The sequence below is a fragment of the Galactobacter caseinivorans genome, from assembly GCF_003640665.1.
Taxonomy (GTDB): domain Bacteria; phylum Actinomycetota; class Actinomycetes; order Actinomycetales; family Micrococcaceae; genus Galactobacter; species Galactobacter caseinivorans.
Map to the genome: position 1 here is coordinate 172,403 of NZ_QQXL01000006.1, position 57,671 is coordinate 230,073.

Sequence of the window (57,671 nt, forward strand, 5' to 3'; positions counted from 1 at the left end):
CCGGCCCGCGTGCGCGAGGATCCGCTGCTGCCGGACGCGGCCAAGACCGGCGCGTTGGGCGGCGTACTGCCCACGGTGGCGCAGCGCATCCAGGCGCAGGCGGAGGTGTTCCGGGCCGGGCTGAGCTCTGCCCCGCAGGTGCTGATCAGCGTGCCGCGCGGTTCCCTGCGCGGCGGCGGTGAACTGCAGCCGTCCCGGTGGCTGGACGGCGTGGGCCCCGGCCGCGAGGTCACCTCCTGGCGCGCCGGTTTCCTGGGTGGCGCGCCGTGGGATCTCGTGGACCCCGTGACCGGGCAGGAGTGGCGCGTGCGCCGCACCCTTTCCGACCCCACCACCCGGCCGGATGCGCCAGCAGACGACGCCCTCCGGCTGGGCGGCGAGCTGCGGGACGGGCGGCGCGCGGGCCTTTTTGATCGCTTCCACGGCAAGGTGCCCGGCGATCTGGTGCCGGACTTTGAACGTCCGCTCTCCGCGTCCGCGCTGGAGAGTTGGGTGGCCAGCCCGTTCATTTTCTTTGCCGAGCGCCTGCTGGGCGTGCGGCTGCTGGAACACCCCGAGCTGGAGCTGGAAGCGGACGCCGCGATCAAGGGCACCATGGCCCACCAAGCGCTGGAGGAATACATCAAGGAGTTGGCCGCCCACCCGCAGGCCGGCCTGGATGTGCTGCTGCGATACGCCGAGGATGCGTTTGCCGAGCACGGCCAACCACAGTGGATTCCGCGACTCTGGGAGCGGGAAAAGACCGCCCTGCGAGACAAGCTCACCGACTGGTGGGAACGCGAGCACGCGGCCCTGGCTGGGTGGGATCGGCACACCGCAGAGGCGGGGTTTGGCGGCAGCGAGGACACGGCGCCCCCGGTGGAGGTGGCCCTGCCGGACGGCAGCACCGTGGCCCTCTCCGGCAAGGTGGACCGCGTGGATTGGGGTCCCGGCGTGGCTCGGGTGATCGACTACAAGTCGGGGTCGCCGGCCAAATACGCCGGGATCTCGCAAGAGGACCCCACCGCGGGCGGAACCCGCTTCCAGTTGCCCCTCTATGGGCTTTTTGCGCTGGAGGAGGGCAAGCGCCAGGGGCTGGATCTGGATTCCGTGACCGCCGGATACGACTTCTTGGGGCCGGAGGGCAGCGACCCGCAACTGGTCAACATCAACCCAGAGGTGCGGGCCCACTTTGCGCAGGAACTGGGCGCGATCATGGGCGCCATCCGCGCGGGGGTGTTCCCGCCCAAGGTGGACCCACCCGCCGGGTTCGGTCCATCCTGGCCGCGACTCACGGACCTGCTCGGCTCCGCGGGGCAGGCAAGCGAACGGTGGCAAGAGCTGCTGGATGATCCGGACATGGCCAGCTATCGGGGCATTTGGCAGGGCAAGGAGGGCAGCAAATGAACACGCTTTTGGACGCGGAAGACCGCGGGCGCATCGACACCGAGCTGGGGGCCCAGCTCTTTGTTGAGGCAGGGGCGGGCAGCGGCAAAACCACCCACCTGGTGCGCCGCATCATCGCCCTACTGCGCGCCGGCTCCCCCATCGGCTCCATCGCCGCGATCACCTTCACCGAGAAGGCCGCGGCGGAGCTGCGCGAACGCACCCGGGCGGCACTGCTGAGCGCGCCCACCCCGGAGCGGGACGCGGCCGAGGGCCTGGATCCGGCCCTGCGCACGGCCGCCCTGGAGGGGCTCGACGCCGCCCCCATCGGCACCATTCACTCCTTCGCCGCGCGCCTCCTCGGCGAGAATCCCTTGGAGGCGCAGCTGCCGCCGGCCCTGCAATTGCAGGACGAGATGGCCTCACGCGCCGCCTTCCTCACCAGGTGGGAGAGCGTGCGCACGGAGCTCTTCACCAACGGCCCATCGGAGGCCATCGACACGCTGCTGGCCCTGGGCGTGCGCAGCTCCGCGTTGGAGGAGCTCACGCGAGAGCTGGATCAGGACTGGGACCGGGTGCAGCTCTGGCTTCAGACTCGGGGCACTGACCTGCCCGACGGCGCGGGGTCAGGTTCCCTGCCAAACGTCCGGTCCGTGCTGGACCCGTTGGATGAGCTGGCGCCGTTGCTCGTGGTCGCCGCGGACGAGGACAAGTTAGCGGCCGTGATCCGGCCGATGCTCAGCGCCGCAGATTCCCTCCGTGCCGCGATGGATTCCGGCGACCGCCCGCGCGCGCTGGCGGCCCTGAACCAGATCGGCGCCAAGACGGGAACGTTCGGGCGGACCGGCAGCAAGCCCGGCTGGCCGCACGTGGACGTGAAGATCGTCCGGGAACTCACGGTGCAGGCGCGGGACGCCGCGCTGGGAGCCGTCCAGAGCGTCGTGCATCCGGCCATCCTGGAGGTCGCAGCATTCCTGGGCCGCGCGGTGGTGGCCCAGGCCCGCGAGCGTCAACGCCACGGCACGCTGGAGTTTCACGACCTGCTCATCCATGCGCGGGATCTGCTGGTGGGCGGGGTTGGCGACTCGACTGGCGACGCGACCGGCGGCACAGACACGGCCACGCTGCACGTCCGGCTGCGCCAGCGCTACCGGCACCTGCTGCTGGACGAGTTCCAGGACACGGACCCGCTGCAGGCGGAGATCGCGGTGCGGCTGGCCTCGCCCACGCTGGCAGGCCCCGGCGAGTGGAGCGCGCTGCGTCCCGAGCCGGGGCGGTTGTTTATGGTCGGGGACCCCAAACAGTCCATTTATCGCTTCCGCCGCGCGGACATCGCCACGTACCTGACGCAGCAGCGGCTGGCCGGGCCGGCCGCGCAGGTGGAGCTGACCACCAACTTCCGCTCCACCCAGCCGGTGCTGAGCTGGATCAACGGCGTGTTTGGCAGCCTGATCTCCGAGGACGCCTCCCGCCAGCCCGCCTACGTGGGTCTGGACGTGGACCCCGGGCGTCCGGAGTGGGGTCACGGGCCCGCGGTGAGCGTCTTTGGCGACGAGGGGGATGACGCCTTCCACGAGGAAGCCCGGGACGTTGCCGCGCTCATCTTGGAGGCCACCGGGCGCATGCCAGCCCAGCACGGCGGCGGCTTTGAGCCCGCCTGGACCGTGCAGAGTGGTGCGTCCAAGGACCCGGACCGCAGCTACCTAGAGCGCCCGGCCACGCTGGCTGACATCGCGATCCTGCTCCCCACCCGCACCAGCCTCCCGGAACTGCGCCGGGAGCTGGACCGCGCCGGCATCGCGTATTCCCTGGAGTCCTCCTCACTGGTCTACTCGGCGCAGGAGGTCCACGATCTGTTGCTGGCGCTGCGTGCTCTGGCCAATACGTCCGACGCCGCGGCGTTGGTTTTCGCGCTACGCACCCCGCTCTTTGGTTGCGGCGACGACGATCTGCTGCGGTGGAGGAGGGCCCGCGGTTCCTGGAACGTGCACGCCAAGGTGCCGGACGCGCACGAGTCCCTGGAGCAGAGTCCTGTTGCGCTGGCGCTGGCATCGCTGCAGAGCCTGCACAGACGGGTGGCATTCAGTACCCCGGCGCAACTGCTGAGCGGGCTCATCGAGGACCGGCGGATGATGGAGGTTGCCGCGCGCGAGCCACATCCGGAAGACGCGTGGCGGCGCCTGCGCTTTGTGGTGGACCAGGCTGCGGCGTGGTTTGAGGCCACGGGCGGGAGTCTGCGCCAGTACATCGAATGGGCACAAACCCAGGCTGATGAGAACGCACGCGTGGTGGAGGCGGTAGTCCCGGAAACGGGAGCGGACGCCGTGCGCATCACCACCATTCACGCCTCCAAGGGTCGCCAGTTCCCCCTCGTGATCCTCTCCGGTTCCAGTCGGGGCTCGCGAGCGTCCTCCTCGCGATCACTCTGGTCCAGGGAAGACGAACCAGAGTTCAAGCTGGGTTCGGGGCTGAGCACGCGCGGCTTTGACCCCGCCGCCAGTAACGAGACCGCCTTTGACGAGGCAGAAAAGATGCGCCTTCTCTACGTGGCGTGCACGCGCGCAGAGAGCCGGCTGGCCGTGTCGCTGCACCGGAAGAAACACGGCGGCACCACCAACAGCAAACGGTTGGAGGAAGCGGAGGCCACGCGCGCGCTGGCCACTGAGTACGTGCGCCCGGCGCAGGTGCCAACGGGCAAGACGGCCGAGCAGCACCTGCTGGGACCGGTTCCTTCCTGGGACGAGTGGGAGGCGCAGTCGGGCGCCCGTGCCAAGGACTCGCAACAGGTCAGCGTGGTTGCGGTGACGACGCTGGCCAAGGCGGGGGCCGGGGTCGGGGTCGGGGTCGGGGTCGGCGCGGGCGATTCCGCGACGCCGGACCCCGGCTTTGTGGACGAACCCGCGGGCGAACTGCCCTCCTTCCTTGGGGGCGGCAGTTTCCAAGGCAGCTTGGGAGTGCACGGCACCCGAGTCGGGCTGGCGGTGCACCGCAGCTTGGAGTTGCTGGACCTGGGCGCCCACCATCCGGATGAGGCGCGGATCCACGCGGTGGTGGATGACGCCGCGCGTTCCTTTGGTGCTCCAGGGGCCTCCGCGCGCGTCGCCGAGATGGTCCGCTCCGCGCTGGAGAGTGAGCCCGTGCGCCGCGCCGCCCAGCGCGAACGCTGGCTTGAACTGCCCATGGCCCAGGTGGAGCAGGGCGTGGTGCATCAGGGCATTGCCGACCTGATCTATCGGGAGGACGACGGCTCACTCACCGTGGCCGACTTCAAAACTGATGCGGGGATCACGGCAAGCACGCTCGAATCCTATTGGTCTCAGCTCAGCGCCTATGCCGAGCTTTTGCGCGCCGCGACCGGCACGCCAGTCAACGCGCTGGAGCTGATCTTCTGCGCCTCAGCGCCGGCCACCATTCGGCGGCGAGTGCTCACAGAGCGGGCCGGACGATAGCCCAGTGTGGCTACCGTCCGGCCCGACGCCTGAGAGTTGCGCCTAGCGATTGAGCTCGATGCTCTGCATGGACTCAGCTGAGGCCGGCCCCCCATCGCCGTAAAACCAGGCCACATGTTGGCCATTCACCGCCACGCCCCCGGCCCCCTTGGGTGCTGTCACCGTGCGCACCACGCCTTGGTCCAAGTCGGCAATGAACACTCGACGAGAGCTCACCGTGCCTTCGGGGGGCACATCGCCTCCTGCGGTCCAGGCGACGCGCCCCTCCGAAGCCGACGCAGTCCGAACGTTCATCCCCTTGGGGTTCTTCACCTCCCAAGCCTGGCGAGTACGCAGGTTCACCACCATGGTGTTCTTTCCCCCGTCCTGAGGAAGTGCCAAGCTGTGGCCTGAGGCCGTGAAAGGCTTCAACGTGTCAAAGGTGAATCCCTTCTTTGCCGCGGTCTCAGGGAGATTCAAGAACGGCTCGGCCTTGCCGCCGGAGAGCTTCACAATGCCCGTGTAGCGAGCCCCAGAATCGTGCTCCTTGGAAGGCGCCACCGAGGCCGCGAGCACGCCTTGATCGGTGAGCTGCACTCCAGCGGCATTCCGCGCCTCCAGGCGACTGGCCCCACCCTTGAGGGGCGCGGAGCGCACTTCCAAGCTGGTCAGCCCCTTGCCCACCGAGACCTCCTGCTCCCAATAGACCCGGCCACCGCCGATGACCGCCTTGTTCAAATCACCGGCCCCGTTCGGAAGCTTGACCAGCTTGGTCGCCTTCTTGTTCTTCCCCGGCTCATTGATGCGGAAGACCTGCCCACTCTCCGCGACGAAGTAGATGGTGTTGCCGTCCCGCATCGCCTGGCCGTCACGAGGCAGGCCCTTGGCCAGCTTCTTGGGACCGGCTGTGGTGTACTGCGACCATTCTCCGACATCAATGCTATTGGCCCTGCCGAAGCCCAAGCCGTCCTGAGTGACGCCTTCCAGATAGGATGCGACACCCTGCTTGTGGTCCACCTTTGTGACGTAGTCACTCTTGGGGAGCTCACTGCTCTTGATCTCCTGAGGGCTCACGGCCGCACCGTCGGCCCAGGACCAGTTCAGGCCCGCCTTCTTGGCCCCCGACGCCGTCGAGTCCGTCACCGCAGACCGCGCGGCATCCAAAGCCTGCTCCATCGCGACTACCAACTCACGCGAGGGCCCCTGAGCCGGAACTGCAGCCTGGGCCGGCAAACCCGTGCCCACCGCAAGCCCGCTCATCAGAAGCACAGCGGCAGTGCCTGCACCCAGTCGGCGCAGACCGAAGGCCGCACCACCGGACCGAGCCCGGGAAGCGGCACCACAATCCTGCGTAGAAGAGGTATGGATCGGCTGGTTGCTGAACATGTTTCCTCCTGGCAATAATGCTCGGAATCGTGCTGACAACCACGCCACTGCATCCAACTCACTCACGCTGCTGCGTGATTGCCCGGGCGATTGACTCGCCCTCACCCTCCGAGTCTCACCCGACCACGTGCGCGACCGCAAGGGTTTCCTACAAGTGTTATTTGAACGCGACAGGTCAACGAGGCACCCCCGCCCTATCTTCATCACACCGTTACATCAAGCCGGTTTACCCCGCGCAAACACACCTTGCACAGAGCTAAACCGCCGACATCCCGTACAGAAAGGAGGGCCGGGCCCTAGCCGCGAACGACCAGGGCCCAGCCCTCACTCCACATGCTGCACTCAGCGGTTCAGCGTGATGCCCCGGAAGTAGGAGGGGGCATACGCCTCCCCCGTGCCATACGCCCACGCCACGCTCCGTCCGTTAATTCGCGCGTCCCGCGCCCCAAAGGGAGTCGCCATATTGCGCACCGTTGCCCGGTCCAGATCGGCGATATACACCTGGTTGGAGGTCTCGTCGTCATTGCTGGCGTTCCACGCAATCCGCCCGCCGGAAACCGCGGCCATCTCGCCGCTCATCCCCTTGGAATGCTTGACAGTCCACGCTTCGCTCGTGCGCAGGTTGATCACATTGGCGGCCTTACCCTCTTGCATAGGAAGCACCAAGCTGTGGCCCGAGGCGGTGAACGGCTTCTCGGCACCAGGGGTCTTGTACCCCTTCTTGGCGGCGGAGCCCGAAAGACTCAGGAACGGCTTGGCCTTCCCGCCGGAGAGCTTCACGATGCCGTAGTAGCGCACCTGGTCAGCGGTTGGCTTCACGGACGCCGCGAACACCCCCTGATCTGTGACCTGTACGTCAGAGACGTTCCGCGCTTCTAGTCGGCTGGCCCCACCCTTAAGCGAGGCGGAGCGCACCTCATAGGTGCTCAGATCCTCGCCGGACGAGTCCTTGCCAACCGAGATCTGCTTCTCCCAGTACACACGGCCGTTACCGATGACCGCCCCGCGGGCATCCTTCGAGATTTTGACCAGCTTCGTGGCCTGCTTGTTCTTCCCCGGCTCGTTGATACGGAGAACCTGTCCGTCGTTCCCCACGAAGTAGAGGGTGTCGCCTTCCTGGACCACGTCACCCCACCCGGGCAGGCCCTTGGCCAGCTTGGTGAAGCCGCTCTTGGTGTAATGCGACCAGGTGGTGGCCTCACCATTAACTGTGCCAAAGCCACTGCCATCTGACATCACGCCCATCAGCCAAGAACTAGACCCCTGAGCGCGGTCCATCTTGGTGACGTAATCACTCTTGGAGAGTTTGCCGCTCTTGATCTCCTTGGGCTTCACGGCCTGACCGTTGGCCCAGTGCCACTCGAGGCCAGACGTCTTCGCGGCGGTCACAGCGGGGGCCAGGGCGGCCGACGACGGAGCGGGCGCAGCAGCCTGGGCCGGAAGGCCTGTCCCCACTGCGAGTCCGCTCGCGAGAACGAGGGCGGCGGTGCCGGCACCCAGTCGGCGCAGGCCGGAAGCCGCGCCACCGGACCGAGTCCGGGAAGAGGTGCCACAATCCTGCGTGGAAGAGGTGTGGATCGGCTGATTGCTGAACATGTTTCCTCCTGGCAATGATGCTCGGAATCGTGCTGGCAACTACGCCGGTGCGTGATTGCCCGGGCGTTTCACTCGCCCTCACCCTTCGAGCCTGACCTGCAGGCGTCAGCGAGAACAAGGGGTTTTTACAGCTGTTATTTGAATGTGACAAGCGGCGAGAATCCCGACTGGCCGACGTTCATCACACTGTTACATCAAGCCGGTTTACCCCGTGCAAACCCCTCTTGCACAGAGCTAAACCGCCGGGCACCCCGTGCAGAAAGGAGGGCCGGGCCCTAGCCGCGAACGGCTAGGGCCCGGCCCTCCTTCGGAATGCTGTGTTTAGCGGCGCAGCCAAATGCTCTGCGCGTAGGTGGTGGATCCCAGCTTATTTGTGCTGTAGGTCCAGGCCACACCGCGCCCGTTCACCGCTACGTTATCCACACCCTTGGGTGCAGTGAATGTGCGCACCGCGCCCCGGTCCAGATCGGCGATATACACCTGGGGGGAGGTGTGCTCCTTTTTGCTGGCAGTCCACACCACACGCCCCCCGGAGGCCGACGCGCTGGAGCCTTCAGTCCCCTTGGAGTAGTTCACCGTCCACGCCTGGCGCGTGCGCAGGTTCACCACCGTGGTGCCCTTGCCCGCTTGGGAGGGAAGCGCCAAGCTGTGCCCCGAGGCCGTGAAGGGCACGAACGTCTCAGTGGTGTAGCCCTTCTTTGCGGCGGAGCCCGAAAGGCTCAAGAACGGCTTGGCCTTGCCACCGGAGAGCTTGACGATGCCCGTGTAGCGAAGCTCGCCGGAAGGAAACTTGTAGGGCTTCACGGACGCTGCAAGCACTCCCTGATCTGTGATCTGCACGTTGGAGACGTTGCGCGCCTCCAGGCGGCTTTCCCCGCCCTTCAGCGAGGCGGAGTGGACCTCATAGTTGGTCAGTCCCTTGCCAACCGAGATCTGCTTCTCCCAGTACACACGGCCGTTACCGATGACCGCCGTGCGGGCATTCTTCGGGATTTTGACCAGCTTCGTGGCCTGCTTGTTCTTCCCCGGCTCGTTAATGCGGAAGACCTGTCCGTTGTCCGCCACGAAGTAGAGGGTCTTGCCATCCTGCACCGCCTCACCCAACCGCGGCAGGCCCTTGGCCAGCTTCTTGGTGCCGGCCTTGGTGTAGAGCGACCAGTCGAAGTCGTCATTGTTCGCTGCGCCGAAGCCGAGTCCGTCCTGCGTCACACCGCTCAACCCGGACATCACCCCCTGGCTGTGCTGCACCTTCAGGACGTAATCCTTCTTGGAAAGGCCGGAGGTCTTGATCGTCTTGGGCTTCACGGACTTGCCGTTGGCCCAGTGCCAATCGAGGCTAGACGTCTTCGCAGCGGTCACAGCGGGGGCCAGGGCAGCGGACGACGCCGGGGCGGGCGCCGCGGCCTGGGCCGGAAGACCTGTCCCCACCGCAAGACCAGTCATGAGAACGACGGTGGCGGTGCCGGCACCCAGTCGGCGCAGGCGTGACGCCGCACCACCAGCATGAGTCTGCGCGGCAGTGCCACGGATCGGCGAAGACGAGGGCTGGGACAGCTGAGAAATGGACATATTTCCTCCTGGCAATGAAGCGTGGTTCGTGTTGACAACTTCGCGGCGGCATCACAGTCATTCACACTGCTGCGAGGTTGTCGGGGGGCGACTGAAGCGCCCTCACACAGCAAGTCTTTCGCGCAGTTAACAGACCCCACAAGGGTTATCTCCAAGCGTTATTCGAACGCGATTTGTCCGCCAGGCAACCGTCGCTTTTCCGAGATCACGCCGTTATGTATGGCCCTTTTCTCAGCCTGCGCCCAGCCGACCGACCGCCAACCGTGATTTTTGGTTTACCGTCTGGACATGAACGCTTCCGCCTGGCCCACCTCCCCACCCACCACGGCACTGCAGCTTGATCTGTGGATCCTGAGCACGGTCCGCCCCGCCCTCCCCTGGGGCGCTAACGCCGTCGACCTGGTGATCCAGGGCAGCGCCATCAGTGAGGTGCTGCCCGCTGGGACCGGCGCGGCCGCCCACCCCGGGGCTCGGGTGGAGGACGGCAAAAACCTGCTGGCCCTGCCCGGCCTCATCAACGCCCACGCACACGCGGATAAGTCCTGGTGGGGGCAAGAGTGGGTGTCTTGGGGCGGCGAACCCACCACGCAAGGGCGTATCTCCCACGAGCGTCTGAACCGCGAACGGCTCAGCATTCCCTCCACGCACGGGGCGGAGCTGATTCTGCGCCAGTTCCTGCGACACGGCACCACGGCCACCCGCTCCCATGTGGATGTGGACCTGGGAGTGGGACTGCGCGGCGTGGAGCACGTGCTCACGGCCGCCCAGAACCTGGGTGGCGCCATCGACGTGGAGATCGTGGCGTTCCCGCAGGACGGCGTGATCAGGCGCCCCGGCGTGCTGGCCCTGCTCAACGAGGCAGTCTCCATGGGCGTCAAGAACATCGGCGGGCTGGACCCTGCCACCATTGATCGAGATCCGGTGGCGCAGCTGGATGGACTGTTTCAGATCGCGGAACGCACCGGGGCGGGCATCGACATTCACCTGCATGATCCGCGCGAGCTGGGCGCGTTCCAGCTGGAGCTCATCATTGAACGGACTCTGGCCACCGGAGCGCAGGGGCGCGTGAACATTGCCCACGGATTTGCGCTGGGGGACCTACAGGGAGCCGCCCAGAATGACCTGCTGGAACGTGCCGCGGAGGCCGGGCTGACCTGGACCACCGTGGCACCGGTGCGCACGCAGCCACTGCCGTGGAAGCGGATGCGCGAACTGGGCGTGGGCCTTGGATTGGGCACGGACGGCATTCGCGATCTGTGGAACCCCTTTGGCGACGGCGATTTGCTCAAGATGGCCCTGGGCTTTGCCCGCCTGCACGGCGCCCACCGGGATGAGGACCTGGCGCGGATCGTCGCGCTGGCCACGACCGAGGCGGCCCCGTTTGTGCACCGCACGCAGCATGATCTGAATGCCGGTTCCCGCGCGGACATCGTCCTCCTGGACTCCCAGAACGCCGCGGACGCCCTGGTGCTGACCCCGCGCCGCGAGTTGGTCGTGGCCGGCGGGCGGATCGTGGCACGCGAGGGTGAGCTCACGCTCTGAGCCGGGCGGGCAAGCTAGCGCTCTGAGCCAGGCGGGCAAGCTTGCGCTCTGAGCCGGGCGGGTGAGGCCGCCCGTCGGGTCAGGCGCCCGGACGCGCAGCCGCAAGCCCCAGCTCGGTGAGGGTGTCCGCGTCCACCTCTCGGCGCAGAGCTTTGAGTAGGCCCGAGTGCGTGGCATAGCCCGCCGCCTTGGCCGCCTGCAGGGTGCTGGCCCCACCCCGCAGCCTGGCCAGCGCGAGGTTGAGGCGGGCACGAACGCGCCACTGATGAAAGGACAACCCGGTTTCCGCTTGGAAGATGCGCTGGAGCTGGCGTGCGCTGAAGCCATGCCGGGAGGCAAGTTCCGCCACCGTTTCTGGGGAGAACCGTGCCTGGCGCGCCACGGCCGCGGCCCTGGGGTGCGTGGGCATCACGAGGGCAAAGTGATCCGCGCTCAGGTCTGCAAGGGCGGCGTCCAGCGCATTCCGGAAGCGCTGCACCTCCTCCGCAGTGCCCGGCGCCGCGCCAAGGATCGCGATCATGATCTCGGCAATGGCCGGCACCACGCCCAGCGCCTGAACCCGCGACCCCGGTTGGGAGGCTGGGGATAACAACGGGCCAAGGACCAGGCTTCCCTGGTCGTACTGAGCAGAGTGCGGCACTCCGCTGGCCAGCCACAGCGACTCGCGCGAGTGCAGGATCACGGGCACCCCGTCCACGCGCAGGTGGGCGGTACCCACCACCACGTGAATCAGATGCGGCTCGGCATGGGTATGTTCTGGGTGCCCGGTCATCCTGAGGGCGTTCTCTGGCACCACGTGCCGCAGCTGAGCTGCTTGAAGGCTCATGCCGGTCCCCCTTCAGTGGTGCTGTTGTTCCTTGGTGCGGCGTTCGCAGGCGCGGCCACACCCTGTCAGTGACCGATCCGTACGCAGATGATGTCACATTTGGAACACCATGCCACAGTGAAGGAACTAGCTTAGGTTTGCCTTCACTAACGCGGACACTCCGCCCGTCTCCCCCGAGGACCCATGCAGACTCGTCATCCCTTGAAATCCCTGCTCGTTGTGCTCGGCGCAGCGGCCCTGGCCCTCTCCGGCTGCGCGGCCCCGTCCGGCTCCGGCGACACCTCGTCCGCCGCCTCTTCGGAGGGAGCCGCACAGACGCACGTCGTCAAGACCGATCTGGGGGAGGTCAAGGTGCCCACCGCCCCCAAGCGCGTGGTGGTGCTGAACTACGCCCTGGCCGGCTACCTGTACGACCTGGACGCCCCCGTCACCGCCGTCACCACGGAGTCCACGGACTCGCCCAAGGAGCCGGCCGAGTTCTGGAAGGACGAGGCGAATGAGCAGGGCACCCAGTACCTGAACTGGAGCGCGGACGGCTTTGACCTGGAGGCCATCCTGGCCCAGAAGCCGGATCTGATCATCGCCGGCGGCCTGGGATTCCCCCAGGCCCAGGCGCAGAAGGCCTACAAGCAGCTCAGCGACATGGCCCCCACCGTGGTGGTTTCCGGGAAGTTCACCACGTGGGAGCAGCAGTACAAGTTCCTCGCGACGGACGTCTTTGCCAAGCCGCAGGTGTTCCAGGACGCCAAGACCGCCTATGACAACCGCGTCAAGGAGGTCAAGTCAAGGATCACCGCCCCCAAGGGCAAGACCTCCTTTGTGACCTTCACCGGCGAGCTGGCTCCCTTTGTCCTCATCGAGGATCAGGGCCTGCCGCAGATGTTTACCCAGCTGGGCTTTGACGTGGACCCGCTCTTCGCCACCGGCAAGTACAAGCCCTACACCGCGGGCGGGGACATGTTTGAGCTCTCCACCGAGCAGGTGGGTCAGGTCATGAAGCAGGAGAACCTCTTCGTCATGGGCTTCAACGGGCCTACCGTTGACCTGGCGACCCTGAAGAAGCAGCCGCTCTGGGCCGCACTTCCCGCTTTCAAGACCGATGCGGTGCACGAGCTGCCGTATTGGTCCCTGCGCGGGGACTACGACGAGACCATGGCCATCCTGGATACGGTGGAGAAGGACTTCGCCAAGTGATCCGGGGGCGGAGCCAGCGACAGGGAATGTGGGTTAACGCGTGAGTCTGCGCGACATGAAGGTGCATCCGATTGTGTTGCGCCGACTCGAGGTGGCCCACGTGACCCACCTGAACCCGCGCGCGTTGCGCGTCACGCTGACGGGCCAGGAGCTTGGCCCGTTCAGCCGCGACGGCATCCACCTGCCTGGCTTCGCCTCCCCCGGTTTTGACGACCACGTCAAGCTGGTCTTTAACGCGCAAGGCCCCGTGGAGGAGGCCCTGCCCCTCCAGCTGGACGGCGGCATCGAATGGACGCGCGCGCCGGGTCGCCAGACCAGGGATTACACGCCGCGCGCCCTGCGCCAGGAGCCGGATGGTTCGTGGCGCCTTGACCTGGACTTTGTGCTCCATGCTGACGCAGAGTCCGGGTCCGGCCCGGCCGAACGCTGGGCCCGCACCGCACGACCGGGGGATCCGCTGTGGATCGTGGGCCCCAAATCCTCCACGAATCTGCCCCAGGAGACCGAAGCGGTCATCCTGCTGGCAGATGAGACGGGCCTGCCTGCGGTGGCCCGCTTCTTTGACGATCCCCCCAGCGCCGCCCCGGTCCACGCCATCCTGACGGTCGCCACCGAGGAGGCGCGGCAGGAGTTAGCCGTGCGTGAGCAGGACACGGTGACGTGGATTCTTGCCGCGCCGGGCCACCCCACCGCGCTGGTGGACGCGGTGCGCGGCATGCAGGATTCCGTCTGGGAACGCCGCGTCTACGTCTGGGGAGGCGCGGAGAGCCGCGCGCTGCTGCCCGTGCGCCGCTACCTCAGCAAGGTCCGCGCCGTGCCTCGCAGCAGCGTGGACCTCACGGGATACTGGCACGCTGAACAGCACGACGGCGTTCCGGCCGTCCCGGCCCCTGCCCGCGTCTCCGGGTCGGCATCTGCTTCAACGTCGGTTTCAGCTTCGGAGCAGGGTCAGGGTCAGGGTTCAGTTTCTGGTCAGCAGGGCGGCGCAACCGCCGTCAGCACCCAGGCGACGACGCCCGCGCCGGGCCCCGAACTGCAGTCGCCGGTGCGATGGTTGGCTGTGCGCGCGGCGCTACGCCTTGGCCTGCTCGAAGCGCTGGAGGACCACGAGGCCTCCTCCGCGCAGGACCTGGCCACCCGCTTGAAGGTGAGGGCGGATGCGCTGGAGGGGCTGCTGCCCGTCCTGTTCTCCTGCGGCCTGATCACGCAGGGCCCCGCGGGATACGCGCTGGCGGATTTCGGCACGGAGCTCCTGGCGGATGAGCACGCAGCGGATGAGTTTGTTGGCCTGGAGGCGGACGCGATGCTGAGCCTGGCCTGCCTCCCGGATGCACTCACCTCAGACACACCGGCGTGGACCACGGCCCATGGGAGCAGCGTGGCCCAGCAAGCGCGGCAGGATCCAGAGATCGCTGAGGAGCTCACGGAGGCCACCCTTGGCCTGCAGTTCCTGGCTCCCTCGCTGGCTGCCCTCCCCGTCTTCACCCGCTCCCACGTGGACGTGGCGGGGCCCGGCGCAGAGGCGGTCAACGCCGCGGTGACCGCAGAGCTGGGCCAGCACCCGGGGCGCCGTGAGCTGGGACAGCCCTGGCCGCCCTCCCCCTCACAACTCGCACCCACAGCCTCACCCTTACCCCCTGATCGGAACGCCGGCGCTGGCAGCACCGACCCAGGGCGTGCCTTGGTGCTTGTTCACGCCCTTGGCCACCTCTCCGACGCAGAGGCCACCCTGGCCTTGCGCGCCGCCGCGGGATACCACGAGGTGGTGGTCATCGAATCGACTCGGCCGGACGCCCTCAGCCCCACCGCAGCAGAAAGTGCGCTACTGACCGTGGCCCTCACGGGAACAGCGCCACGTCCCGCTCCCGCCGTCCAGCACCTTGCCGCTACCGCGGGACTGCAAGCCAACGGCGTCGCGCAGGTGGGGTGGGGCAGGGAAGCGCTGACCTTTGTCCCGGCCCCGCTGGGCGGGCGGGCGTGAGCCCCGGCAAGGGCTCCACCCTTCAGCTCACCGGCCGCCTGACCGGGCTGCTGGGGATCGGCACTTTGCTGCTCCTCAGCGTGCTGCTGAGCGTCAGTGTGGGCAGCGCCATGCTGGACCTACCCACGGTGCTGAGCGCGCTGTTTTCCCCGGATGGATCCATCGCCAGCGTGACCGTGGCAGAGGTCAGGGTCCCCCGCACCGTGCTCGCGCTCATCATCGGCGCGGCGCTGGGCATTGCCGGGGGCCTGATGCAGGCCATGACCAACAACCCGCTCGCCGATCCTGGGCTGCTCGGGATCAACGCCGGCGCCTCCTTCGCGGTGGCCGTGGGGATTGGCGTCTTTGGCATCAGCTCCATCGGCACCTCCGTCTGGTGGTCCATGGGCGGCACCGTGGTGGCCGCCGTGCTGCTGTACCTCGTGGCGACCCGCGGGCCCATCGGCGCCACGCCGGTTCGCCTCACGCTGGTGGGCGCCGCGCTCAGCGCCGTCTTCACCGGTGCCTCCATGGCGCTGACCTACCTGAACCCCATGACCTTTGAACGCATGCGCTTTTGGCTCGTGGGATCCGTGACAGACCGCCCCGTGGGAACCATCGAGCACGTGGGATGGTTTGTGCTGGCCGGCCTCCTGTTGGCCGTGTGGTGCGTGAGGGGGCTGAACGCGCTGGCCTTGGGGGACGACGTCGCTCGGTCGCTCGGCGTGAACGTGGTGCTGACGCGGGTGCTTGTCCTTGGCGCGATCGTGCTGTTGTGCGGCGCGGCCACCGCGGCGGCCGGACCCATTGTTTTTGTTGGGCTCATGATTCCCCACCTGGCTAGGCGCCTCTTTGGCCCGGACCAACGCTGGATCATGGCCGCCTCCATGCTGCTGGCGCCGTTGCTGGTTCTCGTGGCTGACCTGGTGGGGCGCTTCATCGTGTGGCCTGCCGAACTGCGCGTCGGCATCGTCACGGCCCTGGTGGGGGCGCCGGTGCTGATCGCCATGGTGCGGGGCACCAAGAAGGAGTCATGGTGAGGGCGGAGGCCGCGACCGCCGTGCTGCGGCTGGGAAAGTTCAGCGTGGTGGTGCGCCGCCGTGCTCTCATCTGTTGCGCGCTGCTGGCCGTGGGCGTGCTGGCGGCTCTGGCGTTCTCCCTGGTGCTTGGACCCGGCGGAACGCAGTGGGGCTCCCTGCTGTACGGCGCCAGCGAGCGGGCCTCCACCACGGAGGCCCTGGTCTTTGAATGGCGACTGTCGCGGGCGCTTGCCGCGGCCCTGTTCGGCGCCTGCCTTGGCCTCAGCGGAGCCATCTTCCAGACCATCACGCACAATCCGCTGGGCAGCCCGGACGTGCTTGGACTCAATGCCGGGGCCTATGCCGGGGTGGTCGGCGTCCTCGCGATCGGGGCCAGCGGGTACGCCGCCGTGGCGGCCGGCGCAGTGACAGGATCGGTAGTGGCGGCCTTGAGCATCTACGTGCTGGCCTTCAACCGTGGCATCACCGGCTTCCGGATGGTGATTGTTGGCATCGCGGTGAGCGCACTGCTGACGGCCCTGACCAGCTGGTTCAGCGTCAAGGCGGAGCTGGATGATGCCATGCAGGCCGCGATTTGGGGCGCGGGAACGCTCTACGGGATGACCTGGGCCACGCTGGTGCCCCCAGCCCTGGTGGCGCTGGTCCTGCTCACCACGTGTGTACCCCTGGGCCGCTGGCTACCACAGCTGGACATCGGTGACAGCATCGCCGCCGGCACCGGCATGCGCGTGGAGCCCATCAAGCTGGTCCTGGTCCTGATCGGGGCGGCCTTCACAGCGGTGGTGACGGCGGTGGCCGGCCCCATTTCCTTTGTGGCCCTGGCCGCCCCACAGATTGCCCGGAGGATCACGGGCGGGCATCGCGGGACCGGCGTGGCAGGCCCGGCTCTGGTCGGGGCGCTGTTGCTCTCCGTCGCGGATCTCTTGGCGCAGTACCTGATTCCGGACGTGAAGTTGCCGGTCGGCGCCGTCACCGTGGTGCTGGGCGGCGGCTACCTGGTGTGGTTGTTGGCAAGAGAAGGGAAAAGATCATGAGCTTGACCAAGCAACCGGCCACCGGGGAGGCCATGCTCAGCGCCCACCGCATCACGGTGGGCTACGGATCTGCCCCCGTTCTGACGGACCTGGACGTGAGCATCCCCTCCGGGAGCTTCACCGCGGTGATTGGGCCCAACGCGTGCGGCAAATCCACCCTGCTCAAGGCCCTGTCACGCCTGCTGCCGCTGGGCGGGGGCAGCGTGCACCTGGCCGGCCGGGACGCCAAGGGTTTTAAGGCCAAGGAGTGGGCCAAGCGGGTGGCCATGCTGCCCCAATCCCCCGTGACCCCGGAGGCCATCACTGTGCGGGACCTGGTGTTGCGCGGGCGCTACGCCCACCAGGGGCTTCTGCGCAGCTACTCGCGTGAGGACGAACGCGCGGTGGAATCCGCGATGGCCAGCGCCGGCGTGGAGCTGCTGGCCGGTCGCCGGGTGGATGAGCTCTCTGGTGGGCAACGCCAACGCGTGTGGATTGCCCTGGTCCTGGCGCAGGAGTCAGAGGTGTTGCTCCTGGATGAGCCCACCACCTTCCTTGATCTGTCCCACCAGGTGGAGGTGCTTGAGCTCGCCGCAGAGCTGGCCCATCAAGGACGAACGGTGGTGGCCGTGCTGCACGAGATTGGCCTGGCGGCCCGCTACGCCGACCACCTCATCGCTATGAAGGCGGGCGCGGTGGTGGCGCAGGGCACGCCCAAAGAGGTGGTCACGGCGCAGCTCCTCCGGGACGTCTTTGACTTGGAGGCCGCCATCATCTCGGATCCGGACAACGGCGCACCCGTGGTGCTTCCCCGCACCGTGGTTCACCGAGCCTCCAAATGAACTGAGCCGCCAAGTGAACTGAGCCGCCAGCGCGTGGGTGTCTGGGCGCCGGCGCCTCTGATCAGCGCAGGAGCGCGCCGACGGCAGTGTTGCGGGCATCGCGGCCCATGGAACCCACGGCGCGGCCGTTGGCGAAGACCGCGTCCACGACCTGGCCGGTGGCGACGGAGCGCAGCGCGCCCTTCTTGACGTCCAGGGCGTAGAGCGACTTGCTTGCACCGCGGCCCTGGTACACATCGTTGGGCGTCCAGGCCACCACGCCGTTGCCTGCGGCGGCCGCGCCGGAGGCAAAGCGGTACGCCTTGTGCGTGCGCAGATCCAGCACCAGTGCGGGCCCGCCCACCTTGTTGATCACCAAGGTATTGCCCTGGCCGGAAGTCACGATGAGCCCGCGGCTCACGCCGGCCTTGGTGGTGGAGTCGTTGTACTTGAGCACGCGGGTGGCCTTGCCGCAGGAGAGCTTCACGATGCCCCGGAAGGTCGCCGCGTCCTGATCCGCAGCTCCCCCGCCGCGCTGGGTGGCGTAAACGCCCTTGGAGGTGAAGACGGGGTTGACCACGTCCTTGCCCTCGGTCCGCGTTGCCCCGCCTGCCACCGGCATGGACATCACGTTCTGGTGCACGGAGGTGACGCTGGCGCGCTGGGTCCAGAAGAGTCGCCCGCCCTGCACACCGGCGTAGCTGCGCTTCAGCGCGGCCTTGCCGGGGATCTTGCCCAGTTTGGTGGGCTTCTTACCCACTCCCTTGCCGCGGTAGAGGACGTCTGCGCCCTTGACCGACGCCACGGCGTAGACCGTACCTTCGGAGACAAACACGAAGGAGGCGCCCTTGAGCCCGGCCATGTACGTCTTGGCTCCGGTCTTGGTCGCCACCTTCACCGCGCCGCGGTCCAGCCCCACGAGCTGACCGGAGGCGGTGGTGGCGGTCTCCACAAAAGTGCGCGACGTCGAGTGCTTCACCTTGAGCCACCCCGCACCTCCCAGCGCCTTGGCCTGGGAGGCCCCCAGGGTCTTGGCCTTCACCGCTCCGCCGCCGGCCCAGGACCAGCCGGTGGAGACAGTCTTGGTCGCGGTCTTGGCGGAGGCGGCGGGAGCGGCCTTCACTCCAACAGACCTGGCCTGGGCGCCGGGCAAGCTGACCCCCGTCAGAATCAGGCCGGTGGCGGCTGCGATGGCGGCGCCACGGATCATGAAGGACGGGGATTTGGGCGAGCGGGCGCTGAACATGTTTTCTCCTGGATTTCAAACGCATATCTTGCTGACAACAACGCGCGCGCGGCACATTTATGCGCTGCATGTGGCTGTTCGTCGTGGCGGCTAGGGCGCCCCCACATCCATGAGTCTTCTCCCCTAGAACACGGGCCACAAGGACCGCGCGCAACCGTGATCCTAACGCCGCACACCCGAGACCCATCCGTCGCCTTGCCGTGACCACAGCGTGATGATGACCCGCATTTTATGGCGCGGAGCACACCGAGCGGACGGCCGCGGGACGGGCATCGGTAGGCTGGTCCGCATGAGCACACGCACCCTCTTCGACGGCCTGGACGCCATCCTCTTTGACCTGGACGGAACCCTCATCGATTCCACGCCGGTCACCACCAACGCCTGGGCGCGCTGGGGCCGCGAGCTGGGGATTGGGCGCACCGATTACCACGACCACGGGGTGCCGGCCCGGCAGGTCATCCAGGGCGTGATCGACACCCAGGATCTGGCCCCGGAGCGCTTCCAGGAGGCGCTAGACCTGATCAACCACCTGGAGGAGACGGACACCGACGGCGTGGTGCGCCTGCCCGGCGTTGCGCAGGTCCTGGCCTCCCTCCCGCAGGAGCGCTGGACCATCGTGACCAGCTGCACCAACGCGCTCGCGGCCGTGCGCCTGGGCGCCGTGGGCTGGGATGCCCCCAACAACATCGTCACCGCGGACATGGTCAGCCAGGGCAAGCCGGCCCCGGAGGGCTACCTGCTGGGCGCCCAGCGCCTTGGCGCGGACCCGGCGCGCTGCCTGGTGGTGGAGGATGCACCGGCCGGCTTGGCCGCGGCGCGTGCCGCCGGCATGCGCTCACTTGGCCTGACGGGCACCTTCACCGCTGACCTGCTCGACGCCGATGTGGTCCTGGACGGCCTCCAGGGTGTGCGGGCGGCGCGGGGCGCAGACGGCACGCTCACGTTACTGCTCGAGGACTGACGCCCGCGCGCGGTCCGGCGCGACCGGCGTCGGGCGCTCAGTTTTCTGCACACATCTCTGCACACAAAGGGGGCCGGACGGTCGCCATGTATGGCTACCGTCCGGCCCCCTCGCAGATTGCCCTTGCGGGCAAACGTCAGCGAGCAGCAATCACCGAAGCGGCGATCACCACTTGTCGGCGCGGATGAGCTTGGCGTTGACGAACTCGTTCGCGGCCATGATGCCCAGCTCGCGGCCGGTGCCGGAGCGCTTGATGCCGCCGAAGGGCAGCTCAGGCGAATCGGCATCTACCAGGTTGATGTAGACCATGCCGGCCTCAATCTGGTCGGCAACGCGCTCCGCCTGCTCCTTGTCCTTGGTCCACAGGTAGGAGCCAAGGCCAAAGGGAATGGCATTGCCCACGGCCAGCGCCTCCGCCTCATCTGCCACCTTGTAGACCTGCGCCACGGGGCCAAAGAGCTCCTCCGTGTAGGCATCATTCTCCGGGGTCACGTCGGTGAGGATCGTGGCATCAAAGAAGTTGCCGTTGCGCCCGCCACCCACGGCGACCTTGGCACCCTGGGACACTGCGCGCCCCACCTGCTCCTCCAGGCGGTCAGTGGCCGCGGTGGAGGAGAGCGGGCCAAGGAAGGTCTCGCCGAGCGTGGGATCCTGCGCCTTGATGTCGGCAAAGGCCTGGGTCAGCTTGTCCAGGAAGTCCTGGTACAGGTCCTCTTGCACAATGAAGCGCTTGGCGGCGTTGCAGGCCTGGCCATTGTTGCCCAGGCGGGCGGACACGGCGGCCTCCACGACAGCGTCAAGATCGTCAGTGGAGAAGAGGTAGAACGGATCGGAGCCGCCCAGCTCCAGGACAACCTTCTTCAGGTTGCGACCGGCCACCTCTGCCACAGCCGCACCGGCACGCTCGGAGCCGGTCAGGGAGACGCCGGAAACGCGCGTGTCCGCGATGACCTCAGCCGACTGCTCGTTAGTCAGGCGCACATCCTGGTACACGCCCACCGGGAAGCCGGCGTCCAGGTGAATCTGCTCAATCGCGGCCGCGGACTCGGGGCACTGCGGGGCGTGCTTGAGCAGGATCGTGTTGCCGTTGATCAGGTTGGGACCGGCAAAGCGGGAGACCTGGTAGTACGGGAAGTTCCAGGGCATGATGCCAAGCAGCACGCCAAGGGAGGAGTGGCGCATGAACGCGGTGCCCTCTCCCAGGAGGTCCTCGATGGGACGATCAGCGGTGATCTTGTCCGCGTTATCCGCGTAGAACTCGTAGATGTCGGCGGAGAAATCCACCTCACCAAGGGCCTGCTCCAGCGGCTTGCCCATCTCGCGGACAATGATGTTGGCCAGCTCTTCGCGACGCTCGCGGTGCAGCTGCGCCACACGCTTCACCAGCGCGGCACGCTCTGCCACGGTGCTGGAACGGGACCAACCATCGTGTGCCGCCTTGGCGGCTGCCACGGCGTTCTCCACCTGTGCGGCGTCGAACGTGGGGTAGGTGGCCACGGTCTCGCCCGTGGCGGGGTTGACGACTGCGTAATCGCTCATGATTCCCTTCCGTCGGTGGCCCCCAGGAGCACCCTGGAATCCGCCGTTGAACTTGGCTTGTTTGCTAAGAACTGTTGTGCAAGGAACTGCTCGCCGCGCAGGAGCGCGGACACTTGGTGGGCTGCCCGGGATCCGGACCGCACTGCCCCCTCGAGGTGACCGTGGCCGGGACCGGCCAGATCAGCACCCGCGAGGGAAAAATGTGACGGGGCCAACACATCGACCCCACCGTACCCAGCAGACCACACGGCCTCCAGGTATCCAAGCGGTTCGGCCGCCCGCGAACCCACATAGCTCGCCAGGGAGGCCAGTGCGGCCCGGCGGCGCTGCGCCGCCGGCAGCGCCAACAGCCGCCGCGCGGCGTCTCCAGAGGCAAAGCCCACCAGCGCGCCGCGCCCGTCCGTCTCGGTAAAGGACACGTCCTGCAGCTCCGCCAGCGCCTGATCCGGGCTCATCCCCTGGCCGGAGAGCCCCTCCTGGCGCCAGAACGCGGTGGGGTAGCTGGCGCGGATCGCGAGCGCCTGTTCCTCCCCCTGCCCGACGCCGCGTGGCTGGGCCAGCAGCGCGGCTCGCGCCGCCCCGGGGGTTGCCAGCACCGCAGCGCGTGCGTGCATCACGAGGTCACCGGCCAGGACCACAACGCCATTGTTGTGGTCCTGGATTCCGATGACCTCGTGGTCTGTGATGATCGTTGCTCCCAGGGCGGCCAGCTCCGCCACCAGCGCCCGCACCAGCGCGGGAACCCCTCCCTGAATGCGTCGCTGCGCCCGATAGCTGCGATCCAACAGGTTAGAGAAGGAGCCAGCGCCGGCGCCTAGGCGCAGGGCCTTGGCCAGCGGGAGCCGCTCCCCGGATCCACCCGCACGCGGGCCAGCGATCAGCAGCGTCAGCGCGTGCCGCGCGGCGGCGTCGTCGCTCTGGGTCTCCAGCCAGGCGCCCAGCGTGATGGTACTCAGTTCGACGGAGCCCTGTTCGACGGAGCCCTGTTCGATGGGGCCCTGTTCGGTGGGGCCCTGCGTGGCGGTGGCCAGCAGGGCGTCCAGGCGCGCGATCAGCGTGAGCAGCTGCGCCTCCGTGGATGGGTCCACGGGGAACAGATCCCCGGTGAAGCGCACCGGGTGGCCGGTGTGATCCACATAGACGTCATCCCCCGCGGGCTCCGGGCGCACCGTGTGCAGCCCCAGCTGACGCGTCAGGGCGCGCACCTGGGTGTGATCGGCGGCAAGCCAATCACCACCCAGGTGCAACGCGCGCCCCTCCGGGGTGAGCGGGCAGGCCAGCCCACCCACGACCGGGCGCGCCTCAAGGACTGCCACACGGTGGCCGCCACGCGCCACTTCGCGCGCGGCAACCAGCCCGGCCAGGCCGGCGCCGATCACCACCGCGTCATGGCTCGTGGCTGGCATGGGAGTCCTTGTGGGCGCCGGCCTCAGAGGGCGCGGACGGCCTTTGCGACGATGTCCAGGCCCTCGTTGAGCAGCTCGTCGCTGATGGAGAGCGGCGGCAGGAAACGGATCACGTTGCCGTAGGTGCCGCACGTCAGCGTGATGACGCCCTGCTCAATGGCAGAGGCGGCGGCTGCCTTGGCGATGGCCGCATCCGGCTCGCCGGTCTCCGGGTCAACGAACTCCACGGCGGCCATGGCGCCCAGGCCACGGACCTCGCCCACGCGGGGGTCCTCGTCGGCGAGGGCCTCCATGCGCTCGGCGATGATCTGCCCAATCTCCTGGGCGCGCGCTGCGAGGTTCTCTTCCTCGTATGACTCAATCGTGGCCAGCGCCGCGGCGCAGGCCACCGGGTTGCCACCGTAGGTGCCGCCCAGGCCGCCGCCGTGCGGGGCATCCATGATTTCCGTGCGGCCGGTGACCGCGGACAGCGGCATACCGCCGGCAACGCCCTTGGCGGTGGTGATCATGTCCGGCTCAATGCCGAGCTGCTCGGAGGCGAACATGGTGCCGGTGCGGGCAAAGCCGGTCTGCACCTCATCTGCAATGAAGACGATGCCGTTCTCGCGGCACCAATCCACGATGGTCTCCAGGAAGCCCTCCGCGGGGACAATGAAGCCGCCTTCGCCCTGGACGGGCTCGATGATGACGGCCGCGATCTGGTCGCCACCAATCTGCTTGTCCATCTGCGAGATGGCGCGCTTGGCGGCCTCCTGGCCGGACAGGCCGTCACGGAACGGGTAGGACCCGGCCACGCGGTAGATGTCAGAGGCAAACGGGCCAAAACCGGTCTTGTACGGCGCGGCCTTGGCGGTCAGCGCCATGGTCAGGTTGGTGCGGCCGTGGTAGGCGTGATCAAAGGCGACCACGGCGGTGCGCTTGGTGTAGGTGCGGGCGATCTTGATGGCGTTCTCTACGGCCTCTGCACCGGAGTTGAACAGCGCAGTGCGCTTGTCAAAACTGCCCGGGGTGAGCTCGTTGAGCTTCTCCGCGACCTCCACGTAGCCCTCATACGGGGACACCATGAAGCAGGTGTGCGTGAACGCTGCGGCCTGGGCAGCGACGGCCGCGGCGACGCGGGGGTTGGCGTTGCCGACCGTGGTCACGGCGATGCCGGAGCCAAGGTCGATGAGGGAGTTGCCGTCAGCGTCCACGACCACGCCGCCGCCGGCTGCCACCACGGCGACCGGGACGGAGTAGGTGACGCCAGCGGCCACGGCGCCGGTCTTGCGATCCAGGATCGCCTTGGACTTGGGGCCGGGCAGAGCCGTCTTCAGTTCGCGCTTCTGGGGCAGGGAGGGGCCGCCGGTCATGGCGTCAGTGGTGGTCATAGTCTCCAGAGTAGGGTGATCCACCCCACCTCCGCACTGTCCGGGCAGTACAAGTTGGGAGGGTTGTTTGTACGGACCGTACAGTGGCCTCATGGTGGATTCACCCATACCCTTGCCGACCGTGCGTACCCTCCTGGCTCAGGCCGAGCTGGGGCTGAGGCTCGTGGGCGCCCCTCCCGTGGAGGCGCTGGATCGCGGGGCCCCTTGGGTTCACAGCTCAGACCTGCTCAACCCCGCCCCCTTCCTGGTGCAGGGAGTGGTGTTGCTGACCACCGGCACCCAGTTTGAGCGCCCGGGAATGGCACCCGGCCCCGTGGCGGAGGCCTACGTGTCCCGCCTAGTTGACGCGGGCGTCGTCGCCCTGGGTTTTGGCACCGAGGTGATCCGCGACGGCGTGCCGGACGCGCTGATTACCGCCTGCCAGGCGCACGGGATGCCGCTCTTTGAGGTGCCCTTCCAGACCCCGTTCATCGCGGTGGCCCGCGCCAACGCCGAGGCAGTCACCCACCTCGCCTTCGCGCGGCGCTCCTGGGCCCTTGGGGCGCAGCGGGCCATCTCACGGGCGGCGCTGCAGGCCGGCGGCATTGGCCCCACGGTGCAAGAGTTTTCGCGGCAGCTGCAGGCCTGGGTGGGGTTGTTCGACGCCGCCGGGTCACTCACACACCAGTCCCTGCCGCGCGGCACCCGGCCTGCGGACGTGGAGGCGGTGGAGGACCGTGCGCGGCAGTTGCTGGCCAGGCGCTCCCGCGCCACCAGCGTGATGCGCCTGGACGGGCAGGCCTTTACCCTCCAGACCGTGGGCCGCGGAGACGCCCTGCGCGGCGTGCTCGCCGTGGCCGGGGACGGCCTTGACCACGAGGCACAGGCGGTCATGAACTCGGTGGTGGCGATGGTGGGCCTGGCCTCGGAACAGGACGCCGCCCTCATTTCCTCCCGACTGGCCCTGCACGGCGGCGTGCTTGCGCTGCTGGCCGCCGGACATCTGGGGTTGGCGCGTTCGGTGGCCGGGGCGGGCTTGCCCCACGACGCTGCGGCCCTGCCCGACGACGCCGCGGCCGGGTCCGCGCCAGGCGGTGCGCTTCCGGACCCGCCCATCGTCGTGGCAGCAGGAGCCGAGCTGGAGGCGAGCCCCGAGGCGGTGGCCGCCTGGATTGCCTCCCTCCCGGAGCGCACCTCCCGCGGCTTATTCCTGGCCCGGCAGGACCGGGGCCAGGGCGTGGACGTGGGCCAGAGCCAGGGGCTGGACGTGGGCCAGAGCCGGGGGCTGGGCCAGCGCGAGGGCCCGAGCCAGGGCGTGGGCCAGAGCCAGCGCGTGGGCCAGGGCCAGAGCCAGCGCGTGGGCCAGAACCAGGGCGTGGTACTGATAGCCCAGGCCGATCAGGCCGAGGCAGGGCTCGCGGAACTGCGCCGCCGCTTTGCCGGGCGCTGGGGGGTCTCCTCCCCCGTGGGCTACGACGCCTTCCCTGAGGCCTCCGCCCAGGCAGCGGCCGCCCTGGACCGCGGCGCAGGGGAACTCACGCACTTCGCCGAACTCCTCGGCCTTGACCTGATGGGCTCCGTGACGGACCCGCACGCGCGCACCGCCGCCCGCGCCATGCTGCAGCCGCTGCGAGAACACGACGCACGCCACGGCACCTCGCTGCTCCCCACCCTGGCCGCGTGGCTACGCCTGGACGGGAATCACGAGGCCACCGCCCGTGAGCTTGGCGTGCACCGCCACACCATTCGGGCCAGGCTGCGCACGGCAGAGCACGTGGGCGGCTACCGCCTGGACGGCTTTGCCGCCCGCGCCGAGCTCTGGGCTGCGCTGCGCCTGGCCCAGCCGCCGAGTTAGCGGCAGAGTTAGCGGCCGAGCCGCGGCGCAAACCACTGGCCGAGCCGCGGCGCAAACCACTGGCCGAGCCGCCGCGCTGGCCGCTGCTTAGCCGCGCCAGGCGTGCAGCATCTGCGCCGCCGGCTCCTTGAGCCGCGCCTGCCACTTGGGGCCAAAGGTGACGCGGCGCACGCCAAGCTCGCGTAGCTGAGCCAGACCGCCGGCCGGGTGGCCATCGATCGGGTCTGCCGTGACGTTGAGTGGCACCGACACGGCGTCGACCGCCTTCTTGACCGAAGCGGCGTCGGGCAGGCCCACCGGGTAGACGCTCAAGGCGCCCGCCTCTGCCATGGCCTGGATGCGCTCCAGCGCCTCTGCCAGCGGATCCTCAAACAGTTCCGTGCCGTGGACCAGCGCATCCGTGCGGCCGTTCAGGACAAAGGGAACGCCGGCGCCCTTGGCGGCCTCCACCGCAGTGGCGATGTAGTCAAAGAGCTCCTGGCGCCCGCGGACCCGCCCCTCCTCCTGATGCAGGGTGTCCTCGATGTTCACGCCCACCGCCCCCGTTTCCAGGACCAGCCGGATCAACTCCTGCGGGGGCAGTCCATACCCGGACTCCACATCCACGGAGACGGGGACATCCACCGCGGCGGCAATCCGGCTGACCTGCTCCAGATACTCGTCAAAGGGCTGGGCCTCGCCGTCTGGCAGGCCAAAGGCCTCTGCCACGGGGTGGGAGCCCACCGTGAGGGCCGGGAACCCGGCCTCCACCGCGATGCGGGCGCTGAACGCGTCCCAGACCGTGGGCAGGACGATGATCTCGCCACTCGAGTGCAGGTCAACCAGTCGCTGACCTCGTTGCTGAACGGTCTCAGAATTCATGATGTGCTCCAAACGTCGCGAGGGGGTGCGGTGCGAGGGATGACCTTCAGACTCTCACGCCTGCGCGCCGCGAACCAGGGTTTATCCCTACGGCGGCGGCCCCGGAACCCGACCGCACGTCGGGTTCCGGGGCCGCCCCAGGGGGGTGTGCCAACAGCTGTGCTACGGGATCTTCACTGCCTTGATGGCATTGGTGACCTGCGTGCAATCTGCCGTGGTGATGCCCGCAAGGGCGTTGCTGGCGTTGGTGGAGCAGGCCTGCGTGAGCGCCTTACCCATGGTGGAGTAGGTGGCGTTGGAGGTCAGCAGGGTCTGCGTGGTCCAGAAGATCTGCGAGGACTTGGCCACGCCGATCCCCTTCACGGTGACGGCGTTGTGGCTGCCGCCATCCACCAGCAGCGAAGCCAGCTTGTTGCCCACGCCGGAGTTGGAGTGGACTCCTCCGTAGTCATTGCTATCCGTGGGGTTCTTGGTGGTCGGGACCCAGTAGGTGCCCTTGTAGGTGTCCGGCTGCTGGTGGGTCTTGGGGGCCTTCATGTCGCGGATGACGCCAAGCGAGGAACCCTCGCCCATCTTCCAGCGGTTGGTGGCCGTGTCATCCGAGCTGCCGTTGCCCACATCCATGAGCTCGCCAAAGATGTCTGACATGGACTCGTTGATAGCCCCGGCCTCGTTCTCGTACACCAGGCCGTTGGTCTTGGAGGTCACGCCGTGGGTCAGCTCGTGGCCCGTAACGTCGTCCGTGGTGACACCCTCGCCGTAAACCATCGCGGACAGACCGTCATCCCAGAAGGCGTTGAGGTAGGGGCAATCCTCGCCGCTGATGCACTGGCGCACGCTGGCACGCATGGCCTTGCCCGCGCCGTCGTTGTAATTGGCGCCCACCATGGCGGTCAGGTCTCCGGCCTTGGTGTTCTTCTGGTAGAACGCATCCGTGTCAGCGAAGAAGTTATAGACGTTGTTGACGTCCGCGATGCTGGAGGCCGCGCCGCCCTCTACGCGGCTTGGCTTGTTCGCGGAGGTAGAGCCGCACTTGAAGTCTGCGGTGACGGTGGCCTTGGCCCGGTTCGCATCGCAGATCACGCGGTTAATTTCATGCTGGCTGGTGGTGGTGGCCAGCACCTTGGACGTGTCCAAGGCAGAGACGGTGACGACCCAGCCCTTGCTCGGCGTGCTCACGGCGACGCGGTAGGCCGGCTCTGCGACGGTGCCCTGCGTGGCGGTGCCGGCCACGGCGGGAGCAAACCACACCGTGTCCTTGACCGTGGTGGTGGCCTTGGCGCCGGCCTTCACGCTCTTGGTGGCGGCGGCCTTGGCGTCCTTGGCGTGGCGATCCAGCGCCAGCTTGCCCGGGAAGGTTCCCTTGGTGCCGGTCGCGACGTTGCCCATGGTCTCTAGCAGCTTGCCGCTGCCGTCCAGGGAGGTGGCGACGGAGGAACCCTGCACCACGTGGCCGTCAATGACCTGCTGGAAGCGGTTCAGGCTGCCCTGCCCCAGCTTGTCCCCGCGGACCTTGCTGAAGTTGGACTTGGGCGAGGCCTTGAAGGTCACGGCCAGTTCCTTGCTCACCGCATCCGCGCTGAGCGAGGGCTTGTCCTTGCCGGTGGTGAGGCTCTGAACGGCGCCGTTGGTCGAGAGGCTGAGCTTCTGCCCCGATCCGCTGTCGATGCTGTGCGACGACGGCTGGACGGGCGCCGCAATGGCGGTGGTGCTCAGGCTCATGAGCGCCAACGCGCCGGTGGCGCAGGCGGCCAGGGCAACGCGTGTGCGCCGGGTGCTTGGAGTCATCATGCCGATCTCCTGTGATCGAAGAACTGTCGGGGGGTGCTGACGAGTTCGGGGGAAAACTACTGACAAGTACAGAACCTTGCCCCGTTTCACAGATGGAGTCAAGAGGTGTTTCGCGATTGGTCTAGTTTGATATGAGCTGATGTCAATACTTCTCCGGATGGAGACGAACTGGGCGGCCAGGCGCGACGGCGCGGGGGGCGGGCGCGCGACGGCGCGGCGCGGTTCGGGTAGCGCGGCCAGACACCGCAACGGGGCGCCACCGCCAGGTGACGCCCCGTTGCCCCTGCTCCACCCGGCCACACTCGGCCGGGCGCGAACTGGTTCCCGTGCTACTTCCGTTCCTTTGCTACCCCTGGCTGTCTTGCCCCTTCCGGGCGCCGGACTTCTCAAAGATCGTGGCACCCTTGGCCTGCTCGGCCTCATTCTTGATGGAGAGATTGATGCCCTGGCGATCGCGAATCACCGAGACGGCGAGGAAGCCGACCACCACCACCACAAACAGATACACGGAAATGCCGGTCGTGGACTTGGTCTGATCAAGGATGGCCTGGGCAATCAGCGGCGCGAAGGCGCCACCCAAGATGGCACCCAGCGCATAGGAGATGGAGACCCCAGAGAAGCGCACCGAGGCGGGGAACATCTCCGAGTACAGGGCGGCCTGCGGTCCGTAGGTCAGGCCCAGCCCAATGGAGAACAGGAAGAGCGCCAGGTACAGCATTCCCACTCCCCCGCTGCTCATGATCGGGAAGATCAAGAAGACGGCAATCGCGCTGCAGACAAAGCCAATCTGGTACGTCCGAACACGGCCTATCTTGTCCGCGAGCCACCCGGAGAGCAGCGTGAAAATGAACCAGAAGGCGGAGCCGACGGCCACGGCCACCAGCACATCCGTCTGATCCAACTTCAGGTCCTTGGTGGCGTACTTGGTGATGAAGCCACCTGTGGTCATGTAGCCCGGGGCGTTGTTGCCAGCAAAGACCAGCGCGCCAAGCAGCACCAGGTACCAGTACCTCTTGAGCAGTTGAACGATCGGCAGCTTGGTCTGTTGCTTGGTCTCCGCGATCTCCTGGAACACCGGGGACTCATCCACCGAGCGGCGCACCCAGTAGCCCACGCCTACCAGGACGATGGAGAGCAGGAACGGCACGCGCCAGCCCCATTCGGCAAAGGCCGCTCCGGGTGAGATGACACCAGACATGAGCGCCATGACGCCAGAGGCCAGCAGCATGCCGAGGGGAACGCCGAGCTGGGGGAAGGAACCGGCCAGGCCGCGGCGCTTGGGGTCTGCGTGCTCCACGGCCATGAGGACCGCACCTCCCCACTCGCCGCCAGCGGAGATGCCCTGCAGCACGCGCAACAGTAGGAGCAGGATGGGCGCCGCGACACCTATCTGGGCGTAGGTGGGCAGCAGGCCGATCAGCGCGGTCGCGATCCCCATCATCAACAGCGTGGCGACCAACATGGCGCGGCGGCCGATCTTGTCGCCATAATGGCCGGCCAGGAAGGCGCCGAGCGGGCGGAAGAGGAAGGACAGCCCAATGGAGGCAAACGCCACCAGCTGGCCCACACTCCCGCCCGCCGGGTCAAAGAACTGCTTGGTGAAGACCAACGCAACGGCATTGGCGTAGATGAAAAAGTCATACCACTCGACGGTGGTTCCGATGATGGTGGCCGCAGCAACGCGGCGCCGGTTCACGGTATGACTGATCTGGGCGTGAGACGACACTGTACAAACCCCTCAAATGGACCGAATGAGTTCAGGGAGACGTGAGCCACGTCATATCCAAGATCGTATATGAAGAGAGATATGTTGTCACCCAGAAAAGGGATTTCCCGAGGGGCGGGCTACTTCACCTTCCAGAAAGCCGCAGCCTGAGTCGGGTCAATTTGGTTGCTCACGCGCACGGCCGCCGCGTCCACCTTCTCCGCGGAGCTGTGGGAAGCCGGGACGTCAAAGCACACGTCAAAGGTTGCCTCCTTGCCCTGCTCCAGCGCCCCCACATCCAGCACCGGACGCTTCAGGGTGGCCACACACTGCGTGGAATCCACCACCGTGCCGTCCGCAAAAATCAGGTCCATCCCCAGCGTGGTCGCGGGATCCACGGGCGCCTCGGCGTTGTTCAGCACCGACACGGTCGCCGTGACGTAGCGCCCCTCCGGCGCCGGGGCCTCCGGATCGCTGGCCCTCACCGCCGCGCTGGCATCGCGCTCCACCGCGTCCAGGCTGACACGCACGCCGGCCACAAATTGCGCCGATCCCAGGGCGAGTGCGTTCTTCACCTGCTCCGGCAGCTGCGCAGCGGCCGCCGATTCGTCATAATCCTCGCCCTGATCCGTGATGGATTGCTCCCGCTGGGAGCGCTCCGTGACGTCCTGAATGAAGACCGCATTCACCACCAGCGGCGCACCGATCCCCAGCACACACACCAACGCGGAGAGCATGCCCCAGCGCTTGCGCGAGCCCTCCAGCGCGGCCATCACCCAGGCTGCCCCCGCCAGCACCAGGCCCACCACCGCGGCCCAAATCCAGTTGATGTTGACGTCAAGATTGAAGGCAAAGACCAGCGAAAGGGCGCCAAGGAACGCACCAAGAATCGCCGTGATGAGGACGCGGCGCGGCGTGCGAGGACGCGTCTCCTGAGCGGATCCGGACGGCGTCTGTGTCCCCTTGGATTTCCGAGTGCCCGACGCCGCTCGGCCGGCGGCTTCACCGCCGCCCACCCTCCCAGGTTCCCCCGCGGCGTCGCCCCCCAAGAGCGCATCAAGGCCACCCTCCTGCGGGGCCTCCGCGCGCGCGTCGGAAGCCTGGGGCTCGTGCTGCTCCGGCTTGCGATCCTGGGGGCGGGGCCTGCTCATGCGTCTCCTCGGTCTGGTCCAACTCAGGGCACCCCACGCTAGCCCGATTCGCTGTGGGATGCCTGCTTGGCACCCTTGTCGGCGATCTCGCGGGGGGCTACGTTGCAAAGGAGTGGCGCGCAGGCGCCGCCCCAACCCAGGAGGCCACCATGACGCGTGCCATTTTCCAAGCGGGAGCACCCTGCTGGATTGATCTGATGACGGCAGATGTGCACCAGGCACAGGAGTTCTACGGAACGCTGCTGGGCTGGGAGTTCCAGGGCGGCGATGAGGAGAAGTACGGCGGGTACCTCATGGCGCACAAGAACGGCCTGCCGGTGGCCGGGATGATGCAGAAGCAGCCGGACATGGCGGACATGCCGGATGTATGGACCACCTACCTTGGCTCCACCTCCGCGGACGCCAGCTCCGCCGGCGCCTTGGCCGCAGGCGGCAGTGTCTTTTTCCCTCCCATGGACGTCCCCGATCAAGGGATCATGGGCCTGGTGGGAGACACGACTGGCGCCGCCATCGGCATCTGGCAGCCCCAGCCCATGTCCGGATTTGAGCTCACCTACGAGCCCGGCGCGCCCTATTGGTTTGAGCTCTTCACTCGCGATTTTGCGGGCGCCCAGGCCTTTTATCGCGAGGCCTTTGACTGGGACATCACCGTGGTTTCCGACAGCGACGAGTTCCGCTACGCCACCCTAGGCAAGGACGCGGACTCCCGCGCCGGCATCATGGACGCCTCCGCCTTCCTGCCCCAGGGCGTGCCGGATCACTGGCGGGTGTACCTGGGCGTGGAGGACGCCGTCGCCGCCGCCAAGCAGGTGGTGGCCCTCGGTGGCGCCATCCTGTCCGGCCCGGAGGACACGCCCTACGGCACCGTGGTGAGCATCGCGGACCCGACGGGCGCCATGGTGTTGCTGGCCTCCGGATACCCGGGCAACGGCTGAGTTTTTCACTGCACGACGGCGAAGGCCCCGGATCGCTTGATCCGGGGCCTTCGCGCTGTGGTGCGGTGCTGCGGTAATGCTCAGTTCAAGCAGTTCAAAGAACCGCTTACTTGATCCACTCCGGGGTCATGGGGAACTTGGCCTGCTGGCCGGCGCGGAGCTTCCCGGGCACCTGGATGGCGTTGATGATGGAGATCACGAACCACCCGATGGTCACCACCGGGTAGAGGATGAAACCGATGAAGATAAACATGGAGAGCGAGGAAACCGTCACGGCGATCAATGCCACAAGCTGCCACGAAAGATTGTCCGCGTTGGCCTTGCGCACGGCGCCGGTGGTCTTGTCCTTGTCCACGATCCAGAAGATCAACGCCGGGATGACACTAAAGAAGGCGGAAAGCCACAGGTTCAGCTGCAGATTGCCAAAGCCGTTGTCCGGGCTGGCACCCAGGGGGGCACCGTACGGCTGGCCCGGCTGCTGGTAACCCTGCTGCTGGTAGGCCGACTGCTGCGGCTGGCCATACTGCTGGGCCTGGCCATACTGCTGCGGCTGGCCATACTGCTGGGCCTGGCCATACTGCTGCGGCTGACCGTAGGGCTGCTGCGGCGCCTGGCCGTAAGGCTGGGCCGGCTGCTCCGGCTGAGCATAGGGCTGCTGCGGCGCCTGGCCGTAAGGCTGGGCCGGCTGCTCCGGCTGACCGTAAGGCTGCTGCGGCGCCTGGCCGTAGGGCTCCGAGGAGTCAGTGGACGGCGGCGTGGCCGTGTAGGGGTCCTGCGGCGCGCCGTTATTGTCCGGCTGCTGTGCGGGCTCGTACGGGTTCTGCGACATGAGAGGTCCCCTTCAGGATCGGATGTTCTGTTTACATCGTAGGCGCTCGACGCCGTGGACGCCTGAGTACCGCCGTCACAACGGCGGTCTCCCCCACGATGGGCCGCGCACCAACGGCGCCGTCGGCACCGTCAACGAAGCACAGCCACAAACAAAAGGAACCCCGACCCAGGGAAAACCTCCCTGGACCGGGGTCCTTGTGGTGCGGACGCAACGTCCGCGAGCGCGAGGCTCAGCCCTTGAAGGCGTCCTTCACGTTCTCTGCTGCGTCCTTGACGGAGCCCTTGGCCTGCTGGCCCTTGCCCTCGGCCTCAAGATCCGCATTGTTGGTGGCGCCGCCGACGGTCTCCTTGACCTGGCCGACGACCTTGTCCTTGGCGTTCTCCAGCTTGTCTCCCAAACCCATGGGGTACTCCTTCCGATCGCGCTCCGGGCTGTCTACCGCGGGCCGTGAGGCTCCGCGATGACGTTCCCGGCTTCTGCCTCCACTTTGTCACTGCACTGTCCAAATAGCCAGCCACCCGCCTGCCTTCGCAGGCATTCACACCCGGCGCTCACGGTGTTCGCACACGATTCCCAGGCGGCGGGCTGGCAGGACGGCAGGGGCCAGAGCTACCCCCGCAGCGAGTGCCGCTCCAGGAACTGGTACACCTCCGTCTGATCCACGCCGGGGAAGGCACCCTGCGGCATGGCCGCGAGCAGGTGTGTGTTGGCGCGCGCGGCCGGGAAGGCGACCTTGCCCCACGCGGCCTCCAGCCCCTCCGGTGCACTGCGGCAGCAGGCCGGGTCCGGGCAGGTGGAGGCGGAGCGGTGCGGGGTGCCGCGCCCACGGAACCATCGGACATGCTCGAAGGGCACTCCAATGGAAAGCGAATACTCCCCCGATGAATGCCGCTCGGTAATCGCGGTACACCAAAAGGTGCCGGCCACCGTGTCTGTGAATTGCTCAAACGCGCGGAACTTGTCCGGAACCTCAAAGACCTCACGGCTGGTCCAATGCCTACACACGGTCTGCCCCTCAATGGCGCCCGTGTGATCCGCGGGGAAGTTCACGTTGTCGTTCTCATAGCCCTTGTGCAAAATCCCAGATTCATGCACCTTCTGGAAGTGGCACGTGATGTCCAGGTGGCGCGTGGCGAGGTTGGTGAAGCGGTGCGCAGCGGACTCATAGGAGACCGCGAAGGCGTCTCGCAGGTCCTCGATCGCCAGCTCGCGGCGCTTCTTTGCCTCAGCCAGAAAGGCCACGGTGGCCTTCTGCGGCATCAGCAAAGCGCCGGCAAAGTAATTGGTATTCACGCGTTGGCGCAAAAAGTCCGCGTAGTCCTCCGGCTCCCCATAGCCCAGCTGGTGCCGCGCCAGGGCCTGCAGCAGCACCGAGCGCGGATCATGCTCCGACCGGGTGGAGCGCTCCAGGTAGATCACCTTGTTCTTCTCATCCGTGACGGAGCGCGTGGAGTGGGGCAGGTCAGAGACAAAACGGATGGAAAAGCCCAGATGCTCCGCCAGATCGGCGGCCAGGTGATGAGACAGCGGCCCGTTGTGATGCCCCACGGCGCGCAGCAGCTCCTGCGCCCCGGCCTCCAAGTCGGGGTAGTAGTTGGCGCACTCGCGCATTTGCACGCGCAGATCCGTGTTGGCGCGGCGGGCCTCCTCCGGGGTCGCTAAGGACTCATCCAAGCGCCGAGCCAACTCCCCCTGGAGCCCCAGCAGCGCCTCAATGACCTCCGTGGGCAGGCGCGGGCCCACCTTGACGGCCGGCAGATTCAGGGAGCTATACAGCGGACCGCGCTGGGCACGTTCAAGCTCCAGCTCCAGCGCGGCCCGCCGATCCACGGGCTGGGCGCTGAGTAGATCCTCCAGTGAGGTGGAGAGCGCGGCGGCAATCTTCATGAGTTGCGTGATGCGCGGCTCGCGCTTGCCGTTCTCTAACAAGGAGAGCTGGCTCGGCACCGTGCCCACGGCCTCGCCCAACTGATCAAGCGTGAGGCCCTTCTCCTTGCGCAGCGTGCGGATCCGCCGCCCGACCGCGACGGTGTCCAGAGCGTCGTCGGGCAATTCAGGCGGAGTGAGGGACTCTGGGCGTGCCGCGGAAGTTTTCATCACTCCGGACGCTACGGAGGGCGGAGGGGGCTTTCAAGGGGTGGAAGCGATATTTCTTGCCCAAATGCAAAGAACTGCGATTCTTTGTTGGCAAATGTGGGGTCAGACCCCTTGTTCAGGCCGAAAGATGGAGTCATCAGCAGAACTTCACCGCTGGCCACGGCCACCGGAATCACGACACCACGAGGAGCCCAACGATGAGCACCGAACAGAACCTCAGCCCCGAGCAGCGCGCAGAGTCACTGACCCTCGAGTGGGAGGCCAACTCCCGCTGGGATGGCATCACCCGCGATTACACGGCGCAAGAGGTCGTGAACCTGCAGGGTTCCGTCGTGGAGGAGCACACCCTGGCCCGCCGCGGGTCCGAGCGCCTCTGGAAGCAGCTCACCGAGGAGGCCCCCGAGGGCCGCTACACCAACGCCCTTGGCGCCCTCACCGGCAACCAGGCCGTGCAGCAGGTCAAGGCCGGCCTGCGCGCCATCTACCTCTCCGGCTGGCAGGTTGCCGGTGACGCGAACCTTTCCGGTCAGACCTACCCGGACCAGTCGCTCTACCCCGCGGACTCCGTCCCCAAGGTGGTTCGCCGCATCAACAACGCCCTGAAGCGCGCGGATCAGATCGAGACCAGCGAGGGCAACAAGACCGTTGATGACTGGTTCGCCCCGATTGTGGCGGACGCGGAGGCAGGCTTCGGCGGCCCGCTCAACGCTTTTGAACTCATGAAGAACATGATTGACTCCGGCGCGGCCGGCGTGCACTGGGAGGACCAGCTGGCCTCAGAGAAGAAGTGTGGCCACCTGGGCGGCAAGGTGCTGATCCCCACCCAGCAGCACATCCGCACGCTGAACGCGGCCCGCCTGGCCGCGGACGTGGAGAACGTCCCCAGCATCATCATTGCCCGCACCGACGCCGAGGCAGCCACCCTCATCACCTCAGATGTGGACGAGCGCGATCAGCCGTTCATCACCGGCGAGCGCACGGCAGAGGGCTTCTACAAGGTCAAGAACGGCCTGGCCCCCTCCATTGCCCGCGCCAAGGCCTACGCGCCCTACTCCGACCTCATCTGGATGGAGACCGGCACCCCGAACCTGGAGCTGGCCCGCGAGTTTGCCGAGAGCGTCAAGGCGGACTTCCCGGATCAGATGCTGGCCTACAACTGCTCCCCCAGCTTCAACTGGAAGCAGCACCTGGACGACGCCACGATCGCCAAGTTCCAGCGCGAGCTCGGGGCCATGGGCTACACCTTCCAGTTCATCACGCTGGCCGGCTTCCACGCCCTGAACCACTCCATGTTTGACCTGGCCCGCGGCTACGCCGAGTCCGGCATGAGCGCCTACGTGCGGCTGCAGGAACGCGAGTTTGGCGACGAGGTCAACGGCTACACCGCCACCAAGCACCAGCGCGAGGTCGGCACCGGCTACTTCGACAAGGTCTCCACGACCCTCAACCCGAACGGCTCCACCCTGGCGCTGGTCGGCTCCACCGAGGAAGGCCAGTTCCACTGAGCCTGACCTTGGGCCGGTCCCGCTGACCGGGCCCCACCCCAGGAACGTTCCCACCCGGGAACCGGCCTGGGGATGGAGGCACAGCGGGACCGGCGCGCAGGGCGCGCCGCCACCACACGGCTCTCCCTCACAGCACCACCCGCTTCACGCCCCGCCGCCGGGGTCCCCGACCCCGCGGCGTCGGGCACTACCGACTTCCATCCCCAGGCCGGCCCCACCGCACGGCCTCCCCGCTCCAGGAGCTCACCATGAACACCTCCACCACCCTCAACGGCGTCACCATCACCCCTCCCCGCATCCGCCGCCAGGAAGAAATCCTGACCCCGGAGGCCCTGGACTTCCTGCGCACCCTGCACCAGGAATTTGAACCGCGCCGCCGCGAACTGATGCAGCGCCGCCACCGCGTCCGCGCCAAGATCGCCAACGGCCAGGACCCCACCTTCCTGTCAGAAACCGCCCACATCCGCGAAGATTCCAGCTGGAGCGTGGCGCCAGTGGCGCCCGGGCTGGAGGACCGCCGCGTTGAAATCACCGGCCCCGTGGAGAAGAAGATGGCGATCAACGCCCTCAACTCCGGCGCCAAGGTGTGGCTCGCCGACATGGAAGATGCGCACACGCCCAGCTGGGCGAACGTCATCAACGGGCAGCTGAACCTGCGCGACATCCTGGACCGCACCATCGACTTCACCACGCCAGAAGGCAAGGAATACAAGCTGGGCGGCGAGACCCTCACGGACCTGCCGACCATCGTGGTGCGCCCCCGCGGCCTGCACCTGACCGAACGCCACCTGCTCGTGGACGGCGAGCCCATGGCCGGCGCGCTGGTGGACTTTGGCCTGCACTTCTTCCACAACGCCCGCCGTCTCATTGAGCTGGGACGCGGCCCCTACTTCTACCTCCCCAAGACGGAGAACCACCTGGAGGCGCGCCTCTGGGAGCAGATCTTCACGCGGTCAGAGGAGTACATCGGGCTGGAGCACGGCACACTGCGCGCCACCGTCCTGATCGAGACCATCACCGCCGCGTTTGAGATGGAAGAAATCCTCTACGAACTGCGCGACCACGCCGCTGGCCTGAACGCCGGCCGCTGGGACTACATCTTCTCCATCATCAAGAACTTCCGCTCACGCGGCCCCCGCTTCATCCTGCCCGACCGCTCCGCCGTCACCATGACCGCCCCGTTCATGCGCGCCTACACCGAGCAGCTGGTGCGCGCATGCCACCGCCGCGGTGCCCACGCCATTGGCGGCATGAGCGCCTTCATCCCCAGCCGCCGCGACCACGAGGTCAACGCACGGGCCCTGGATGCGGTGCGCGTGGACAAGACCCGCGAGGCCACCGATGGTTTTGACGGCTCCTGGGTTGCGCACCCGGACCTGGTGTCGGTTGCGTTGGAGGTGTTCGACGGCGCTCTGGGCGAGAACCCGGATCAGCGCTCCCACTCCCGCGAGGACGTGGTGCCGGACGGCGCCGCGCTGCTGCAGATCGCCGGCACCGAGGGACGCATCACCGAGCACGGCGTGCGCCTGAACATCGAGGTTGCCATCCGCTACCTGGAGTCCTGGCTGCGCGGCAACGGCGCCGTGGCCATCCACAACCTGATGGAGGACGCGGCGACCGCCGAGATCTCGCGCTCGCAGATCTGGCAGTGGCTGCACCACAAGGCCATCACCGACACCGGCGAGGTCATCTCGCAGGAGTGGGTGGAGCACCTGGTGGAGGAAGAGTTTGACCGCCTGGCCCGCTTCGACGGCGACCGCTACGTGGACGCCCGCGAGATCTTCGAGGCCTCCGCAATGCGCGATGACTTCCCCACCTTCATCACCCTGCCCGCCTACGACCGCTACCTCACCGACCAGGACCCGGCACGGACGCTGCTGCCGGCCTGACGTTGAGCGGCGCTGGTGTGAGTCGAGCGGCGCTGTGAAGAGCGCGAACGGCGCGTGGCCCCTTGGGGCTGCGCGCCGTTCGCGTGCGTGGAGGGCGGTTGGGCTGGCCGCGGCGGTACTCAAACCTGATCCGGCCCTAGGGGATAGACCGGGAACCACACAGGGCTTCCCGTAACGCCCGTGCCTTCGTGAGCGCCGCGGTTTTCCCGGGGCGATCCGCCAGCGCGTCAAGACCGGCCCACGGCACGGACACCAGGTCTCGCGCCACCGCGGCGCGTAACAGATCAGCCTGGGACAGCAGCGCGTCCAGCAACCGGTTCAGCCAGCTAGGCGGCTTGGGCGTGGAGGCCGCGTTCTCCAACAGCACCTCTGCCAGGGGCCACAAGCCGGAGATGGTCTCCGGATACTCCTCCAGGACCGCAATCCACCGCAGCGGCGTGACCTCCGGCGCCGGAAGCACGGTGCGCACCGCGGCGCGCATCATCTCCGGAGGAAACGCGCACTCCCCCACTGCCCGTGCCAACACTCCGGGTTGTCCCTTGCTCTGCCGCGTCCCCCCAACAAAACCCGCCAGGCCGCAGGCCAGCTGCGCCGGCCCGATGAGTCGATTCCCGCTGGGTTGCCACCCACCATGTTCGTGATGAGAAACCGGTTTGACCGACTCGAGCTGCCCAGAGAGCGCGTTCGGCACCAGCCAGCGCCGGTCCTCATACTGCTCATCCTGCGCAGACGAGTTCGGGATCGGGGCGTCCGCAGGGGTCGACAGCAGGGCCTCCCTGGTCCACCCGTCTGCGGCGTAGCCGCCAACCCTGCCCATCTCTGCCCACCAATCGCTGCCGGCCTCGTTCACCACCAACGCCCCCGCCTCTCCGGGCAACCCCACCAGCACCTCAACAGCCCCGGTGGGCTCGTCACGCCCGAGTCCGCGATGGCGCTTGTAGGCGGGGCGGACCCGCAGCACGGTCCCATCGTCCGGCACCACACGGTCCGCACTTCCCACTCTCCAGCGCGCGGAGAATTGCTGATCGTCAAGCACCGCGAGCGACGCCGTTGGCGCCAGCTGCGACTCAACTGGTGCCAGCTGCGACTCAACTGGTGCCAGCTGCGACTCAACGGGCACGTTCTTCGCCGCGTGATGGTCTCTTCCACCGTGCTCGCCGTCCACGGCCCGCACCGCTGCCCGCGCGGCCATCACCGCGGCCGACTTTCCGGGCCGCAAGGCCAGGGCGCGCAGCCCCGGGACCCGCAACACGTCGTCGGACACCTGCCCGCTGGCCACCGCGGCGCGCGCCGCCGGCGCCAGCCGCTCCAGTGCCTGCGCCACCTCCGTGCTGCCGGACAGCAACCGCAAACCCTCTACCGAGACCGTCAGCAAGTCATCAAGGAACGGCCACAACAGCGACGCCAGCCCCTCCTCAGACACCTGCAGGGCATAGGCGGCGAAGGCACCCAAAGACTCCGGCCGCTTCAACCAGCCGTAGTAGCGGACATCAGCCGCACCAGGTCGCAAGAGCCCCCGCTCCCAGGCCAAAAGCGTCGCTTCGGCCACCTCCTCCCGCCATTGAGCTGGGCCCACGACCGGCGCCGCGAGCAACGCGGCAATCACTGGCCCAGGTAGGGGCTCGGAGCGATGGGCCAGGGCCCTGGCCGGATGGATGGCCGGCCATTGCAGGGACCGCCCCAGATACATGGACCCCGTCTGAGTCCAGGCCGGAACCTGGTACAAATGCGTCGCGAGAGTGTCATTGAGCGTGCTTTCCGCGGGCCGGAACGCCTCAGGCAGCGGCTCAATCCCCCTGACCCAGCAGCCTGCCGGCCCCACATTCACGAGCCACCTTCGGTCGTGGATGATGCGCTGAGACGGCGCTCCGACGTCCACCGCCACGAGGGCAGGTTCCACGAGCGGCGTCCGCATGGCAGCCGCCGCGTGCGCTCCGGCGCCCCGTTCCAGGACCGTGCCTTCGTCGTCGCGTAGCTGCACGTCGCAGGCCTCGGCCCTGGCCACGAGCTCTGGGCTCACCGTGCGGGCATCAAGCCGCGTCAGGGCCAGCATCAGGTCCGCCAGCCGCGCCTGCTCACCCCGATCTCGCTTCATTTCCAGCCGGCCCACCAGCTCCTCCGCTTCAAGGGAGCCATCCCTCCAGCTGGGTGTGGACAAGGTGACGGGCGGTGACTCCAGCCCCGCCAGCACCGCGGGGCTCAGCTCCCTGTAAAGATATTCTTCGGGGTTCTCTTCCTCCCCAAACGCCTGGCCCCGCGCCCACATGCCCAACTGCTGAACCGCGATGGGGCCGCCCTCTGGCGGTTGCTGTGCCAGGGCAGCACGCGTGCGCTGCGGCTCCCGCGGGAGCCAGTACCGCACCGAATCGAAGAAAAACCCGGTGGCACCGAACTCGGTCGCAGCCAGCTCGATCCCCAGCTCGCTCAACTCCTCGGGGCTCTCTGCCTGGCCAGGCCAGCGGGGCATCTCCCACACCGGTGGGGTGGGCCGCCACCACCCGGTCACGTCCTCCAGCGGATCCGTGCGTTGCGTGCCGTCAACCCCAGCGCCCGACGGCGTGGGCGCACCCTGGGTGCCTCCCGCCCCCGGTGCGTCGGCGGCGGCACCTGCGCCCTCGGCGTCGGGCAGGGCACGTGCCCACGCCGCTCGCAAATTTTCAACCGCGCCGACCAGCGCCCGGTCCGGCGACCCCAGCAGCGGCACCAGCATGGCATCGATCTGGGCTGCCACGCCCTCACCGCTCTGGCCTGCACCGCCGGAGGTTGCCGCACGCCGAGCCAGCGCCTCCACCACTCGTTGTTGGACCCGGCGCGAGGTGGCCCCGAGATAAGCCTGCGCCAGCTCCGGCAGGTCTGCCTCCTGCGCTGCGGCAACCAGCACAGGGATCAGCGCGGACGTCTCTGCAGGTGAAAGGGTGGCCGTCACCAGCAGCGCCGGGACATAAGGACGCAGCTCCGCCGCCGTCACGGCCATGTCCTCCGTGGCGACCCTGCACCATTCCTTCCGATCCGCGGGCTGAATGGCGCCCTCCAACGCCTGAACCAGAAGATCCACCGCGCGCTGGCGGCTGATCCATCCGCGACCGGCCACCTGCGCAAAGACCTCTGCAAGCGGACCCTTGGGCCGGGTACCCAACAGCATCGCGGTGCTCAGAACATCATCGGCACTCTCACGAAGCATGTCCTCGCTGACGAGCAGCAGGTCCTGAGACCGGAGCCCTTCCCAGCGCTTGACGTCCTTGGGCAGCAGCGCCAGGTCCGCCTCCCACAGCCAGAGCTGCGTGTAATTGCGTGCCGAAATTGCCGGGGCCGGCCCGCCGTTTCCGTCCTCTGGACCGATCTGGGCCATCAACCGCACCGCAAGAAAGGCAAGCTCTTGATCCGGGCCAGTCCACGTGCCATGCAGGCGCGCGAGGGCGGCGACGATTCTCAGGGACTCCTCCCGAGAACCTCCCTTGAGGATCCTGAGGGCTGCCTCCAGCTGAGGCCGGTCCCACCACATCGCGAGCTCCGGGACATGAGACGCGCTCACCCCGATCCGCAGCGCCAGCAGGCTCAGGCGCCCGTAATCTTGTCCCGTCCGGAAGCTCCAATCGCCGGCGAGCGGCTGGTATTCGGCGTGAGCCAGCACCGGATCGTCGGGATGTGCCGGCTGCACGATGGACTCCCACCAATCGAGCGCCCCCACCCTGACCGCGGACAGCACCTTCTTCTGTTGCGCTGGGGTACCGAGCGGGAGCTGCTCCGCTTCCTCGGCGGAGGTCCCCGACCAGCCCAGCTCCTCCACGATCTGACGGGCGGCGTACAGCCGCTTCCTGACAGCCACGCTGACTTCGGGTACGTGCGACATGCGTGCGTCTCCTTGATTCAAGGTTTTGCGCTGAAGCTGTCTGGAGGTGGATGCCCGCTGCTCACGCTGCTCCCGCCGGCTAAGCATAGGCCGCCCGCCAGGTCTGCGAGCCCACCCGCTCACCCGCTCACCCGCCGTCGGACACCCCGGGCACCTCCGCTGACACCTCGACCAACACGGCCACTGCCTCCCGGGCCGCGCGGACCGCCGCGGCTGATCCGCCTTTCGCCGCCACGGCCCGCAGGCCCGGAACCCGGAGCGCCTCCGGCCCCACCAGGCCCGCCCGGACCGCCTCGGCGGCGTCCGGCGCCAGGTCCGCCATGGCGTCGGCCAGTTGCGCCGTCCCGGGATACAGGCGCGATGCTCCCGCGGAATCGAGCAGGAGCGCGTCAAGAAATCCCCAGGAGTAGGCCGCGGCGCCGCGCTCGGCGACGTCCAGGAGCACGCGCGACAGAGCGGCCAGGGACGCACGCCCGTGCGGCAACCAGTCGATCAAAGCCAAGTCGAACGCGCCGGGACGCAACAGCCCGCGGGACCACGCGTCGTCGAGCGCTTGGCCCAACTCGGCCGCTCGCGACCCCGGCGCCAAGCGCGCCAGCGCCACCAGATTGCTCGCGGTGCCGGGGCTCAGTGGCGTGGCGCGCCGCACCGCCTGCTCCCAGAGAGGCACCATCTCCCACGTGCTCGAGTAGCCTGACGTGGCCGTCACGGCATCAGACCAGCGCGGAAAAAGCGAGCCGACCACGTGGCCCGTTCCCGCGAAGAGAAGCGGCGCGGTCTGAGGGAAGCCGCGCAACGACTCGGGCCACGTCGCGTGCCCCGGCCAGAGCCGTTCGTAGCCGGCGTGAGGGACCAGCGGCGGTTCCTGCACCGGATCCTCCAGATAGTGCAGCGCCCGCTGCCCCACCCGCATGGGGATCTGGGCGTCGCCGGAATCCACAAGCACCGCAGATGCCTCCAGCGCCGCGCGCTCAGCCGCGCCCACCGTCGCCGGATCCAGCCGTGTGAGCGCCATCATCACGTCGTTGGGTTCCGCACTCAGCCCCTTCCGCTGGTACAGGTCAAGGTTCGCCAACAGATCCGCTGCAGTAATACTCAGGTCAACGGTGGAGGGCGTGGACAGCAGCAGCGGGACGCGCCCCAACCCCTGGATCACCACCCGATTGCGTTCGTTGACCACGTCCGGCTCCGGCCGCCACACGGCCAGCGGCGAGGCCCGAACAGTCGCGAGCTCAGTCAGTTCCCGGAGCTCGCTGACCTCCGACCTTGCGAAGCCCCGGAGACCACTCAGCGGCACTGCCGGGTCCGTGTGCGCCAACTCCACCAGGTCTGCCAGGAAGCGTTCGGTGATCGCGTCGCCGCCGAATCGCTGCCGGTGATGCAGCATCCCAGCCAGTTCGGTGAGGCGCTGCACGGAGGCCGGCCCCTCGCGCAGCGGCGGCGGCGTCCACACATCGGGGGTGGGCCGCCAGCGCCCGCGGCTGCCCCGCTCCGGTTGCCGCGGCGGTGGCGCGTCAAGCCCCCAGGCGGCCAAGAGCGTGGCGGCAGCGCTGGCGAGCGGCCCGGAACCCTCAACCAACGGCTCGACGGCGCTCGCCACGTCCCGCGCGATGCCTGCCTCCGGGCGCGGCCGGGCCAGCAGTGCCGCGAGCACGGCGCGCTGCGCCTTCTTAGTGCGGGCCACGAGCCCGGGGACGGCGACGTCCGGGAGGTCCTGCTCGGGGACAATGGCAATGAGGCGTGGCACCAACGTCTCCACGATCTGGCCCTCGCCGATGCTGATGACGCCAGCCAGCTGCGCTGCGGCTTGCAGCAATTCCGCGTCGGAGAGGGCGAGCTGGCCCGGGTCGGTGCCCGCGAGCAGCTGGAGCCAGACGAGCCGGTCGCCGGGGCGCTGCGCGGCGTCCAGCGAGGCCAAGACGTACGCGCGGGCCCGCGCGCGATCGGTCCGATTTTCGCGGAGGAGCCACGACAACAGTCGGGGCAGTTCTGGGAGAGGGGGCGACTGCTCGGCGATGCCGGAATGGACCGCCGCCCAGAAGAGCGCATCGGCGCGGGCTGTGAGGTACGGGAAGAACTCGCGGCGAGTCTGGGCCTGCTGGATCCACTTTTGGGGCACCGGCCGCAACGCGGCGGGGTCCGTTTCTCCCCTGGCGCTCAGCTCTTGTCGCCTCTCCTGCTCCAACACGTCCCGCAGACAGGCGCCGGTGAGCATCACCCAGTCGCGCAGCACCTCCGGGCCCAGGTCCTCCACCGGCAGGCGGTGGTGTTCCACGAGGAATAGCGCGGTGGCTGCCTGCACAGAGGGCACGGACTCCCACACACGGCGGCTGGGTTGACACTCCTCCGCAGCAAAGCGCGCGGCGAAGCTGGGGCCGCGTGCCACCAACTCCGCGAGCTTCAGATCCCCCTCGACGTCCCCGCTCATGCCAAGGCCGCCTGCTGAGTCGGGGCCTCCGGTGGGGCCAGGGCCTCCACCAGGGCACGGGCCTTGGTCAGGGCCGCGCTCTTGCCTGGGCGGGCCGCCAGCTCCGCGAGCCCGGGCCAGTCCGCGGGCATGAGCCCGCGACGAGCAGCCTCCGCCAGGACCGGGGCCGAATCCAACGCAACATCCAGCACCCCGTTGAGCCAGCGCGGCGACGCCCCCTGCCCCGATGCTGCTTGGCCGGACGCCGCACGGACCGCCTCCGTCAGGATGGGCCACAACGCGGGCAACAAGCCCGGCAGCTTCGCGAGCGAACCGGCCATCCGCGCCGGGCTCAGCGCATCGGCTGGGAACGGCTCACCGCCCACGGGATTGAACAGATCCCTGGCCGCATGTTGCACGCGCTGCGCACCCAGATAGCCGCCGCGCACCAGGTCCTCCACGGTTTCCCTTCCTACCAAGCCCCAGTCCCCGGGCCGCGCCAGATCACCAACAGCCAGGGTGCACAGACTCTGCGGCAGTTCTACGCTCTTGCCTCGCAGTGGGTACTCGCGAGCCACCAGCCGAGTATCGCCCTTGAGCCACACCAACCACAAAGTCAATCCGCCCTCCCGCTTCCCGTCGGAGTCGGCCGACAACTGGCTGACTCCGCAGCCCAGGCCGGCAGGCTCACCCAGCGTCCACTCCGTACTTTTCACGCGGTAGCGATGCTCGTCCCCCGGCAGATCCAGCACAAAGACGACGCCGGCGGCCGTGATCTGTCGAGGCACGCTCAGGGCGCTGACCACTACTCCGTCGTGGAGCACAGCGGGATCGGCTATGCCATCTGGCCACGCCGCGGCAAAGCCGGCTGCGCTCGGCGCCGGCGCAGGCCCGGTGGCCAGCGCCACCGAGCCCGCCACCGGAACCGCGCCAACCGCCGTCGGGCCGTGTCCTTCAGGCAGAAGTCTCAGCGCCTCTTGTGCGCCCAGCACCGCCTGGGATTGGTCTGGCCGCGCGGCCAGCAAACGCAGGCCGGGAACGTCCAGCACGGTCGGCGGCGCGGCGCCAGACTCCACCGCGGTCCGCACTGAGGGCGCCAGACGGCGCATGGCGCCCGCCACGGCAGAGAGGCCGTTGGCCAATTTTCGACTCGACGCTCCCCACCCGCAGAGCTGGTCCAGGAGCGGCCAGAGGACCGGCAGCAATCCGTCCTCCGCAGCCTCCAACCAGGCGTCGACCACAGCGCGCAACTGGCTCGGCGTTCCTTCCCAGTCAAAAAAATCCACGGAGGCGACGCCAGGAACCAACAGCCCACGTTCCCACGCCAAGCGGGCTGCTTCGAACTGCACCTCGCGTTCGGAGGGCACCTTTCGCCTGAGCCCGGTGAGCAGATTCATGGCCAGGCCGGGTGTCAGCGGCCTGCTTCTGCGCGCCACTTGAAGCCAGAGCGCGGCCGGGATGTCCTCGGGAGCCTCGCGATCCAGGGACACCCGCAGGCTTGGGCCCACGGCGTCTCCCCAGGTGGGAAAGATGGACAGCGTGGCGCCTCTCCAGTCCTTTCCCAGCCCGCGCGGTAGGGTCCGCAGCGCGCGCAACGACGCCGGCCCCTTGGCCCCGCGCCACAGCCATTGCCCGCGCCTCGGCGCCGGGAGAAGGGCCGGCTCCTGAGCCGCATCTTCCAGGTAAGCCAGCACGACGTCGGCGGCGTTGGTCCCGCTGTTCGGATCGCCTTGCCACGTCATCAGTGGCAGATCAAGGGCGGCCAAACGCGCGCGCAGCTGAGGCAGATCGCTGGCGGGTTCCAGGCGCGTGAGGGCCAGGGTCAGGTCCGACTCGAGTGCGCCCAACCCGGCTTCCTGGAGGATCTCCAATCCGGCCGTCAGGTCCGCCAAGTCCACCCGCAGATCCTCCCAGCTGGGCGCCGAGAGAATCACAGGGCTCAGGCCCAAGCGACCTGCCACATTTCCCGTGCGGCGCTCATCCAGCGGATCGCTTCCTCTGTCATGACGCGCCCGTCCGTGTTTGACCCAGCGGGCCACATCATCCAGCCCAGGACGGCGCCACTCGTGCCACCGGACAAGGGAATGCACCAGGTCGTGGATCCGCTCAGGTTCGCTCAGTGCCAACGCGTTGGCCAGCGCAAGGAATCGCTCCACCGCCAGGTCAACGAAGCCCTCTTCCCGGTCCAGCAGGGGAAGCGCGGCCGCGGTCAGAGCGTCCAGAGAGGCCTCGCCAAAGTCGACGCGGGGCACGGTCCATAGCTGCGGGGTGGCAGGCCAGGCGAACTCAGCGGCGGCGGGGCGCCCGGCGACGGCGTCCGCGTCCGGAACATCCCACACCTTGCTCAACGCATTCAGAGCCGCCGCCAGCTGGGTGGGTACCTGCCCCCACACCCGCAGACTCTCCAAACACTCCCTGGCCACTGCCGCCGGCGGGGCCGGACGCTTCCGCAGCTGGGCCAGCACGGCCTTGCGGGCCTTGAGCGTGGGCGTGCCGCTCAAAGCCACCAACAATTCCGGGAGGTCCTGGTCCGGCACCACCTTCAGCAAGGGAAGGCCCAGGGCCTCCACCACCGGAGCGTCCCCCACGGACAGCACCGGAATGATGCGGTCTCGGTTGGCCAACAGCTCTTGCCCCGACTCGGCCAGTTCTCTGGACAGGATCCCCGCCCACACCCGACGATCACTCGCCCGCACCGTCGCATCCAAGGCGACCAAGGCGGCGTCGAGCACCTCCTCGCGCTGCACCCAGCCTCGGCGCATCCCCTCCGCCACGGCCGGCCCAAAGCCGCGTGTCATCTGCCCAGCGAGCTGGCCGGTAAGCCGGACGTGCTCGGGGAATCTGGCCCGCAGCACGTCCTCTTCCACGGGTTCCTTGCCCGCGGTCCACCAGTCCGACGACTCGGCTGTGTCCAACCGCGCGGCCGCGTGAGCCCAGAAATCCTTGGTGTATTCCTCGGTGGGCGGGAGCTCCAGTCGGGAATCATGGACCCGCCGCAGAACGTGCCCGCCAAAGATGGTTGGGGCGTCCCGTGAAGGCCGCCGCGAGTCGTCCAAGAAACTGCACACGTACTCCCACTCGGCCGCTGGGCCACGTTCGGTGACGAGGTCGGCGGCCGCCCACCACCCCAGCGCCTGCTGGCTCCGGCCGAACTCATCATCGGCATACGGAGACGGAACGTCGACCAGGTCAGCGACCACTGCGACCGGGAGCCCAACCCTCGCTGCATACACCGCAAGCACCGCCTCGTTGGCCGGTGTGTGGGCAATAGCGGGGTCGTCGAAGTGGCTAAAGTCGTACCACTCTCCGCGGGCCAGCAACGCTTTCACTGTGCGGCGCTGCTCGGGATCCCCCAGCGGCAAGGTGAGCGCCTGCTCTACCGTGACCCTGTCCCATCCCAGCTCCCTCAGAACGGCATGGGCGGGCCATTCGCTGTGGGGCTGCGTGCTCACGACGAGCCCACTCGGTTGCTGTTCTGCGCCATGACCTGACCCTAGGGGACGCGGTGCGGGCTTCCAAGGACCAGCGGCACAGGAGCCAGGTTCATGGATCCCCCGGGTTTGCGTGGATCCCCTGCCTATCCGACAGGGGATCCACGCAAACCCGGGGGAATCGCACGAACCCGGGGGATGTGCACCGGGTTTTGGACGAGTGACCGGACGTTGTTCGGGTGCACGGCGAAAACCCGGTGGAAAATGGCGGGCCCCGGTGAGCGCCGTTTAGGCCAGGGCCTCCACCAGGGCACGGGCCTTGGTCAGGGCCGCGCTCTTGCCTGGGCGGGCCGCCAGTTCCGCGAGCCCGGGCCAGTCCGCGGGCATGAGCCCGCGACGAGCAGCCTCCGCCAGGACCGGGGCCAAGTCCAACGCAACATCCAGCACCCCGTTGAGCCAGCGCGGCGCCTTCTCTTGGCCGGACGCCGCACGGACCGCCTCCGTCAGGATGGGCCACAACGCAGGCAGCAAGCCCGGCAGCTTCGCGAGCGAACCGGCCATCCGCGCCGGGCTGAGGGAGTCCGCGTGGAACGCCACGCCGTCGGCCGGATTGAAGAGCAGACGGGCAGCGCCCTGAACCCGTGTGGCACCCAAGAATCCCTCAGTCACCAGATTCCGGACGGAGCGCCTGGCGCCATCACCCCACTCACCGGGGTAGGCCAGGGTTCCGACGGCGATGGCGCACAGGCCCTGGGAATAGTCGGTCAGCTCGTCACGGTTCCACGCCTGGCGGGCCAGGAGCCGCCGGGATTCTTGGTCCCAGCCCAGTTCGTCCTTATACGTGTCCGTCTGCGATCCGTCCGAACCCGGGTCCAGCCGATCCACCCTGCAGCTCAAGTCATGCCCCAAGCGATGAGCGACGTTCGCGCTCACGCGATACCGGTGATCATCCCCCGGCAGGTCAAGAATCATGGCGGACTTCGAGGAAGAAATGAACCAGGGAGCGTCCACGCCGCTGATCAGCGCCCCATCCTCCAAGACGGGAGGATCCGCGATGCCCTCAGGCCAGTCCGCGGCGAACCTTTGTGCGTTCACCGCCGGAACGACAGCCACCGACGGCGCGTCGGGCAGGGTCTTCAACGCCTCCCGCGCCGCGAGAATCGCCTGAGACTTACCGGAACGCGCCGCCAACGCCCTCAGACCCGGCACGGCCAGGTCCGAAGCCTCTGCCGCACCGGAGTGCACGGCGCTCACCACGGACGGTGCCAAGCGGCGCATCGCCGCGGCCACCTCCCCTAGATCGCGAGGCATTCGACTGGACGCGGCCGCCCACGCACACAGCTGATCCAGCAGCGGCCACAGCACCGGGAGCAGCCCGTCCTCTGCCGCATCCACCCAGGACGTGGCCGTGGCGCCGGGCCGCAGCGGAGTGCCTACCCAGTCGATGTACTCCAGGGACGGCACGCCAGGGCGCAACAGCCCGCGCTCCCACGCCAGCTTGGCCGCATCAAAGTGGACCTCGCGTTCGCCCTGGTCGCTGCGTCGCAGCCCGGAGAGCAGATTGATGGCCAAACCAGGTGTGAGCGGCGCCTTGCGACGGGCCACTTGCTGCCAGGTGGCCGCCGGCACATTTTCCGGATCTTCGTTGGCCAGCCAGGCCATGGCGGGCCCCACAGCGTCTCCCCAGCTCGGATAAACGGCCAGGGTCCCCTGCTTCACGATCGAGCCCGCGCCCTTGAGCCGCTGCGTCACGCTGCGCAGCGAGGCCGGCACCTCCGCGCCGCTCCACACCCACGCTTCGCGCCGGTGCGCCGGGGTCAGGACCACCTCTTGCACCGGGTCGTCCACATACTCCAGCACGACGGCGGCCGCCCGGCTTTCGCTGCGAACCTCGCGATCCCAAGCCATCAACGGCAGATCAAGCGCGGCCAGACGCGCACGCAGTTCCGGCGCATCGCTGGCCGGCTCCAGCCGGGTCAGCGCCAACACCAGGTCCGCCTCGAAGGCGGCCATCCCTGCCGCCTGCAGCTCCTCCAATCGCGCGGTCAGGTCCGCCAGGTCCACCCGGAGGTCATCCCAACTTGGCTCCGACAGGATCACCGGGCTCAGGCCAAGATGGCCGGCCACTTGCACGGTTCGGCGGAAATCCAGCGGATCCAGGTCCGAGTCCGGGTTGGGCGACTTTGAGGCGGCCCAATCGGCCACCTCTTCAAGCCCTGCCCGGTACTCCATCTCTCTGTTCCAGGACAGGGATCTCATCAGCCCGCGGACCTGATCCGGGTCAACTCTGGCCATCCGGTTGGCCAGGGATAGGAAGCGCTCCGTCGCCAGATCCGTGACTTCGTGGTTCCCCCGCAAGAGCGAGGCCGCGACTTCGCTGAGCGCGGCCAGCGTGGGCTCGCCAAAGTCCGTGCGCGGCACGCTCCAGAGCGGCGGTGTGGCCGGCCAAGCGAACTCTGCGCTCTCCTCGTCCTGAGGCTCCGGGTCTGCCTCTGGATCGTCGAGGAGTCCCCAGGCGCCACGCAGCGACTCCAGCGCCACCGCGACCGGGGCGTGCTCCTGCCCCCACGGCTCCAGAATCTGCACACATTCCCGCCCCACCTCACCGGCAGGCACTGACCGCTTGCGCAGCGCCGCCACCACGGCCTTGCGGGCCTTCAGGGTGGCGGCCGCGGTCACCGCCAGCAGCGCCTCGGGAAGGTCAGGGTCCTCCACTGCCAGGATCAGCGGAATACCCAGGGCCTCCACGACCGGCGCATCCCCCACGCTCAGCGAGGCGATGATCCGGTCGCGGTGTGCCTGCAGTTCCGGCGCCGTCATGACCAGATCGTCGGAGAGCAGTGTTGTCCACACCTTTCGATCGGCGGGCCGCACCGCCGTGTCCATGGCGACCAAAGCGGCGTCGAGCACCTCCTGGCGCGGAACCCAACCCCGGCGCATGGCCTCCACCACCGCCGTGGCAAACGGCCCCGTGACCTGCACGCCGAGCTGGCCGGTCAGGCGAACATGCTCACTGAATCTGGCGCGCAACACCGCCTCCGGCAACGGTTCCTTCACCACGTCCCACGGATACACCTTTCCGACCGCATCCAAACGCGCTCCGACATGCGCCCAAAAGTCCTTGGTGTACTCCACCGTGTCCGGAAGATCCAGGGCGGAATCATGGATACGTTGCAGGATCAACGCCGCGTGACGGCTGGCTCCAAAGGTGGATGAGCGCCCGAAATCTCCCCAGAATCCCTGCAGAAAATCGGCCTCTGCCGCGGGGCTCCGAGCGGCCATCAGATCCGCGGTGACCCGCCACGCCTGCTCAACTTCTTCCTGGGGCCTACTGGCATTCGGGTCCTGGTTCGGGAGCAACAGGAGGGAGGCAACCCGCGCGCCGGGAAGTCCTAACCGCGCGGCATACATCGCCAAAATGTCCGTGTTCTCTAACGTGTTCTCGTCAGGTTCCTCCACCTCGGAACCCAGCTGATACCAGCCATTGCGAGAGAGCGCCGCCCGCACGATGCGACGCTGCGTGGCGTCCCCCAACGGGAGCGTAGCCACGTCGGCTGCAGCGCCCGTCCACCCCAATTCCCTCAGAACCACCAGCGCGGCCTTGGCCTCCTGCGACAACTCCCTCACAACTGCACCCTTCCTTCCGTCGCGCCGCCTGCCGCTCCCACTTCGTCCGCCTCATCCGGGGCGTCCGGCACCGACGGATCCCCGTCCCGCACCAGAATCACGGCCAGCTGATGCTTGCATGGCCCCCGGTGAGTGCCGTGCTTCAGCACCCACTGGCAGGTGCAGCGCGGCAGCGCGCCGCCCGCCTCGGGGCGCACCCGATACGTCACCCCGGAGCTTTTGACATCCCACTCCGCGTCCCGCCCCGGAACCGGGCTCACCGCACCGGCCTCCACGAGCTTGCGCGCGCCCACCAGCCGCGGATTGTCCTTGAGCACCCGATCCGGATCATCCGGCAGCTCGCGATGGAACCACGCCGCATCGTGCACGTCCCAGCCCACCCGCCCGCTAGCAGCGAGCACGGCGAGCGCACCGCGCACACGGTCCGGGGAGAGCCCGGATTCCCGGGCGAGTTTGCCCTCATCCAGCACCGGCTCAAAGGCGAGGGACACGCTCACCAGGTCCGCGTCGTCGAGCACCGTTGAACTCGCCAGCCCCAGCAACAGCGCGCCCTCGCCCGAGTGCCCGCGCCAGGCCTCCTCGGTGAGGCCAAGGAACAGGGAGCCACCCGGGAGCAACAGCTCGACGGCGGCCACGCCGGCGGATCCGTCCGCCGGGCCAAAGGCCCGCAACCCCTGCGCGTGCGTGAGCAGGCGGCGCATGGCGCTGAGGCGATGCAGCCCGTTGATGTAGACGGCGCCGGGCGACGCTCGCAGCGCCACCCGCAGGCCCGAACGCCCCGGCGTGAGCCAACCGGAGCGGTTCGTGGCGCTCACGGAGGGAAGCTGGCCGATGAACGCGCGCGCCGCGGCCTGGTTCACCTCAAAGGCCTGGACCATTCCGTGGTGCATTCCGGCGGCGTTGCCGAGCGCGCGGATCCAGCGATCCGGCATCTGCACGGGCCTCTCCACGGCGGTCTGGCCGGTGGTGACGGCGCGCAACCCGTCGCTGCCCACGTCCAGGTGCAGTGCCTCTGACCTGCCCACGCCGCTGAGCAGGGTCCGCATGCTGGGCCCCACGTCCACATTGGTGGTGCCGTGGCCAATTTCGCCGCCATCCAGCCCGGCCTGCGTCACGTTCAACCGCGCGTAAACGCCGTTGCAGGCCGAAAACACCTCCGCCCGGAGCCGGTCGCCGTGGGCGGTGAGGACCGGGTCCCGCAGCACGGTGGGCACGTACTTGAAGTAGCGCGTCGCCGTAATGTCCGCGAGCGTGACCAGCCCGCGGGCCAACACCTGCGGGTGCGTGGCGAAGCCGTGGAAGAAGCTGGGCGAGAGGTCGTTACCCGCGGGCGTGAGGGCAGGGGCCAGCGCGAGGCCGAGCCCCTCCGAGCTCACGGCCGACTCCCTCACGTAGGTGCGCAGAGACATGAATCGACCCTAGGTGACGTGGCCGACACTTTAAAGCGAACGGCGTGGGCGGGGCCGGGCGGCGGGCGGCGGCGGGCGGCGGGCGGCGGGACCACGGATCCCCCGGGTTTACGAGGATCCCCCGTCGGATAGACAAGGGATCTACGAGAACCCGGGGGATCTGCGGAAGCACAGAGGATCTCCACCAGGTTCTGGGCGTACGACCGAACATTGGTCGGGTACACGGCGAGAACCCGGTGGAAAATGGCGAGCCACCGGCGCCCCCCTGCCCGACGGCGGGCGGCGGCGGCGGCGGGCGGCGGCGGGGCCAAGGATCCCCCGGGTTTACGAGGATCCCCTGTCGGATAGACAGGGGATCTACGAGAACCCGGGGGATCTGCGGAAGCACAGCGGATCTCCACCAGGTTTTGGGCGTACGACCGAACATTGGTCGGGTACACGGCGAGAATCCGGTGGAAAATGGCCCACCCCCTGCCCGACGGCGCGTGGCCGGGGCTGGCGGGGCCGGGTGCCCGACGGCGTGCGGCCGGGGCTGGCGGGACGGCGTGCGGCCGGGACTGGCGGGCGGCGGGGCGGCGCGCGGCCGGGGTCGGCGGGCGGCACGGGCCGGCGCACGCCCCCTTAGTACCCCGCCTCCGCGTCCACCACGCCCTCCAGCTCCTCCCCAGCCCCGAAGCGCCGCAGGTTAGAAACGAAGCGCGCGGCCAGCAGCGGCTGGATCATCTCCAGGGTGTCCGCCACATGCGGCGTGATCAGCGCGCGCGGCTCCTCCCAGAGCGGGTGCCCGTCCGGCAGCGGCTCGGGGTCGGTGACGTCCAGCCCGGCGCCCAGAATGCGGCCCGCGCGCAGCGCCTGCACCAGCGCGTCCGTGTCCACCAGGCCGCCGCGCGCGATGTTCACGAACGCCGCCCCAGACGTCATCAGCCCAAACTGCTCCGCGCCGAACATGGCGCGCGTGCCGGGAGTGAGTGCGGCGGCGACCACCACGACGTCCGCGTGCGGCAGCAGCGAGTCCAGTTCCGCGGCAGGAACTGTGTTCCTTGCCCCGGCCGCCGGGGCGTCCGTGCGCCGCACCACGTCAACGTTCATGCGGAAGCCGTTGAGCAGGCGCACGATCTCCAGCCCCACCCCACCGGCCCCCACCACCACGGCATTGAGCCCGAACAGCGACGTCCCATAGGACGGCCCCCAGCTGCGGGCGGCGCCGCGCTCCTTGAGCCCGCGCAAGATCGCGAGCGTGAGCGCCAGCGCGTGCTCCGCCACCGGCTCCGCGTAGGCGCCCTTGGCGCTGGTCCACTGCAGCTCCGGGTGCGCGGCGAGCGCACCCTTGTACGCCTCGATCCCGGCGGTGGGCAGTTGCACCCAACGGATCGACGGCGTGCGCTCAAGCACCTGGGCCAGCCCCGCGGCGTCGTTCTGGTGGTCAAGAACCAGCGCCTCCGGCGACTTCTCCAAGCTCACTAACTGGCCGCCACCCTCCGCGATCGCGTCGAAGAGGAACTGATTCTGCGTGCCATAGACGGCGACGCGCGGCGCAGGTGACATGGTGATTCTTCCCGTCGGGGACGTGGGCTTCTGATGGCACCCTAGTCACTGACGGCGCCAGGTGAACTGTGGCGATTCCTTCCGCGCAAAGGCGTCGGTTCCGAGCGCCAGGTCCTCGGACCCCGCCAGCGCGGCCCAGTACCGGGCAAAGTTGCCGTCCGGGCCTGCGCTGATGGGCTCCTCGGCCAGCAGGCACCCGACCGCCGCCTGGGTGAAGTCGGAGCGGTCCCGCAGCCGCGCGCACCACCCGGCCGCAGCGGCGTCGAACTCTGAGGCAGGGACGACCTGGGTGACCAGCCCCCAGGCCTCCGCCCGAGCGGAACTGACCTCATCCCCGGTGAAGAGCAGGTACCGGGCGCGGTCCAGCCCCACGCGGCGGGCCAGCAATCGCACGCCGGGCTCCGGCAGGATCAGCCCCAGCTTGGCGGGGGTGATGGCCACCCGCACGTCCTGGGCTGCCAGGCTCATGTCTGCGGACGCCGCGAGCTGCCACGCCCCGCCCATGCACACCCCTCGCAGCAGCGCGAGCGTGGGCACCCGCACCCGCGCCAACGCACGACAGGCGGCGGTGAGTAGCCCACCATCCGGCGCTCCGAGCAGGGCCTCCTCAAGGTGATCTATCGCCACGCCGGCGCTGAAATCCGCGCCATGCCCGCGCACCGCGAGCACCCGCACAGCCGGGTCCGCGTCGAGGCGCTCACAGTCGCGAATGAGCGCGCGCAGCGTCGCGGGCGTGAGCGCGTTGCGCCGCCCGGGATCGTTGATGGTGACGGTGGCAATACCCTGCTCGACGACGCTGGTGAGAGTAGGTGCCTGGCTCACGATTCCTCCCGCTTGGCTAGGGCGGCCAGGACCGCGTCGGTGTCCTGGCCCAGCAGCGGCGGTGCGGACCTCACGGCCAGCGGCGTGCCATCCACGCTGAGTTGGCTGCGCACTACCGGCACGTCGCCGCGTGTCTGTGAGGACGCCCCGACCACCAGGCCAAGGGCCTTGGCCTGTTCGGTGGCGAAGAGTTGCACGTAGTCAAGGACTGGCCCGCACGGGATGCCGCGGCCGGAGAGCTCCGCAATCCAGTGCTCGGCGGGGCGCTCCCGGAGGGCCGCGCTGAGCAGGGGGAGCAGAGCGGCCCGGTGCACGGTGCGCGCCTCCCCCGTGGCGAAGCGTGCGTCGCGAACCAGTTCCTCGCGCCCCACCGCCTGGCAGAGCTCCTCCCAATGTCGCTGCGTTGAGGCCGCAAGGACCATCGACTCGGTGGCGGTGGGAAAGAGGCCGTAGGGCGTGATGCTGGGGTGGTCGTTGCCATGGGGCACGGCCGCCTCTCCGGTCACGATCGCCGACTGGCCCTGGAAGACGGACAGTGCGGCCGCCGTCTCGAACAGCGAGGTGGAAACCCGCCGAGCCTCCCCGCCGCGCTCGCGCCCCACGAGCAGCGCCACGGCACCGAGGGCCGCGCTCAACCCGGACGTGATGTCCACGATGGGCAGTCCCACGCGGTACGTCTTGGCTGGGTTCCCGGACACCCCCGGCTCCCCCTGGGCCCCCGTGACGGAGGTGATGCCACCCACCGCCTGAATCACCTGATCCAGGCCGGGTAGTTCCCGCCATGGCCCGGTCTGCCCATAGGCATTGATCTCCACGTGGATCAGCTCCGGGTTTAACTCGCGCAGGCGCTCCGGGCCGTAGCCCATGGCCGCGAGCGTGCCGAACTTGAAGTTCTCTACTAAGAGGTCCGCGGTGGCGAGCAGTGCGTCAAGAACGGCCCGGCCGGCGTCGGTATAGAGGTCAATCACCACGGAGCGCTTGGAGCGATTGACTGAGTCAAAGTAGAGGCTGTTTCCCTGGTGGAACGGCGGCCAGGAGCGCGAGGGATCCCCCTTGGGGGTCTCGAGTTTGATCACCTCCGCACCCAGATCCGCCAGCAACGAGGTGGCGTAGGGCCCGGCAAGGGCACGGCTGAGGTCTATGACGCGGATGCCGTCGAGGGGAAGCATGGTCTCTCCTAACAAGCGAAGGGTAGAACCGAAAAGTGAGGGTGGGCGCGGCCACATGACGCGGTCAGAGCATGGTCGGGACCACCAGGGCGCCCACCAGCGCTACCGGGCCAATCACGACCATGGACATGCCCCACTTGGTGAGCACCCCAAGCGCCCGGGGCTTGTCCTCTTCTTGCACGCTGGCCACCACGGTGGCGCCCACCGTGGAGAACGGCGAGAGGTCCACCACGGAGGAGCAGACACCCAGCGCGGCGATCACGGCCCAGCCGGCGATGTTCCCGTCCGCCACCAGCGGCAGGGCCAGCGGCACCAACGCGGCGAGCATGCCGGTGGTGGAAGCGAAGGCGGAGATGAGCGCCCCCACCAGGCAAATCAGGAACGCGGCGATCAGCGGAGATCCCAGGTGCGCGGCGGCCTCGCCCAGCATGTCCACCACACCCATGTGCTGCAGCACGCCAACAAAGGTGATGATGCCGCCGACCATCAGCACTGTTGACCAGTCAATCTTGGCCACGGCGCTCTTCCCGGCCACGGGATCAATCAGCG

37 protein-coding genes (2 of these 37 running past the window's edge) are annotated in these 57,671 nt (G+C 68.2%); 13 read left to right on the forward strand and 24 right to left on the reverse strand.

Annotation, left to right across the window (positions count from 1 at the left end):
* Both DWQ67_RS10795 and DWQ67_RS14275 read left to right on the forward strand, forming a co-directional pair.
* A protein-coding gene (locus tag DWQ67_RS10795; RefSeq protein ID WP_121485613.1) for a PD-(D/E)XK nuclease family protein crosses the window boundary here: on the forward strand, positions 1-1,386 show its 3' portion. 1,494 nt of this gene lie to the left of the window's left edge; 1,386 of the gene's 2,880 nt are visible here — the last part of the coding sequence; the start codon falls outside the window, past its left edge; the stop codon is at positions 1,384-1,386.
* Positions 1,383-4,814, forward strand: coding sequence for a UvrD-helicase domain-containing protein (locus DWQ67_RS14275; protein WP_121485614.1), 3,432 nt, complete (start codon positions 1,383-1,385; stop codon positions 4,812-4,814). Before DWQ67_RS10795 ends, DWQ67_RS14275 begins: the two co-directional genes overlap by 4 nt.
* Before the next feature lie 42 nt (positions 4,815-4,856).
* Here DWQ67_RS14275 and DWQ67_RS10805 read toward each other — a convergent pair whose 3' ends face one another.
* The 3 genes from DWQ67_RS10805 to DWQ67_RS10815 all read right to left on the reverse strand — a co-directional run bounded on the left by DWQ67_RS10805 (position 4,857) and on the right by DWQ67_RS10815 (position 9,344).
* Positions 4,857-6,179, reverse strand: coding sequence for a hypothetical protein (locus tag DWQ67_RS10805; RefSeq protein WP_147433680.1), 1,323 nt, complete (start codon positions 6,177-6,179; stop codon positions 4,857-4,859).
* Positions 6,180-6,521: 342 nt separating this feature from the next.
* Positions 6,522-7,775, reverse strand: a complete 1,254-nt coding sequence (locus tag DWQ67_RS10810) for a hypothetical protein (protein WP_121485616.1) — start codon at positions 7,773-7,775, stop codon at positions 6,522-6,524.
* Positions 7,776-8,096: 321 nt separating this feature from the next.
* Positions 8,097-9,344, reverse strand: coding sequence for a hypothetical protein (locus DWQ67_RS10815; RefSeq protein WP_121485617.1), 1,248 nt, complete (start codon positions 9,342-9,344; stop codon positions 8,097-8,099).
* Between the two features lie 288 nt (positions 9,345-9,632).
* Between DWQ67_RS10815 and DWQ67_RS10820 the strand changes: the two genes are divergently transcribed.
* The gene (locus DWQ67_RS10820; RefSeq protein ID WP_121485618.1) at positions 9,633-10,886 is read left to right on the forward strand and encodes an amidohydrolase family protein; all 1,254 of its coding nucleotides are present in this window, start codon (positions 9,633-9,635) and stop codon (positions 10,884-10,886) included.
* 79 nt (positions 10,887-10,965) lie between these two features.
* Here the strand turns inward: DWQ67_RS10820 and DWQ67_RS10825 are convergent, their stop codons facing one another.
* Entirely contained in the window at positions 10,966-11,712 is a 747-nt protein-coding gene (locus DWQ67_RS10825; protein WP_121485619.1) for a helix-turn-helix domain-containing protein, read from the reverse strand.
* A 201-nt stretch (positions 11,713-11,913) separates the two neighbouring features.
* Between DWQ67_RS10825 and DWQ67_RS10830 the strand changes: the two genes are divergently transcribed.
* From DWQ67_RS10830 to DWQ67_RS10850, 5 genes are read left to right on the forward strand one after another with little or no spacing between them, the layout of a single operon-like run.
* Positions 11,914-12,906, forward strand: a complete 993-nt coding sequence (locus DWQ67_RS10830; RefSeq protein WP_233556059.1) for an ABC transporter substrate-binding protein — start codon at positions 11,914-11,916, stop codon at positions 12,904-12,906.
* Between the two features lie 55 nt (positions 12,907-12,961).
* Complete coding sequence (locus DWQ67_RS10835; RefSeq protein WP_121485621.1) at positions 12,962-14,887, forward strand: siderophore-interacting protein; 1,926 nt, start codon at positions 12,962-12,964, stop codon at positions 14,885-14,887.
* On the forward strand, positions 14,884-15,906 hold the full coding sequence (locus DWQ67_RS10840; RefSeq protein ID WP_121485622.1) for a FecCD family ABC transporter permease: 1,023 nt from the start codon (positions 14,884-14,886) through the stop codon (positions 15,904-15,906). Before DWQ67_RS10835 ends, DWQ67_RS10840 begins: the two co-directional genes overlap by 4 nt.
* A complete protein-coding gene (locus DWQ67_RS10845) occupies positions 15,900-16,940 on the forward strand; it encodes a FecCD family ABC transporter permease (protein ID WP_121485623.1) in 1,041 nt (346 codons plus the stop codon). The genes DWQ67_RS10840 and DWQ67_RS10845 overlap by 7 nt, the downstream gene beginning before the upstream one ends.
* Complete coding sequence (locus tag DWQ67_RS10850) at positions 16,937-17,761, forward strand: ABC transporter ATP-binding protein (RefSeq protein WP_233556060.1); 825 nt, start codon at positions 16,937-16,939, stop codon at positions 17,759-17,761. The genes DWQ67_RS10845 and DWQ67_RS10850 overlap by 4 nt, the downstream gene beginning before the upstream one ends.
* 61 nt (positions 17,762-17,822) lie before the next feature.
* On the opposite strand, the gene DWQ67_RS10855 is transcribed toward DWQ67_RS10850, so the two are convergent.
* Positions 17,823-18,986 carry a hypothetical protein gene (locus tag DWQ67_RS10855; RefSeq protein ID WP_121485624.1) on the reverse strand — a complete coding sequence of 388 codons (1,164 nt, stop codon included), beginning with the start codon at positions 18,984-18,986 and terminating at the stop codon, positions 17,823-17,825.
* Between the two features lie 289 nt (positions 18,987-19,275).
* Between DWQ67_RS10855 and DWQ67_RS10860 the strand changes: the two genes are divergently transcribed.
* Positions 19,276-19,947 carry an HAD-IA family hydrolase gene (locus DWQ67_RS10860; protein WP_121485625.1) on the forward strand — a complete coding sequence of 224 codons (672 nt, stop codon included), beginning with the start codon at positions 19,276-19,278 and terminating at the stop codon, positions 19,945-19,947.
* A gap of 165 nt (positions 19,948-20,112) precedes the next feature.
* Here DWQ67_RS10860 and DWQ67_RS10865 read toward each other — a convergent pair whose 3' ends face one another.
* Genes DWQ67_RS10865 through gabT form a run of 3 tightly spaced genes read right to left on the reverse strand, consistent with a single transcriptional unit; the run spans position 20,113 to position 24,262 of the window.
* Positions 20,113-21,486, reverse strand: a complete 1,374-nt coding sequence (locus tag DWQ67_RS10865) for an NAD-dependent succinate-semialdehyde dehydrogenase (protein ID WP_121485626.1) — start codon at positions 21,484-21,486, stop codon at positions 20,113-20,115.
* Complete coding sequence (locus DWQ67_RS10870) at positions 21,483-22,892, reverse strand: flavin monoamine oxidase family protein (protein ID WP_121485627.1); 1,410 nt, start codon at positions 22,890-22,892, stop codon at positions 21,483-21,485. The genes DWQ67_RS10865 and DWQ67_RS10870 overlap by 4 nt, the downstream gene beginning before the upstream one ends.
* 23 nt (positions 22,893-22,915) lie before the next feature.
* Entirely contained in the window at positions 22,916-24,262 is a 1,347-nt protein-coding gene (gene gabT / locus DWQ67_RS10875; RefSeq protein WP_121485628.1) for a 4-aminobutyrate--2-oxoglutarate transaminase, read from the reverse strand.
* Positions 24,263-24,383: 121 nt separating this feature from the next.
* Here gabT and DWQ67_RS10880 point away from each other — a divergent pair, with 121 nt between their 5' ends.
* The gene (locus DWQ67_RS10880; RefSeq protein WP_158595436.1) at positions 24,384-26,096 is read left to right on the forward strand and encodes a PucR family transcriptional regulator; all 1,713 of its coding nucleotides are present in this window, start codon (positions 24,384-24,386) and stop codon (positions 26,094-26,096) included.
* An 87-nt stretch (positions 26,097-26,183) separates the two neighbouring features.
* Here the strand turns inward: DWQ67_RS10880 and DWQ67_RS10885 are convergent, their stop codons facing one another.
* From DWQ67_RS10885 to DWQ67_RS10900, 4 genes are all read right to left on the reverse strand, one after another.
* Positions 26,184-26,957 carry an isocitrate lyase/PEP mutase family protein gene (locus DWQ67_RS10885; protein ID WP_121485630.1) on the reverse strand — a complete coding sequence of 258 codons (774 nt, stop codon included), beginning with the start codon at positions 26,955-26,957 and terminating at the stop codon, positions 26,184-26,186.
* A 162-nt stretch (positions 26,958-27,119) separates the two neighbouring features.
* Positions 27,120-28,748, reverse strand: a complete 1,629-nt coding sequence (locus tag DWQ67_RS10890) for a M4 family metallopeptidase (protein WP_158595437.1) — start codon at positions 28,746-28,748, stop codon at positions 27,120-27,122.
* Between the two features lie 346 nt (positions 28,749-29,094).
* Positions 29,095-30,474, reverse strand: coding sequence for an MFS transporter (locus DWQ67_RS10895; protein WP_121485632.1), 1,380 nt, complete (start codon positions 30,472-30,474; stop codon positions 29,095-29,097).
* Positions 30,475-30,593: 119 nt separating this feature from the next.
* Positions 30,594-31,604: a hypothetical protein gene (locus DWQ67_RS10900; RefSeq protein WP_121485633.1), complete on the reverse strand. Its 1,011-nt coding sequence runs from the start codon at positions 31,602-31,604 to the stop codon at positions 30,594-30,596.
* A gap of 149 nt (positions 31,605-31,753) precedes the next feature.
* Between DWQ67_RS10900 and DWQ67_RS10905 the strand changes: the two genes are divergently transcribed.
* Positions 31,754-32,539, forward strand: a complete 786-nt coding sequence (locus DWQ67_RS10905; protein ID WP_199712688.1) for a VOC family protein — start codon at positions 31,754-31,756, stop codon at positions 32,537-32,539.
* 106 nt (positions 32,540-32,645) lie between these two features.
* Here DWQ67_RS10905 and DWQ67_RS10910 read toward each other — a convergent pair whose 3' ends face one another.
* From DWQ67_RS10910 to DWQ67_RS10920, 3 genes are all read right to left on the reverse strand, one after another.
* Positions 32,646-33,368 (reverse strand): DUF4870 domain-containing protein, encoded by a 723-nt coding sequence (locus tag DWQ67_RS10910; protein WP_121485634.1) that lies wholly within the window; start codon positions 33,366-33,368, stop codon positions 32,646-32,648.
* A gap of 232 nt (positions 33,369-33,600) precedes the next feature.
* A complete protein-coding gene (locus DWQ67_RS10915; RefSeq protein ID WP_121485635.1) occupies positions 33,601-33,774 on the reverse strand; it encodes a CsbD family protein in 174 nt (57 codons plus the stop codon).
* Positions 33,775-33,980: 206 nt separating this feature from the next.
* Entirely contained in the window at positions 33,981-35,468 is a 1,488-nt protein-coding gene (locus tag DWQ67_RS10920; protein WP_121485636.1) for a helix-turn-helix domain-containing protein, read from the reverse strand.
* 197 nt (positions 35,469-35,665) lie between these two features.
* On the opposite strand from DWQ67_RS10920, the gene aceA reads away from it, so the two are divergent.
* Positions 35,666-36,973, forward strand: coding sequence for an isocitrate lyase (gene aceA / locus DWQ67_RS10925; RefSeq protein ID WP_121485637.1), 1,308 nt, complete (start codon positions 35,666-35,668; stop codon positions 36,971-36,973).
* Between the two features lie 248 nt (positions 36,974-37,221).
* The gene (aceB, locus tag DWQ67_RS10930; protein ID WP_121485638.1) at positions 37,222-38,862 is read left to right on the forward strand and encodes a malate synthase A; all 1,641 of its coding nucleotides are present in this window, start codon (positions 37,222-37,224) and stop codon (positions 38,860-38,862) included.
* Positions 38,863-38,998: 136 nt separating this feature from the next.
* Here the strand turns inward: aceB and DWQ67_RS10935 are convergent, their stop codons facing one another.
* The 9 genes from DWQ67_RS10935 to DWQ67_RS10975 form a co-directional block, all read right to left on the reverse strand.
* On the reverse strand, positions 38,999-42,712 hold the full coding sequence (locus DWQ67_RS10935) for a hypothetical protein (protein ID WP_121485639.1): 3,714 nt from the start codon (positions 42,710-42,712) through the stop codon (positions 38,999-39,001).
* A gap of 127 nt (positions 42,713-42,839) precedes the next feature.
* Positions 42,840-45,140, reverse strand: a complete 2,301-nt coding sequence (locus DWQ67_RS10940; protein WP_121485640.1) for a hypothetical protein — start codon at positions 45,138-45,140, stop codon at positions 42,840-42,842.
* Positions 45,137-48,571, reverse strand: coding sequence for a hypothetical protein (locus DWQ67_RS10945; RefSeq protein WP_121485641.1), 3,435 nt, complete (start codon positions 48,569-48,571; stop codon positions 45,137-45,139). The genes DWQ67_RS10940 and DWQ67_RS10945 overlap by 4 nt, the downstream gene beginning before the upstream one ends.
* A 267-nt stretch (positions 48,572-48,838) precedes the next feature.
* Positions 48,839-52,177 (reverse strand): hypothetical protein, encoded by a 3,339-nt coding sequence (locus DWQ67_RS10950; RefSeq protein ID WP_121485642.1) that lies wholly within the window; start codon positions 52,175-52,177, stop codon positions 48,839-48,841.
* Positions 52,174-53,586 (reverse strand): SWIM zinc finger family protein, encoded by a 1,413-nt coding sequence (locus DWQ67_RS10955; protein ID WP_199712689.1) that lies wholly within the window; start codon positions 53,584-53,586, stop codon positions 52,174-52,176. Before DWQ67_RS10955 ends, DWQ67_RS10950 begins: the two co-directional genes overlap by 4 nt.
* 621 nt (positions 53,587-54,207) lie before the next feature.
* Positions 54,208-55,131 carry an NAD(P)-dependent oxidoreductase gene (locus tag DWQ67_RS10960; protein WP_121485643.1) on the reverse strand — a complete coding sequence of 308 codons (924 nt, stop codon included), beginning with the start codon at positions 55,129-55,131 and terminating at the stop codon, positions 54,208-54,210.
* 45 nt (positions 55,132-55,176) lie between these two features.
* Entirely contained in the window at positions 55,177-55,953 is a 777-nt protein-coding gene (locus DWQ67_RS10965; RefSeq protein WP_158595438.1) for an enoyl-CoA hydratase/isomerase family protein, read from the reverse strand.
* Complete coding sequence (locus DWQ67_RS10970) at positions 55,950-57,122, reverse strand: CaiB/BaiF CoA transferase family protein (protein ID WP_158595439.1); 1,173 nt, start codon at positions 57,120-57,122, stop codon at positions 55,950-55,952. The genes DWQ67_RS10965 and DWQ67_RS10970 overlap by 4 nt, the downstream gene beginning before the upstream one ends.
* Before the next feature lie 64 nt (positions 57,123-57,186).
* Positions 57,187-57,671 carry the final stretch of an SLC13 family permease gene (locus tag DWQ67_RS10975; RefSeq protein WP_121485646.1) on the reverse strand. 955 nt of this gene lie beyond the right edge of the window, so 485 of the gene's 1,440 nt are visible here — the last part of the coding sequence; its start codon lies off the right edge, out of view; it ends in the stop codon at positions 57,187-57,189.

Bases quoted from the DNA above. Each gene is read 5' to 3' on its own strand.
- DWQ67_RS10815 (WP_121485617.1), bottom strand. From the start codon at position 9,344: ATGTCCATTTCTCAGCTGTCCCAGCCCTCGTCTTCGCCGATCCGTGGC.
- aceB (WP_121485638.1), top strand. From the start codon at position 37,222: ATGAACACCTCCACCACCCTCAACGGCGTCACCATCACCCCTCCCCGC.
- DWQ67_RS10970 (WP_158595439.1), bottom strand. From the start codon at position 57,122: ATGCTTCCCCTCGACGGCATCCGCGTCATAGACCTCAGCCGTGCCCTT.
- DWQ67_RS10870 (WP_121485627.1), bottom strand. From the start codon at position 22,892: ATGCCAGCCACGAGCCATGACGCGGTGGTGATCGGCGCCGGCCTGGCC.
- DWQ67_RS10885 (WP_121485630.1), bottom strand. From the start codon at position 26,957: ATGAATTCTGAGACCGTTCAGCAACGAGGTCAGCGACTGGTTGACCTG.
- aceA (WP_121485637.1), top strand. From the start codon at position 35,666: ATGAGCACCGAACAGAACCTCAGCCCCGAGCAGCGCGCAGAGTCACTG.
- DWQ67_RS10955 (WP_199712689.1), bottom strand. From the start codon at position 53,586: ATGTCTCTGCGCACCTACGTGAGGGAGTCGGCCGTGAGCTCGGAGGGG.
- DWQ67_RS10905 (WP_199712688.1), top strand. From the start codon at position 31,754: ATGACGCGTGCCATTTTCCAAGCGGGAGCACCCTGCTGGATTGATCTG.
- DWQ67_RS10935 (WP_121485639.1), bottom strand. From the start codon at position 42,712: ATGTCGCACGTACCCGAAGTCAGCGTGGCTGTCAGGAAGCGGCTGTAC.
- DWQ67_RS10825 (WP_121485619.1), bottom strand. From the start codon at position 11,712: ATGAGCCTTCAAGCAGCTCAGCTGCGGCACGTGGTGCCAGAGAACGCC.
- DWQ67_RS10860 (WP_121485625.1), top strand. From the start codon at position 19,276: ATGAGCACACGCACCCTCTTCGACGGCCTGGACGCCATCCTCTTTGAC.
- DWQ67_RS10910 (WP_121485634.1), bottom strand. From the start codon at position 33,368: ATGTCGCAGAACCCGTACGAGCCCGCACAGCAGCCGGACAATAACGGC.
- DWQ67_RS10890 (WP_158595437.1), bottom strand. From the start codon at position 28,748: ATGATGACTCCAAGCACCCGGCGCACACGCGTTGCCCTGGCCGCCTGC.
- DWQ67_RS10850 (WP_233556060.1), top strand. From the start codon at position 16,937: ATGAGCTTGACCAAGCAACCGGCCACCGGGGAGGCCATGCTCAGCGCC.
- DWQ67_RS14275 (WP_121485614.1), top strand. From the start codon at position 1,383: ATGAACACGCTTTTGGACGCGGAAGACCGCGGGCGCATCGACACCGAG.
- DWQ67_RS10810 (WP_121485616.1), bottom strand. From the start codon at position 7,775: ATGTTCAGCAATCAGCCGATCCACACCTCTTCCACGCAGGATTGTGGC.
- DWQ67_RS10915 (WP_121485635.1), bottom strand. From the start codon at position 33,774: ATGGGTTTGGGAGACAAGCTGGAGAACGCCAAGGACAAGGTCGTCGGC.
- DWQ67_RS10805 (WP_147433680.1), bottom strand. From the start codon at position 6,179: ATGTTCAGCAACCAGCCGATCCATACCTCTTCTACGCAGGATTGTGGT.
- gabT (WP_121485628.1), bottom strand. From the start codon at position 24,262: ATGACCACCACTGACGCCATGACCGGCGGCCCCTCCCTGCCCCAGAAG.
- DWQ67_RS10960 (WP_121485643.1), bottom strand. From the start codon at position 55,131: ATGTCACCTGCGCCGCGCGTCGCCGTCTATGGCACGCAGAATCAGTTC.
- DWQ67_RS10835 (WP_121485621.1), top strand. From the start codon at position 12,962: ATGAAGGTGCATCCGATTGTGTTGCGCCGACTCGAGGTGGCCCACGTG.
- DWQ67_RS10865 (WP_121485626.1), bottom strand. From the start codon at position 21,486: ATGAGCGATTACGCAGTCGTCAACCCCGCCACGGGCGAGACCGTGGCC.
- DWQ67_RS10855 (WP_121485624.1), bottom strand. From the start codon at position 18,986: ATGTTCAGCGCCCGCTCGCCCAAATCCCCGTCCTTCATGATCCGTGGC.
- DWQ67_RS10820 (WP_121485618.1), top strand. From the start codon at position 9,633: ATGAACGCTTCCGCCTGGCCCACCTCCCCACCCACCACGGCACTGCAG.
- DWQ67_RS10900 (WP_121485633.1), bottom strand. From the start codon at position 31,604: ATGAGCAGGCCCCGCCCCCAGGATCGCAAGCCGGAGCAGCACGAGCCC.
- DWQ67_RS10940 (WP_121485640.1), bottom strand. From the start codon at position 45,140: ATGAGCGGGGACGTCGAGGGGGATCTGAAGCTCGCGGAGTTGGTGGCA.
- DWQ67_RS10920 (WP_121485636.1), bottom strand. From the start codon at position 35,468: ATGAAAACTTCCGCGGCACGCCCAGAGTCCCTCACTCCGCCTGAATTG.
- DWQ67_RS10845 (WP_121485623.1), top strand. From the start codon at position 15,900: ATGGTGAGGGCGGAGGCCGCGACCGCCGTGCTGCGGCTGGGAAAGTTC.